We start from the raw sequence: 51,638 nt of genomic DNA, 5'->3' as shown, positions 1-51,638 counted from the left end.
TGGTGGGCATTCCCGCGGAATGCATGGTGTTTTTGCTCATGGGGGGAGCGTATCTAAGGAGCAGGATCAAGCAAGCAGGAAAGTGGGATCAAGAGACGATCGTCTCATTTTTCCTGTGTCAATACTGTTCCGGTGAATACTTACATATTCTCAATTCATCTATAACTATGAAGATGGATATACATCATGGGATTACAAAACCTTATCGTCAGCATTTTCTGAAACTCTTGGCATGAAACCAGCTGAAGCAAAGAAAAAGCTGGGCGAAAAGTATGAAAAAGAACTAAACGAATTTGTCTTGAAAAATCCTGAGCGTGTAATTCGTACAGCAAGACCTGATTACAGTTCTGTTGGTCAATCAGTTCGTGATGTAATTGATCTTTCACAGAAAGATCCAAACACTGTCTTTTTACTTAAAAGAGATGGCTACTCTGACATGTATTTCAAAAAAGGGGAACGCATACTTTTTTACAAAGATAAACTCAAAATGGTTGATGGTGAATTGGTTGCCGGAGAACCCTTAACTAACCTTTGGGACGATATTTTATCTAATAATTTACACAAAGAAGGTGGCGTGAAATTTCCCAAAGGGAAAAAGCCTGAGGGTTTGATAAAGAGAGTGCTCGAACTGTGTACTACAGAAGGAGATTTCGTTTTAGATTCTTTCTCTGGTTCCGGAACAACTGTTGCTGTAGCGCACAAAATGAATCGGCGCTGGATTGCGATTGAGCTTGGAGAGCAAGCATTAACGCATATCCAACCAAGATTAAAAAATGTAATTACAGGTCAAGATCAAGATGGTATTTCCAAGTCAGTTAACTGGCAAGGTGGCGGTGGTTTCCGATATCTTCGCTTGGCTCCTTCTTTGCTGAAAAAAGATGACTGGGGCAACTGGGTGATCAACAAGGAATATAACGCCGAGATGCTGGCCGAGGCTGTATGCAAGCATATGGGCTTTACCTATGCACCAAGCCAAACCCAGTTCTGGAATCATGGTTACAGCACTGAAACGGATCATATCTACGTGACCACCGGTTCACTGGCTTATGACCAGCTCAAGCGGATCAGCGAGGAGGTGGGGAGTGAGCGTACCCTGTTGATCTGTTGTAAGGCGTTTATGATGGATGGCGCCGACTTCCCGAATTTGACGCTGAAGAAGATCCCCAAAGCCATTCTGAACAAATGCGAGTGGGATCATGATGACTACAGCTTCACCCTCAATGTGCTGCCAGAAGAGCAGGACGAAGAGTGGGCTGATGACGACAGCGAAGAATAAGGAAAACAAATGAGCAACGGGACCACTATCGCCAACCAGATCGGGGCGCGCCTTTCCCTGCGCAAGCCGCAGAGTGAATCTCTCGCGATCCTCTGCCGCTTGTTAGAACAGCTGAAACTGGAGAAAGAGCCTGATTTACAGCACTGGATTGATCTCCTCAAAGCCGAGAAGCTGCCATTCAAGAGTTTTGAGCGAGACTTCCCTTCGCTCTGCTTTGCTCTGGCAACCGGTGTTGGTAAGACCCGCCTGATGGGAGCCATGATTGCATGGCTCTATTTGACCGGGCGTAGCCAGCATTTCTTTGTCTTGGCTCCTAACCTGACAATCTATGAAAAGCTGAAGCAGGATTTTTTGCCCGGCTCGCCCAAGTATGTGTTCCAAGGTATCCCCGAATTGGCTCAGACACCGCCAGTATTGATCACCGGTGATGACTATCAGGAGGGGCGTGGCGTTCGTCTGGATCAGGTTCAGACGATGAGTGCCACGGGAGATTTGTTTGCTGCCGAGACCGCGCCGCATATCAACATTTTTAATGTTTCCAAGATCAATGCTCTGGATAACAAGAAAGGGGCTGAGAAGTCCAAGCAGGCGAAAGTACGTCGCTTGCAGGAGTATATCGGGGATTCCTACTTCAACTATCTGGCCGACTTGCCTGATCTGGTGGTCTTGATGGACGAAGCCCACCGTTACTACGCCGACTCTGGTGCAACCGCAATCAACGACCTCAAGCCAGTGCTGGGTATCGAGCTGACAGCAACACCGAAAACCACTGGGGCCAAGCCACGAGAGTTCAAGAATATCGTGTTGCACTATCCGCTTGCCCGAGCCCTCAATGATGGTTACATCAAGACTCCGGCAGTGGCTACCCGCAAAGACTTCAAAGCCAGTAGTTACAGCGAACAGAAGCTTGAAACCATCAAACTGGAAGATGGCATCCATCATCATGAATACGTCAAAACCGAGTTGGCCAGCTATGCCAACAATATCGGTAGGCCATTGGTTAAGCCTTTTATGCTGGTGGTGGCGCAAGATACCAACCACGCCGAAGCCATCAAGGCCAGTATAGAAGATAGTGAATTTTTCCATGGTGCCTATAAGGGTAAGGTGATTACCGTCCACTCTAACCAGACCGGCCAAGAGTCTGACGAAAACACTCAACGCCTGTTAGCGGTTGAGCATGACAAGAGCACCGAGATAGTCATTCACGTTAACAAGCTTAAAGAAGGCTGGGATGTCACCAACCTCTACACCATAGTGCCGTTGCGTGCGTCTGCCTCCGAGATCCTGACCGAGCAGACCATTGGCCGGGGCTTGCGCCTGCCCTATGGGAAACGTACAGGGGTCGAGGCCGTGGATCGATTGACGATCATTGCCCATGACCGGTTTCAAGAGATCATTGACCGTTCCAACCAGGAAGACTCCATCATCAAGAAAACGCTCTTCATCGGTGCCGATGATGACGATGACGGGATCCCGGAACATAAGCCGAATCAAGTGATCGTGCCATCGCAGGCCGATACGCTGCTGGGACTAACTCCTACTGATGGTCAAGGCCATCAAGTCAAGGAGGGCTTTGCTCCAGCGTATCAAGCGAACAGTACACACACGGGTAATCCCCCTCCGGTTCTCGCAACTGAGGCTCAACGGCAAGTTGCCGAGATCACCGTCAGGATCATCAGCGAAGAGGCTAAGCGCCTTGGAAGCAGCAAAGAGCTGATGACGCCTGAAGTACTGCAAAGCGTTACCCATAAAGTTCAACAGGTCATGAAGGAGATATCACCGCCTATCCCCAGCCCAGCCATTCAACCGGAACTGACTGGTATGCCTTCCCCAGAGACGGTTGCTCCGCGTGCGCTGGATGAGAAGAGTATTGCGAAGCTGGTTGGCCAGATTTCTAAAAAGGTAGCAGAGCACACTATCGACATTCCCCAGATCGTGATCCTGCCGACCCGTGATGTGAACTATGGTTTTGCAGAGTTTGAGTTGGGTCGGTTAAACAGCATTGCGATGCGGCCAGGTAGTCAGGAGATGCTGCTGCAAAATCTGCAGGACAACAGCTCCAGCACCATCAGTTGGGCTCAAAGCGGTATGTCAGAGGAGCGTCTGGAAAACTACCTGGTTCATTATCTCTTCGACCATGACGAAATAGATTATGACGAGCATGCGGGATTGCTTTACCGCCTTGCAGGGCAAATGGTTGCGCATTTGCAAACCTACCTGAATGATGAAGAGGTAGAGGTTCTGCTCAAAACACAGGGGCGGCAACTGGCAGACTTTATCTGGGTGCAGATGAAACAGCATATGTGGACGACACCAACCGATTACGTTGGCCACGTGACTAAAGGATTTGATGTATTACGCCCAGCCACCTTCAACTATGCCCATAACGAACAGCCTCGTGACTTCCGCTCTCCCATCCAGGCAGGAGAGAAGAGCAGGGTTCGCCAGATGTTGTTCACTGGATTTAGCAAATGCTGTTATCCGTACCAAAAGTTTGATTCTGTCGATGGTGAGTGGCGCCTGGCGCAGATCCTCGAGGGGGATGCTAGTGTGCTCAAGTGGATGAAGCCTGCCCACGGGCAGTTCCGGATCGAATATGCCAATGGGCATAACTATGAGCCTGATTTCGTGGTGGAGACTAAAGATGCCTGCTTGCTGATCGAGCCCAAAAAGGCAATCGAGGTATCTACCCCAGATGTGCAAGCAAAAGCTCGGGCTGCGGTTCGTTGGTGTAAGTACGCTAATGAGCATGCAAGCCAGCATTCTGGCAAGCAATGGCGTTACTTGCTGATCCCCCATGACGATATCGAGTTGGGGCGGAGCATTGCGGGTTTGATGCAAGAGCATGAGATGACGAGTTAACCGAGGCTCGTACAGCTAAACAGAAACAACAGCAGAGGGCTAAAAAGCCCTCTGCTGCTATATACGCATGGATGCAGTCCAAAGCCGTTCATCTAGATAGCATGCCAGCCAACAGCAAATGGCATACTCACTGGCATACCAAAAATCGCAGATACAAAAAAGCCCAACCGAATCAATCAGTTGGGCTATATAGATGGCGGAGGAGGTGGGATTTGAACCCACGGATGGTCGCCCATCGCCGGTTTTCAAGACCGGTGCATTCAGCCGCTCTGCCACCCCTCCGCAGCAGTGCGACGCATATTACCCATGCCCCCAGCCCTTGTAAATCCCCACTCCGTTTGTTTGCCCATTTATTGGGCTATCTGGCGCACAAAACCGGCAAAACCGCTGCAAACCGTGCTTTTTCAAGCGGATGGCTTGACTTGAAAACAGACTCACCCACTATAGGGGCCACTACCACATCCCCAGCAAGATGGACTTATGAGAATCAAACATGCCCTGTTCGCCGCCCTGACCGGCGCGACCCTGCTTGCGGCGCCCGTGCAGGCGAGCGAGCTGACCAAGAGCGATGTCGAGCAGATCGTGCGCGACTATCTGGTCAAGAATCCGGAGATCCTGGTCGAGATGTCCAACGCCCTGCGTGCCAAGCAGGAGAGCCAGCAGGCCGAGAACGACAAGACGCTGATAGAAGCCCATGCCAAGCAGCTCTTCGCCAACCAGGATCCCGAGAGCGGCAATCCCAAGGGCAGCCTGACGGTGGTGGAGTTCTTCGACTACAACTGCGGCTACTGCAAGCGCGCTCATCCCCTCATTCAGCAACTGCTCTCTGAGGACAAGGAGATCCGCTACATCTACAAGCAGTTCCCCATCCTGAGCGAAACTTCCTACTACGCCGCCCGCGCGGCGCTGGCGGTGAAGCTCGGCCAGCCCGACAAATACCAGGCCTTCCACGACAAGCTGTACGCCCATCAGGGACCCCTCTCCGACGAAGCCCAGGTGAAAGACGTCGCCAGGGCCGCCGGCGTGGACTGGAGCAAGGTCGAGGCGAAGATCAAGGACGGCAGCATCGATCAGAATCTGGGTACCAACCGGGCGCTGGCCGAAGCCATGGCCATTTCCGGTACCCCGGCCTTTATCATCGGCGATCAGATCCTGCGCGGCGCACCGCGGGATCTGGCCAGCCTCAAGGCTATCATCAAGGATGTCCGCGCCGGCAAGAGCATTCAGTAACCCGCGCGTTGTTCATGAAAAAACGCCCCGGCATGCCGCAATGCTGTTCAGATAAGCACATTTTTGACTAATTATTCATAAATGCGACTTGAGTTGGGGGAGCAAGGCTGTTTCCAGTCGATGTTCCTTCAGCCTTTATCCAGCGTGGCTTGCAATAGAAAGAGGGAGGCATCATGCCTCCCTCATTTTTTAGCCCTGATACTACGTGGACTGGAACTCAAATTCTCTTAAGTGAACAGCATTGCCCGGCATGCCGGGGCGTTTTGCTATTCAGGCTGCAAACCATCAGGCCTGATGGGCCGTCGCAAGAAGCTGTCAGCAAGGCGAAGAGCAGCGCTGGGACCCGAGTTGATATGAATAAATGAGGCTCCCGAGCAACGCATGACCCGTGATCACGGCTTCGCAGCAGGGCCATAACCGTTCGGATTCTGGCTTTGCCAGCGCCAGGTATCGATCATCATCTGCTCCAGACCCCGCTCGGCCTGCCAGCCCAGCTCGTCACGGGCCAGGGTGGGCTCGGCCCAGCACTCGGCGATGTCGCCAGGGCGGCGGGGCTTGATCTGATACGGGATGGCGCGGCCGCTGGCCGCCTCGAACGCCTTGACCATCTCCAGCACGGAATAGCCCTGGCCGGTGCCGAGGTTATAGGTGAAGACCCCGGTGTCGCCCGCGATGCGGGCCAGCGCCTTGAGGTGACCGATGGCGAGATCCACGACGTGGATGTAGTCGCGCACCCCGGTGCCGTCCGGCGTCGGGTAGTCGTTGCCGAATACCCCCAGCTCCTTGAGCTTGCCCACCCCAACCTGGCTGATATAGGGCAGCAGGTTGTTGGGAATGCCGTTGGGATCTTCCCCGATGAGGCCACTCTCGTGGGCACCGACCGGGTTGAAGTAGCGCAGCAGGACGATGGCCCAGCGGGGGTCGGATTTGGACAGATCCCTCAGTATCTCTTCCACCATCAGCTTGGAGCGGCCATAAGGGTTGGTGGCGCCGGTGGGGAAGTCTTCCCGCAGGGGCACAGACGCGGGATCTCCATAGACGGTGGCCGAGGAGCTGAACACCAGCCGGAACACGCCGGCCCTGGCCATCTCCTCGCACAGCACCAGGGTGCCTGTGATGTTGTTCTGATAGTAGGTGAGCGGGATCTGGCTGGACTCCCCCACCGCCTTGAGGCCGGCGAAGTGGATCACGGATTCGATCCTGTGCTCGGCAAACAGCCGCTGCAGGCAGGCCCTGTCCAGAATGTCCCCCTCCACGAAGGTGACCGGCTTGCCGGTGATCCGCTCCACTCGCCTGAGGGACTCAGGCGATGAGTTGGAGAGGTTGTCCAGAACTACCACCTGCTGCCCGGTGCCGAGCAGCTCGACCAGGGTGTGGGAACCGATGTAACCGGCGCCCCCTGTGACCAAGATTGTCATGTGTTATCCCGCATTCTGATGAAACTGGGCAGAGTGTACCCGCCGGGCCGATGCGAGAAAAGCACGAAGCTCTGATGACACCATCAATAATCCAGGCTGATATCCCCCTTGGCGGTGCAGGAGCAGGCCAGGGCGACGCCGCCCTCCAGATCCTGCGCGCTCAATGTCATCACGCTCTGGCGCTCGATCTCCCCTTCCGTGGTGCAGCGGCAGGCGCCGCACACCCCGGCGCGGCAGGCCGCCATCATGGTCTCCCCCGCCCCCTCCAGCGCCGCCAGCAGGGTCTGGCCCGGCAGTATCTTCACCTTCTTGCCGCTCTTTTTCAGGGTCAGCCAGAAGTGGTCGCTGCCGGTTTCCACTGGCACTGCGCTCGATGTCACAGCAGGCAGACCGAAGGACTCCTGGTGCAACTGCCCGGCGGGCAGGCCGAGCCCGGCCAGCATCTCGCTCACCGCCGCCATGTAGGGAGCGGGTCCGCACAGATAGACGTGGCGGCTCAAGAGATCCGGCGCCAATTCCCTCAGCATCTCCGGCGTGAGCCTGCCTACCCAGGGGTACTCTGAAGGGGCTTCTTCCAGTATCAGGGCATGGCGCACACCGACATGGGCCTCTGCCAGCGCGACCAGCTCATTTGCGAAGATCACATCCTCGGGGGTTCTGGCGCTGTGGATGAAGCGGATATCCGCCTCGGGCCGCCTGGCGAGCTCGTCCCGCAGCATGGCCCACATGGGGGTGATGCCGGAGCCGGCGCTGAGCAGCAGTGGCCGCTCGCAGGGGAGCGCCGTCAGGTGGAAGTCGCCGAAGGGGCCGTCGACCCGGATCTCGTCCCCTACCTGCAGACTCTGGTGCAGGTGGTGGGAGACCAGCCCCACGTCCTTGATGGTGACCTGCCAGAAAGGATCCTGCGGGCTGGAGGAGAGGGTATAGGCGCGGCACTGGGGCTTGCCGTCAATCTCGGTGTGCAGGGTGACGCACTGACCGGCCAGCACCGGGGGCAGTTCGCCCGCCAGCGGGGCAAACTGCCAGCTCGCCACGTCGTGGGTATCTGCAAGGCGACCTATGCAGCGCAAGGTGAAAGAGGTGGAGGTCATCACAAGGCTCCTCTTGTTGAAAGAATGGCGTCGAAAAAAGGCGAGCCATCAGGCTCGCCAAAGGCTTACAACATGCTGAGCGTGTCAGGCTGTGTCTCGGGTCAGGCCGCCAGGATCTCGGCGAGATCGGCTTCTGCGGTAGTGGTACCTTTCAGACCGAACTGCTCTTCCAGTACCTTGAGCAGGGCCGGGGTGAGGAAGGCAGGGGCGGTCGGGCCGGTGCGGATGTCCTTCACACCCAGTGCCAGCAGGGTGAGCAGGATGACGATGGCTTTCTGCTCGAACCAGGAGAGCACCAGGGTCAGCGGCAGATCGTTGACGCCGCACTCGAACGCCTCGGAGAGCGCCAGGGCCAGCTGGATGGCGGAGTAGGCATCGTTGCACTGACCCACGTCCAGCAGACGCGGAATGCCGCCGATGTCGCCAAAATCGAGCTTGTTGAACTTGTACTTGCCGCAACCCAGGGTGAGCAGCAGGCTGTCCTGCGGGATCGCCTTGGCAAACTCGGTGTAGTAGGCGCGCTCGGCACGGTCACCGTCACAGCCCCCCACCAGGAAGAAGTGGCTGATCTCGCCGGCCTTCACCTTGTCGATCACCGCGGGAGCGGCCTGCATCAGGGCGTTGCGGGCAAAGCCGATGGTGATGAAGTGCTCCAGCTCAACGTGCTTGAAGCCTTCCAGCGCCTGCGCCTTGGCGATCACGGCGGAGAAATCTTCCCCTTCCAGGTGGGTCACACCCGGCCAGCCGACGATGGAGCGGGTGAAGATGCGATCCGAGTAGTTACCCACGTTCGGGTCGATGATGCAGTTGGAGGTCATCACCACGGCGCCCGGGAAGTTCGCGAACTCCTTCTGCTGGTTCTGCCAGGCGGAGCCGTAGTTGCCCACCAGGTGCGGGTACTGCTTGAAGAAGGGGTAGGCCAGCGCCGGCAGCATCTCGCCATGGGTGTAGACATTGATGCCGGTGCCCTTGGTCTGCTCCAGGATGAGCTTGAGATCCACCATGTCATGGCCGGAGACCAGGATGCACTTGCCCGGTACCGGAGTGACGCGCACCTGGGTCGGCTCCGGATGGCCAAAGGCGGTGGTTTCACCGAGATCCAGCATCTCCATGATCTTGAAGTTCAGCAGGCCGATGTCCATGGCGCACTTGAACAGCGGATCCAGATCGCTCGGATCCGTGCCGAGCCAGCTCATGATGCGATGGAATTCGGCGGCCACCCCGGCATCCTGCTGATCCAGCACCCGGGCGTGTTCCATGTAGGCGGCGGCCCCCTTGAGACCGTAGAGGCAGAGCAGGCGCAGCCCCATGATGTCTTCGTTGACCTCGTTCTTGCCGCGGTTGACCGCGGTCTGCGGCGCCTGCGCGAGCTGGGCCAGCAGATCGACACCCGGCTCGAAACGGGCGGCGGAGGGCAGTGTGTCGGCCTGCACCGCCAGCGGTGCCAGCTTGGCGGCCAGTTGCTGGCGATAGGCCAGCGCCTGGTTGACATAGGCCACGATGCGGGCGGAGTCGAAGTTGACATTGGTGAGGGTGGCGAAGAAGGCCTTGGGCACGAAGGCGTCGATCTCGCTGTCGATCATGCCGTGCTCGCGGGCCGCCAGGGCCCAGGTGCTGAGACCCTGCAGGGTGTAGATCAGCACATCCTGCAGATCCGAGGTTTCCGCCGTCTTGCCGCACATGCCTTGTGCGTAAGCGCAGCCATTGCCTGCCGGGGTACGAATTGTCTGTTCACATTGCACACAAAACATCATGCCTCTCCTAATTGGACATTTCAGTTGTTTGTTTTGTGGCGATTCTATTCCTCCGGCTCAGAACTTAATAGGCATTCAATTTACCAATTAACTTTTCATTGATGCAGATCAAATACAAAAAAGCCGCCCGAATCGGGCGGCAAGCGGGTGGATAAAAGGAGAGACAACTCGGGTTTACAACAACAGGGCAATGATACGGGCCGGGGCATGGGCATCCGGCCCCAGGGTCATCAGGCCAGGTAGGCGCGCAGCATCCAGACCAGTTTCTCCTGCTGCTGCACATAGTCGGAGAGAATGGACGCAGTCCCTTCATCACCGGCATCGGCGGCCTGCCCCAGGATGCGGCGCTGGGCCACCAGCAGTTCGCGGAAACTCTCCAGCAGGGACTCGACGCAGGCACGACCGTCGTGCAGCCCTTTCTGTTCGGGAATGTCGGAGACCTGGATGTAGTCGCTGAAGCTGTGCAGGGGCACCCCGTCCAGAGTCAGGATGCGCTCGGCCAGGGCATCGACCTTCAGCAGCAGATCGTTGTAGATCTCCTCGAACTTCAGGTGCAGCTCGAAGAACTGGTTGCCGCGGATGTTCCAGTGAAAACCACGGACGTTCATGTAGAGGATCTGGTAGCTGGCCAGCAGCCTGTTCAGCTCGGCGGCCAGGGCTTGGGATTGAACGGTATCAAGACCGATGGGGCTCTTCATGATTCACCTCCAGGTGGTAAGCATTATCGGGAACAGGGTCAGCATATCCCCGCACAGACTCAAAGGACAATCGGCTCTGCCTTGCCGATCCATAGTGAACGGCTATCGCCGATGGGCAAAAGCCTCCCTTTCATCGCTCGAGCCGCTCGATGTAGAGGATCACCTCGCCGAGATGAATGCCGAACTTGCTGATCTTCGCGCGGTTGATCAGGCGATCGTCGTCCAGCAGATACATCCAGTCATCAAAGCTCACCCTCACCACGCTCTCATCCGGCAGAGCCAGATCGAGTTGATAACGCCAGTTGAGGGCAAAGCCCTCTGTCTTGCCTACCGCCTCCCCCACCACGTCTGAAGCCGTGCCGCGCCAGTGGCCATCCGCCCCCTTGCTCAAAAACCAGGTGCGGGTCTGCCGACGGCCATCATCGAAATAGAACTGCTCGAACAGCTCTCCCTTGCCCTCTCGCCAGTTCCCCTGCATCTCGACCCGAAAGCGACTGGTCACTTCGCCGCTGCGGTCCGTCACCAGGCCGTGGGCCACCAGCTTGCCATTGAAGAAACGGGCGAGATCCCAACCCGGCCGGGAGCCGCGATAATCGTCAAGACCCGCGCCGCAACCAGAGAGCCACAGCAGGGGCAGCAACCAGGCAAGACGCCACCAGGAAGAGAATTTCATGGAATACTCCATCAGGATTGGCCGCGCAGGCGGCGGGTCAGAGCGGGATCCCGGCTGTCGTCAGTCAGCCAGATAGCAAGAAACGCGGGGGCGAAGGCGGGATCATCGAGAGAGCCAAGGAGGCGGTCTCGCAACCAGAAGTGGCCCGCCCCCTGCTCGTCCACATAAAAAACCAGCTTGTCGCCGGGGGCGACATCCGGCCAGAGCGTGGCCAGTCGAGCCAGCCAGCGTTGGCGCTCACTCTCGCTGCCAAGGCCGAGCCGCTGCCACTCGGCGGCGGTCGCCTCCAGCAAATCCTGGCGCTCGATGGCCCTCGCGTAGGTAATGCTGAGGGCCTGTGGGTAGCGCCCCGGCTGATAGCGGCCGCTCTCGCTGTAGAGGGTGGCGTCATAGAGCTTGAACCAGAGCCAGCGCATCTCCCCCTGTCCCACGGTGCGCAGCCCCTGCCAGGGGGCGGCAACGCTCTGGGCGGTCGCAAACAGTGGCAGGCTCAAGGCCGCCAGCAGCAGGCTAGTTCCACCCCATGTGCCAACGGGCGGGATCCTCCAGTTCATGCCAGTCCATCTCCTGTTCCTGCAGGGTGTTGATATCCTGCATCACCACGCTCGCCAGATGCCCCTGGGCATCGCGCTGGCAGGCCACCACCAGGTAGAAACGCTCGGCCAGCTCGCACTGGCCATCCCTGGTCCACTTGGAAAACAACAAGGTGTCGGTCGAAAAGGTGTTCATCTCGTCTCACCCTCCAGCTTGACCGTTACCCACAGGAGTACGGGTAACCACCACATCCAGATCACCGCCAGCAGCACTGCGCTTGTCCAGATGCCCCAGGGTAAGTTTACTGCCCCCATGGCGGCCCCCGCCATATAGGAGGAGGCACCCCCCACCATGCCGAACAGCCCCTGTTGCCAGCGCGGCAAGGGGCGAAGCCAGGGAAGGCCGTGGGAGAGGGTCAGGGAGAAACCGCACCAGAGCAGCAACAGCCAGAGCGGAAAACCGGACGGAAAGTGAAACAGGCCGAGGCGCCAGAGCAGGATGTCGAGCAGGCAGCCTGCCAGGGCGACCGGGATGAGGCACCAGTCCTGCCCGCGGCGGGGGGAGAAGATGAAATGGAGCAGCAGCATCCCGAGCAGCGGGCCCGGTTGCTGCCATGTCACCGCCAGCAACCAGTAGAGGTTGAATCCCAGCAGGTGGGCCCACTGCCACATGATCAGCGACCGCTTGCCGGCAAGTCCCCGGACCAGCCATGGGGCCCCGGCTTGGCGGCCTCCAGTTGCACCAGGCTGATGGCCCGCTCCCAGAACCCCCCTTCACAGTAGGCGAAGTAGAAGTGCCAGAGCCGGATGAAATCCTGGCTGTAACCGAGCTTGGGCAGCTCCGGGGCCAGCGCCAGGAAGCGTTCGCACCAGTGGGCCAGGGTACGGGCATAGTGGTGGCCGTGATCGTGCAGCCGTACCAGCTGCATGTCGGTCTCCCGCGCCAGCAGACCCGCCATCTGGGAGACGCAGGGCAGGCAGCCTCCCGGGAAGATGTAGCGCTGGATGAAGTCCACCCCGCGCAGATACTGGGCGTGGCGCTGATCGGCGATGGTGATGGCCTGGATCAGCAGGCGTCCGCCGGGCTTGAGCAGGCGCGACAACTGGCGGAAATAGTCGGGCAGGAAGGCGTGCCCCACCGCCTCGATCATCTCGATGGAGACCAGCTTGTCATAGCGTCCCTCCAGCTTGCGGTAATCCTCCAGCAGCAAGGTGATGCGATCCCCCAGCCCCTCCCGCTCGATCCACGCCTTGGCATAGTCGTGCTGGGCCCGGGAGATGGTAGTGGTGGTGACCCGACAACCATAGTGACGGGCCGCATAGACGGCAAGACCGCCCCAGCCGGTGCCTATCTCCAGCAGGTGGTCGTCCGGCCCAAGCTCAAGCCGCTCACAGATGGTGCGCAGCTTGGCCTGCTGCCCCTCCTCCAGGGTGGCGTCCGGGTGGGGATAGATGGCGCTCGAATACTGCATGTGATCGTCGAGAAAGCCCTGATAGAGGGTGTTGCCAAGGTCATAGTGGGCGGCGATGTTGGCGCGCGAACCGGTCAGGGTATTGCGATTGAACCAGTGGCGCACCTTGTTGAACGGGAAGCTGAGCCAGCCGAGGCGGCGTTCCAGGGCGTCGAGCAGCGGCAGATTGCGGGCCAGCAAGCGCACCAGTGCCACCGGCTCCGGGCTGGTCCAGAGACCCTCCACCCAGGTTTCTCCTGCGGCGATGCTGCCCCCCAGCAGCAGGCGGCGATAAAACGCCGGATCCTGCACCACCAGCTCGGCATGCAGGTCGCTGCCCGCCTTGCCGAAACGGTGGCACTCACTGCCGTCGTGGAGCACCAGCTGGCCCTGCTCAAGGCGCGCCAGCAATTTGAGCAGCAGTTGCTTGGCCCCCTTGTCGATGAAAGAGGCAGAGAGGGTTGATTGAGCAAGTTCCATTAGCGGCTCTCCGAATGGGTCAAGAGTGGGGTCGTTCGGTTGGGATGAACCCGCACCATGGGCTGCTGACAACACCAGGAAGCGGAATTAAACGGGTGTGTCAGCGTCACGGGCGGCTCTCCGGATGGGTGAAGACGGGGGTGCGTTTGATAAAAAGGCGCAGGGCCTGCCAGTAGATCCCGAGCAGCACCTTCAGGGTCATCCAGGGCCAGCGAGCCAGCAGTGCCGCCAGCCCCTTGCGCGACAGCGGCGCGCGGCGCAGGGCCAGGGTGGCGTCAAACAGCTTGCTCTCACCGGATACGGGGTGGCTCTCGATATGGATCAGCGCCTCCTCTTTCGGCGCCCGGATGCGCCAGTGGTAGCGCATCCCCAGTCCCATGAAGGGGGAGACATGAAAATCCTTGTCATGGGGGGAGAGCGCCGCCAGATCAAGCAGGTAGTAGTGGCGCTCGTTCCAGGGGGTATTGGAGACCTCCGCCAGCAGGTAGCGGGTCTCCCCCGCCCGATCGCAGAAGTAGAAATTGACCGGGCTGAAATAAAACCCGAGGCAGCGCACGTTGCCAAGGAGCAGCACCCGCCCGCCGGGCTCCGCATCCCCCCCGAGGGCCGCCACCTTGTCCCAGACCGCCTGCTTGAGGGGCCCTTCGCTGCCCCGCAGATAGTCCTCGCGGCGAAACGAGAGCAGTCCGGCCCGCTCCACGGCAAACCAGCGCCCCTGCTCAAGCCCGGGCAGTTCGTCCAGATCCAGCCCCAGCATGAAGAGGCTGTATGAAAAAGCGTGGGCCCTTGGGGCGAAGCGGCGATGGCGCACCGAGCCTTGCCAGATGGCGCTGATCCCCTCCCCCATTCCCTCGTCCCCTTGCGTCAAGGCCGCGGCGCCGCTCATAGCTCGGCCCCGAAGCGTCTGGCCACGTCCAGGGCGCTGCGCACCCCGTCCTCGTGAAAACCGTTGTACCAGTAAGCCCCGCAGAAGTGGGTGCGCTGATGGCCACAGATCTCGCCCCGTCGCTGCTGGGCGGCGATGGAGCCCTGATTGAATACCGGATGATGATAGACGAAACGGCGCAACACCTTGCTCTCGTCCACCCGTCCACGGGGATTGAGGCTGACGCAGAAAGGCGCTGGGGAGCTCACCCCCTGCAGGATGTTCATGTTGTAGCTCACCAGGGGGCGCGCCTCGTCATCCTCACCGAGCTGGTAGTTCCAGCTCGCCCACGCCTTGCGGCGCATCGGCAGGCAGGAGGCGTCGGTGTGCAGCCAGACGTCGTTGGCCTGATAGGGCATGTTCCCGAGGATGGCCCTCTCTCCCTCGCTCGCATCCGCCAGCAGGGCCAGGGCCTGATCGCTGTGACAGGCGAAGATCACCTCGTCAAAATGGGCCTCCTGCCCCTGGCTGGTGACCACGACGCCATCCGCCACCCGGCGCACCGCCTCCACCGGGGTAGCGAGGCGGATGCGCGACTGCCAGCCCGCCGTGAGCGGCCCTATGTACTCTCGCGAGCCTCCCGGGATCACATACCACTGAGGTCGGTTCGCCACCTCCAGCAGCCCGTGGTTGGCGAAAAACCGCAGAAAGAAGCTCAAGGGGAAGGCACGCATGTCCGCCAGGGTGGAGGACCAGATGGCCGCTCCCATGGGCAGGATGTAGTGGCGGGCGAAATAGTCGCTGAATTTCCCCGCCAGCAGGAAGTCCCCCAGGGTCAGCTCGGGGGTCAGCTCCCGCTGGCGATGCGCGGCCAGCCAGGCCCGCGCCTCCCGGTTGAAGCGCAGGATCTCGGCGACGAAGCGATAGAAGCGCGGGCTCAGCAGATTGCGGCGCCGGGCGAACAGGGTATCGAGGTTGTGGCCGTTGTACTCCATCCCCTCGGGACTCTTGACCGAGAAGCTCATCTCGGCGGGTTGGCGCCCCACCCCGATGCGCTCCAGCAATTTGAGGAAGTTGGGATAGGTACGGTCATTGAAGACGATGAAGCCGGTGTCGATGGCATAGTGGCGCCCAGCCTGTTCCACCTCCACGGTGGCGGTGTGGCCTCCCAGGGTCGGCGCCGCCTCTAACAGGGTGATGTCATGCAGCTTGTGGAGCAGAAAACCGGCGGTGAGACCGGAGATACCGGAGCCGACGATGGCGATCTTTTTCTTCATGAAGGGCGTCCTTTCGAAACGAGTGTGCGGCCAAGGCGCAGCCAGAGCCCCGTCGGCAGAGCGCCGAGCAGGCGCAGCAGCCAGATGAAGCGACGGGGAAAGTGGATCTGGTGGCGACCGGCGGCAAGCCCCGTCATGATGGCGCGGGAAGCCTCTTCCACCGTCACCAGGCAGGGCATGGGAAAATCATTCTTGTCGGTGAGCGGCGTCTGCACGAAGCCCGGGCGGATCAGGGTCACCCCGATGCCCTTGCTGGCCAGATCCAGGCGCAACGTATCCGCCAGATAATCGAGGGCCGCCTTGGAGGCGCCATAGGCCTCCGCCCGTGGCAGGGGCAGCCAGCTCACCGAGGAGCTGACGATGGCAAGCCGTCCACCCGCCCCCAACCGCGGCAGCAAGGCGGCCAGGGCGTTGCCGGTGGCGATGAGGTTGGTCTCGATGACCCGGGCAAACAGGGCGCCGTCAAAGCCTTCTGCCGGATCCATGTATTCACAGTTGCCCGCATTGAGAATGAGCAGGTCGAGGGCGGGCAGGCTTGCGGCCACCCCGGCCATGGCGGCGCTGTCGCGCGCATCGAATCGCAAAGGGGTGATCCCCAGGTCGGTCAGTGCCTGCAAGCGCACCTCGTCCCGGCCACAACCCCACACCTGCCAGCCGGCGCGCCGATAATCCAGCGCCAGCTGGCGGCCGATGCCCGAGGTGGCCCCGGTGATCAGCACCCGGCCGCTCATGTCCCCAGCCTCCCCTTGATGGCCCGTACCACGGGCCCCAGCAGCGGCAACTGCTCGTAGAGCATGGCCCCGAGATCGAAGTAGTCCCGGTGCTGGCACACCTTGCCCCAGGAGTCGAACGTCAGCCGGGTGGCCCCCTCCACCCTGACGGCCCGGCCACCGGCAATCCTGGGGTGGGAGAAGGTCATGACCCAGGCGAGCCAGGCTTCGTTGCCCGACTGCTGCTGACTCGTTATCTCGAAACTGCACTGGGCAAGGCGCTCATAAAGGGAGGAAAAGTAGCGGGTGAGCGCGGCCAGCCCCTCTATCCGGTGCGCAGGATCGATGAAGAGCACCTCATCGGCATAGACCTCCGGCAAGCGGTGCAACTGATGCTTGTCCAGTTGCAGGTAGAGGATGACAAAGCGGGCCAGCGCGTCATTCATGCTAGTTTTTCTCCAGTTCGCGGAACATCTCGATGGCCCTCACCCGTGCAACGGCATGATCCACCATGGGGGCCGGATAATCCTGCCGCCCCTTGAGCCGCAACCAGTCGTGGGGCTCGTGGAGATAGGCAGCAGGCACATCCGCCAGCTCAGTGACCCAGGTACGAATGAACTCCCCTTGTGGATCAAATCGTTGCCCCTGGGTGGTGGGGTTGAAGACCCGGAAATAGGGCGCCGCATCGGCCCCGGTCCCCGCCGCCCACTGCCAGCCACCATTGTTGGCCGCCAGATCCCCGTCGATGAGCCGACTCATGAAGTAGTCCTCCCCAAGCCGCCAGTGGATATGGAGATCCTTGGTGAGGAAGCTCGCCACTATCATCCGCAGCCGGTTGTGCATCCAGCCAGTGGCGTTGAGGCAACGCATGGCCGCATCGACCACGGGGTAGCCGGTGCGCCCCTCGCACCAGGCGGCGAAGGCATCCGGATCCCAGCTCCACGGCAGGGCCGCCGTCTCCGGCTTGAAGGGGCGGTTCATGGAGAGGCTCGGGATCAGCACCAGCAAGTGGCGGTAGAACTCGCGCCAGATGAGCTCGTTGAGCCAGACGAAACCGGGTTGGGCCTTCGACTGGGGCCGGTAGCCGAGACGCTGCTGCAGCGCCCCCACGCACTGGCGGGCACTGATGATGCCCGCCGCCAGATAGGGGGAGAGCACGGAGGTGCCCGCCAGCGCCGGAAAGTCCCGGGTCTCGCCGTAATCGAGCACCGCCTGATCCAGAAAAGCGTGCAACCGGCGGCTCGCCTCGGCCTCCCCCACCGGCCAGCGGGTGTCCGCCGTCAGCTCCCCCAGCCCGTCGTCCACCCACTCCCGCTCGGCCAGGGGCCGCCACGGCAACGGCTCGCCGCGTGGTGCGGGGGCACGGTGAATGACGAAGCCATCCTCCTCGAGAGCCTTGAGCCAGGCGCGGCTGAAGGGGGTGAAGACCTTGAACATCTCCCCCGACCCGGTCAGCACCCGACCGGGCGGCAGCACGCAGCAGCCGTTGAACCAGTGGCTGGTCAGGCCCTGCTCCCTCAGCGCGGCGCTGACGATGTGGTCGCGGCGCAGCTCGTCGATCTCGATGGCCTGGTTGGCGTAGAGCTGGCTCACCCCGAGCTCCTGGCAGAGCGCCGTCATCGCCGTCGGCACCTCGGCAAAGGTCTCGACCCGCAGCAGATGAAGCGGAATGCCGAGGGCCGCCAGCTCGCGGCCCATGGCATCCACCTGTGCCAGCATGAAGCGCTGGCGGACCGGGGCCAGCTTGTGCGTCTGCCACTGGGTCGGCGAGACGATGAAGAGTGCGGCGACCGGTTCATCTCCGGCGCAGGCGTGGCGCAGGGCCGGGTTGTCGGCCAGACGCAGATCGTTGCGAAACCAGACCAGCCTCATGACGGTGTTCTCCCGCCCTTGCCCTTCGCCTTGGCAGTGCGGGTCGTCACACTGACCTCTGCCAGGGTGGCGTGCCAGTTGCGGGCACGCCGCCACGGCTCATCGTAGAGGCGTCCCAGCTCGCCAAAGAAGCGGGTACCCGCAGGCCATTCGGCGGCCTGGTCCTGTTTGCCGAGCCCGGCCCCCAGCAGGATCAGCCAGGGGGGAGTGGCACGCCCCTCCAGCAAGGTGGCATGGCGGGGCTCCACCGCCCCCAGCAGTTGCACTTCATATCCCTGACCGATGAGCTCATACGCAGCCCAGACCAGATCCAGCGGCCCCACCTGCCCCCAGCTTGCCAGGGTGACGGGGACGCCCTTCTCCTGCTCGATGAGGTGGCGGGCGAAGCGGGTATGCAGCCAGCCGAGCCACACCTGTTGCAGCAGCTCGCCATCGGGGCGCTCGCGCCACAGCCCCAGCAGCCGCTCCACCAGGGGCTGCAGCACCCGACTGCGCACCAGCTCGAAGGGGTAGCTCGCCAGCAGATCGCCAAGCTCGGCCTCCGCCTTGCGCTGGTTGAAGGCGAGCAGCGCCTGGCTGAACTGCTCCAGGGTCTGCTGCCAGTGATCGCTCACTGGCACACTCTGGGACTCGCTCAACAGCCCCTTCACCTGACCTATGCTCACCCCCCGCTCCAGCCAGCTCAGGATCTCGCCTATCTGGCGGATATCCTGCTCGCTGTAGAGGCGATGGCCCTTCTCGGTTCGGGCCGGTTGCACCAGCCCGTAGCGGCGCTGCCAGGCGCGCAGGGTGACGGCGTTGACGCCGGTGAGGCGGGAGACCTCGCGAATGGGGTAGACGCCCTCGTCGGGGAGAGGCGCGGCTGCTTGTGATTCATCAGACATGAGAGAGTCCATCAGACGTTGGGAAGAGGCCCCGGTCATCCGCCGGGGCCTGCACAGGGGGTTCAGAGCCCGTAGCGCAGCTTGAGCGTGTCGGGATGAAGGTCGAGGTAGGCCTGATCGGCCAAATCCAGCCACACCTTCACAGCCCGTAACGCAATTTCAGCGTGTCGGGATGGGGATTGAGGTACACCTGCTCGGCGAGATAGGGGTTCGGGTACTCGCGCAGGTAGTGGCGGATCAGGGTAAGGGGCACCAGCAACGGGAAGACGCCGGTGCGGTACTTGTCGATGGTGTCGCACAGCTCCTGCTTCTGGGCCGGGGTCAGCACCCGCTTGAAGTAGCCCTGCAGGTGCATCAGCACATTGGTGTGGCTGCGGCGGTTGGCCCGCAGGGTCAGCGCCGCCATCAACCCCTGGATGTAGCTGTCGGCCACCTCCTGCAAGTTGGCCTTGCCAAGGTTGGCGAGCAGGCGCCCCAGCGCCCGGTAGTGGGTGGTGGCGTGGGAGAGCACCAGGTACTTGTAGCGTGAATGGAAGCGGATCAGGGCTGAGGCGGTGATCCCCCGGGCGCAAAGCTGCTGCCAGTCGTGGTAGGCGAAGACCCGCAGCACGAAGTTCTCACGCAGGATGGGGTCGCACAGGCGGCCATCTTCCTCCACCGGCAGCAGGGGGTTGGCCTCCATCAGCGCCTTGGCGAAGAGGCCGACCCCCTCCTTGGCGCTCCCCTCGTTGTTGGCGCCATAGATACGCACCCGCTCCATGCCGCAGCTGGGGGACTTGGCGCAGAGGATGTAGCCGGAGAGGAAGTCGAGCTGGCGTGCCTTCTGCTCGCTGAAGGCAATCAGCTTGTCGGTGACATCGAAGCTGCCGTTGCTTGCCTCGGCCCGCACCTCGCCCTGGCGCTTCACCAGCCGGATGGCGGCGCGGGGTGCGCCCAGGCCAATGGCCATCTCGGGGCAGACGGGGTGATAGTCGAAATGGGCACCCAGATCCCGTTCGCAGAAACTGGATCGTTTGTGGCCCCCGTCGAAGCGCACTTCCTGGCCGAGCAGACAGGCACTGATACCGACCTTGATCTTGTACATGATGAAGCCCCTTGTATAAGCCTTGAGTAAGTTATAGCAGTTATACAAAAAATTGGAAGCTGTATAACTATTGCGAACTGATACGGCCAGGGGGCGGCGGGCGGATCAGCCCCCATAAAAAAAACCCATGACCGAAGTCATGGGTAAAGGTGAAGACCCTGCAGGAAGGATGATCAGAAGCTGTATTTCACACCCAGGCTGGAGATGGAGCCTTTTTGCAGATCCCAGTTGCGATAGGTGTAGTCGGCGGTGAGGGCCAGGTTCTGGGTCAGCTTGTACGCCGCCCCCGCCTTGAAGTCGTGCATGTCGTCGGTCATGTTGGCGTAGCGATAGCCGGTGGAGAGCTCGACGGCGCCGATGTCGTAGCGCAGACCCACTTCTCCGTAGAGGCTGCCGCTCTTCTTGCGGGCCAGGGTATCCCAACCGGAGTGGTTCACGTCGGAGGCCAGCTCCCGTTCCAGGCTGTAGCCCATCAGGCCGGTTTCACCGTAGAGGTTCAGGCCGGTGCTGAGGGGGGTGTAGACACCCATCCCCAGGCTGGAGATGGCCATGCTGTCGTTGCCGCTGCTGCGGGAGGTGTATTCGCTGCCGATCCGGCCATAGACATTGCTGGTGAAGCTCTTGGAGAGATCCAGGCTCAGGCCGCCGAAGTCGCGGTTCTCCCCATCCTTGCCACCGATGTAGTCAGACTTGGTGTGGGCCCAGGTGGCAGAGCCCTTGGCATAGCTGAAGGCATCTTGCGCCAGGACGGAGGTGGAAGAGAGACCGGCCAGAACCAGAACAGACAGTGCGATCTTTTGCATTTTGTTGACTCCATGGGTTGAGTTAGGCGGACCTAACTGGAATGGAGCCATTGTGACGGGCAAAGGGGGCAACGCCGAGGAGCAAGCTGTTGCCAAACCATGTCAGATGTAAGCGGATATTGCTGGCGGTTACCGGTGCAACACTCTGCGGGGGAGCGAGGGCTCCCCGCCGTCATCCTAGCGGAATTCCACCTCGTCGATCTGCACCCGCACCAGCGGCTTGCCGGTGAGGCCGGCGGGTCGTGCCAGCTCGATGGCCCGGGAGGCGCGAGCCTCCCCCTTGCGCAGGTAGGAGTCAGGCAGGCGGTTCTCCCCGACCCAGAAGCGCACGGGCTCGCTCGAGAGCTGCACCCCGTCGGCGCTGAACAGGGTCAGGCTGCCGTTGACGCGCACCACGTTGCGACTGCCGGTGTTGCTCACCACGAACTGCAGGCTGAGGGGATCGTCCCCCGCCACCTGGTCCAGCTTCACCGTGATGCCGTCCCGGGTCGCCTGGGAGAGCAAGTCGGGATGGGCCATGGCCTGCTCGGTCAGCACCGGGGCCGCGACACTCGCCGTCACTGCCTGACCGGCTACCGTGGCTGCCGGCTTGACCAGCAGGTATTCCCAGGTGAAATCGTCATTGAGTTGCACCTGGCGACCATCCGGCAAGGTGATCTGGTGCAGGGGAGCCGCCTCGGCCAGCAGAGGGCACAGACAGAGGGCGACCAGCAGTCGGGAGAGGGGTTTCATGGGCAGGCACTCGATAAAGGATGCGAAGGGGGCAGTATAAAGAGTCGCGCCCTCCTTGCCTATGACCCCCCTCACGTTACGCCCCGGCTCAGATGACCAGGGGGTGGGGATCCTCCAGCGTGGCCAGATCCAGGGTCACCAGATCGAACTGGGCACTCCTGAGGGCCTTCTGGATGGTGGGCTGCATGTCGAACACCAGGGCCCGCAGCCGTTCGGGCACCCGGATCCTCGCAAGGGTGGTGACCCTGTCACCCAGGGTATGGAAGAAGACCTGGGCTCCCCCCAGCCCCATGTCCACCAGCATCTGCTCGGCCATGTCGACCATCCGCAGGTGCCGCCTGTCCAGGGAGGTCATATCGACAAACCGCCGGCTCAGGCAGGCCTCCCCCACGTCTCCCCAGAGCGCCAGTTGCCGCTTGTGAAAGCCGTAGCGAAAATCCCGGTTGGTCATCCCCTGCTCGGCAAAGATCCAGAGGGTGTTGGCGGGCAGGCTGTGGAATCGGCGCAGGTACTCCCGCTTCTCCTCCACCGAGGCCGACATCAGCAGCGGCGGGCCCTCTTCATGTTCGAGCTGCTGGCAGAGGTAGCGCACCGGGTCGGTCACCTCGGCGAGGTGGCCCAGGTGCGCGCTGAAGATCATCTCGTCGGTCTTGAGCACCTGATGGGGGATGCCGTAGTGCCGGCAGTAGCGCTGTGCCCTGGCCACCGACTGGCGGCTGAGGGTGGGGTTGTCCAGGGTGATGGCGCGAAATCGCACCCCGCTGGCCCGGCACAGATCCATGCTGTAGCAAGATTCCAGTCGGCCGGAGAAGGAGACAAGCAGTTCGCTGTAACCGGCCAGGGTGTTGATGAGCCTCTGTTCCCTGGCTTGAAAGGTCTGATCGTATCCCCGATGCAGCGCAACGACATTGGCATCCATAACAACAACTCCGGATGATGAACTGGATACCATTTTGCCCGCACCAAGCTGAATATACACTTAAAGAGCATGGATAAAGCTGTACGTTATTTGCCCTCAATCAAGGTTTTGCACACTTTTTTCGCTGCGAAGCGAAACTGGCTCTCCTCAGGCAGGCAACAACCCCTGAGCGATCAGATGCGCCCGGCACCGGGCCGGATCGGTGAAGATCAGCCCCCGCAGACCGAGCGCCTCGGCCGCCGCCACGTTGGCCGGGCTGTCGTCGATAAAGAGGCACTCCCCAGCCTTGAGGTCGAACGACACCAGCAGATAGCGGTAGATGTTGGGCTCGGGTTTGAGCATCCGCACCCGGGCCGACACCACCTTGCCGCTGAAGAAGCGCCAGAAGGACTGATGCTGCTCCAGCCAGTCGATGCTGGCGTGCCCCATGTTGGAGAGGGCATAGAGGGGGTGGCCTGCACCGTGCAGTTCTTCGATGAGCGCCACCATGGCGGGATCCGGCACAAGGGAGGACGGCACCGCCTGCAAGATGGCCAGATTCTCCGCCATCGACAGGCCGGTGCGCCCCTGCGCCTGACGGGCCATGGTGTGCAGGGAGAGGGTCCCCCTGTCCACCTCCAGCCAGTCCGGGTGGTTGAACAGCTGCTCCGCGATCGCTGTCGCCCCATCGGGTCCGCGCACCCCACTCACTATGGCCACCGGATCCCAGCGCACCACCACCCTGCCCAGATCGAAGATCACCGCCATCGTCTCGTCCCCTCTATGTGTTGTTGCCACGGATGTGGTCACGGCGGTTGCCATAAACAGGGACCAGAACGACACTCACTCTCCCTCGGCAACCCGAGCCACCACCCTGCCCCGTTCAACGCCCACGGGCAAGTTTTACTTGCATCGCACCGCCAAATCCCTTAATGGTTATGGCGTTACATTCAGGACACGCCCATGAACACACCATTCTTCTTTGTTTTCTCGTTTACCCGGCCCACATGAGGGAAGGCCCGTCGTCACGTGAACCATTCGCGTAAACAGAAACCAAAGACGAATCGAGCCTCCCCAGCGGAGGCTTTTTTTTGCACCACACACCACAGAATCACTGGATAGGGAACCACCATGGCAACGCTCGACGAGATCAGACACGACATCACCCAGTTGGATCAGGAGCTGCTCGCCCTGCTGGCCAAACGCAAGACCCTCAGCATCGAGGTCGCCCGCGCCAAGCAGGCCAATCCCCGTCCCATCCGTGACCACCAGCGCGAACAGGACTTGCTGGTCGCCCTGATCCAGAAAGGGCGCGCCCTCGGACTGGATGCCCAGTACATCACCCGCATCTACCACACCATCATCGAAGACTCCGTGCTCTCCCAGCAGGCCTACCTGCAGAGCCTGCTCAATCCCCAGCAGCAGGAGCCCATGACCAGCGTCGCCTACCTGGGACCGCGCGGCTCCTACTCGAGCCTGGCCGCCCGCAAGTACCTGGCCCGCTACAAGGATCAGGTGATCGAGGTGAACTGCCAGAACTTCCGCGAGGTGCTGGACACCGTGGAGTCGGGCCGCGCCGCCTTCGGGGTGCTGCCCATCGAGAACACCAGCTCGGGCTCCATCAACGAGGTGTACGACGTGATGCAGCACACCACCCTCTCCATCGTGGGTGAGCTCACCTATCCCATCGAGCACTGCATCCTCACCGCCGTGCCGACCGAGCTGTCCCGCATCAAGACCTTCTACGCCCATCCCCAGGTGTTCCAGCAGTGCTCCCATTACCTCAGCAAGCTGGAAGGGGCGCGCCACGAGATCTGCGACTCCTCCTCCAGCGCCATGATGAAGGTGAAGGAGCTGGCAAGCCCGGAAGCGGCGGCCATCGGCAGCGCCGCCGGCGGCGAGCTCTATGGCCTGGACGTGCTGGCCGAGCAGCTCGCCAACCAGAAGGAGAACTACAGCCGCTTCATAGTCGTGGCGCGCAAGCCCATCGACGTGGCGCCCCAGATCCCGGCCAAGACCACCCTCATCATGTCCACCTCTCAGAAGCCGGGCTCCCTGGTGGAGGCGCTGCTGGTGCTGCGCAGCCACGAGATCAACATGACCAAGCTGGAATCCCGTCCGGTGCAGGGCAACCCCTGGGAGGAGATGTTCTACCTGGATGTCTCCGCCAACCTGCAGACCCCGGCCATGCAGGCCGCCCTGCTGGAGCTGACCAAGATCACCCGCTACATCAAGGTGCTGGGCTGCTACCCGAGCGAAGACGTCAAGCCGACCGCCGTGCCGCCCGTCTTGATGGGAAGCTGATGGGGAGCGGATCCCGCCCCTGCCACACAAAGGCGAGCCCCGGCTCGCCTTTGTGCTCTCTGCGCCCTCCCCGTGAGACGCGGCCCAGTCCCGCCCTTCCCTTCCGGCGTTAAACCGCCCTCCACCCCCTTCCTCGTGGACCCGGGATCCTGGCGCGGCTGTCTCTCCACTCACCATCAGGCCATCTTCCTCCCGTTGCGGCCTCCTTTTGCCGCCTGCCGGGCCTTTCTATCGTTTGGCTTTATTTAACGACATGGTGATATCGTTAGATTTTCCTAAACAAAAAAGGCTGCCATTCCGGCGCCCGGGCACCTCTTGTTCGATCTCAGCCCCCTTTTTCCTCGCCACAGGCCGGATCCCGCCCGGCCATCAAGTCCGTTTCTCCTGCCGAAGACCAGCTCCTCCCAAGACGCCAACCCCGGTTATCCTCCCCAGGCCCTATCCCGTCCAAGGCGCCAACCCCGGTTATTCCCCGCAGATCCGAGCCCCTTCCCGACCAAACAAAAAGGCGAGCCTGCGCTCGCCTTTGTCTGTGCCGTGATGATCGCCCGGCTCATGCCGGCGCCCCCCGGACCCGCCCTAGAACTGGCCCGCCATCAGCTGGTTCAGGTGATAGAGGTTGCGGGTGTCGAGCTCCAGCTCGGTGGCATAGGTGTTGCCACGGGGATAGGTCGCCACCACCCGGGCACCGCGCACCATGCCCGCCACCGACACATCCAGGGAGTTGGAGGTCTGGGTCAGGTCCTTGTAGCTGCTCTGGCCGCGTACCTGCTGGCCGTTGAGCTGCTCCGCCAGCTCCCGGTAGGCGTCCATCTTGGAGGCGCGGATCGCCTGCAACATCTTCTCGGACTGGGAGGGACCGGGCTGGATGTCGATCACCGCATAACCCACCGCCTTGAGCACCGGGAAGTCATCGGGCTTCTCGCCCACGTCATAGTTCACCACCCGGTTGCCACTGCACGCCGTCAGCAACATGGCCATCAGGCAACCCAACAAGATTTTCATCGCTGTTTCCCCGTTTTCCTGTTCACCACACCCGATGTGTCACGGCTCAATATCAGCCAGCCCGCTTCACGCTTCATGACGCGCCACCTCAAGGGGTCAGGTTGACCAGATGACCGGACGGGCTCTGGCCCCCCCGCATCAGGTAACCGCGATTGATGGAGGCCCGGCCAAAGGAGTTGCTGGCACCGGACAAATATTGTTTCGGGATCAGGCTCTGGGCCGTGGTCTCCACCATCTTGGTGCGCAGATCGATGATGCGGGCGTTGACCAGGATCCCCTGCTGATTGCGGCTGAAGGTGCCGGTCAGGATGCGGGAGATGGGCAGCCGGGACGAGAGATCCTTGTAGTTGCGGCTCATCACGAAGTCCCCCTGCGGGGTCACCTGGATGTTGCCCGTGGTCTTGAAGTCCACCACCACCTCACCGCGCCGGTTCAGCTCGTAGATGAAGCTCTCCTCGATCTGCTGCCCCATCCAGTTGGTGTCCTTCAGGGTGTCGAGATCGACAAAGGAGGCGACCGCAATGGGCTCGGTCAGGGTCGTGAGAGACTTGCGCTCCATCAGCTGATCCGTCATGCGGGCCACCAGCCAGTTGAGCTCCATCCCCTTCGCCGCCTGGCGAGGGTCTCCCAGCTCCCGATTGATGGGGTCGGCCGACCCGCAACCGACCAATGCCAGCGCCACCGCCAGCACCGTGATAACTCTCTTCATGGATACCTTTCCTGTATCTGCACCTGACCTGTTATCGGTCGCAACCGCCAACACTTGAGGCGGGAATGCGCGCAGGATCCTCGATGATCCCCGGGCAAAGGCGCGCACTGTGCCACCGGAGCCCACCGCGCGGGCTCCGGCCAGGGAAGAAGGCATGGTTCTTGCTTTTATTTGGTCACCCGCTCCGGTGCAGACCGGATCTGTGTCCAGGATCCCTGACCCGCCCCACCGGCGGCAGCGGGGTCGCCCACTCAAGGTGTTTGTTATGAAAGTTTCGCTGCTGTTCACCCTGCTGCTGGCCAGCCTGTCGGCCAGGGCCGAACTTATCGAGGCCCAGGGCAGTGCCGCCATTCTGGGGGGCGACGAGGTCTACGCCCGCGAGCAGGCGACCCGGGATGCCCTGCGCCAGGCGCTGCTGGCCAGCGGCGCCTCAGTCTCCAGCATACAGCGCCTGGAAAACGGCAGCCTGCGCTCCGAGCAGATCCAGATCCGCTCAGGCGGCGACATCCGCCAGTACCGCCTCAAGCGCGAAGAGGTGCGCAACGGCCGCATGTACATCACCCTCGTGGCCGACATCCAGGCGGAGCGGCAGATCTGCCAGACCCAGCACTACGCCAAGGATTTGACGCTGGTGCGTCTGCGCATGCGCTACCCGGACCAGGCGAGCACCGGTGCCCTGGACGACATGCCCGCCGACCTCTCCCGCCGGCTGTTTGAAACCCTGGCGACGACGCCCCAGGTGGTCGCTCGCCAGTGGCTGGACGAGAACCTGCGCATCGACCCTCTCCATCTGCAACAGGGGGATCGCAGCGCCCTCGAGGAGATCAAGGCCCTGAGCCTGCGCACCGACAGCCAGTATCTGGTGCTCGGCAGCATCGACGACCTCTCCCTCGAGCCCCAGGGCAACGCCCTCACCAGCTGGTATGAGGATCCCGTGCGCAACTTCTCCATGCAGCTCTACCTGTTCGACGGCATCAACGGCAGCCTGCTCGGCCGCAAGGAGTACAAGGGCCGCGCCAACTGGACCTTCTCCAAGCGGGAGCAGGTGGGCAGCAGCGGTGGCCAGTTCTGGCAGTCGAGCTTTGGCCAGGAGGTGGGCTACCAGTTGAAGGAGGCGGCCCAGGACATCGCCGCCGAACTCGCCTGTGCCCCCGTCACCGCCCGGATCGTGGCCCAGCACGAGCGCGGCCCCCACATCAACCTGGGCCGTCGCAACGGGGTCAAACTCGGGGACCAGTTCCGGGTCCAGCACAGCGCCGACTTCGTCGACCCCTATGGCAAGTCCCGCATGATGCGCAACCCCGCAGACGGTCTGTTCGAGGTGGTACAGGTGTTCGAGGATGGCGCCATCATCAGCAGTCAGAACAAATATTCGCCGTTCAATGTCCAAATCGGTGACCTGGCCGTATTGGAATAGGAATCAAGGGTTTAAAAGCACAATGCTTCTTGTATAATGCCCGCCACAAGGTTCCCGTAGCTCAGCAGGATAGAGCGGTCCCCTCCTAAGGGACAGGCCACTGGTTCGACTCCAGTCGGGAACACCATACACAGCAAGGGGCTGGCATCGTCATGATGCCAGCCCCTTGTGCGTTTCTGCGCCATTTCCCCTGCATCCATGGCGGCCAGGTCCCGCCCCCCCCTCTTCAATGTCTCACTGCCACCAACAACCCCGCGAGCCCCACCAAAGATGATCCCGGCCATCCCCCGGTAGTTGCCACTCCCGGTGGCGGCACACCGTCATCTACCCTTGAAGGGCGCCGTCCGGCAGGACGGCCTTCCATTCGCCGAGACACAGAGAAGGACATCATGGGCAGCAAACGAAAATCCAGAACGGAAGAACCGGTCGTGGCCGAGGCGCAAAAGCCCCTTGGCAACAAGGCATACGAAAAAGCGCTGCGCCTCTTGCACGTGGAGCTGGTCAGGCTGCAGCAGTGGGTGGTGCACAAGGGGCTCAAGGTCTGCATCGTCTTCGAGGGGCGCGACGGGGCCGGCAAGGGGGGCACCATCAAGGCGATCACCGAGCGGGTCAGCCCCCCGGGTCTTTCGGGTTGTCGCACTGCCCGCCCCCACGGAGCGGGAGAAGAGCCAGCTCTACTTCCAGCGCTACATCCCCCATCTGCCGGCGGCGGGGGAGATCGTCATCTTCGATCGCAGCTGGTACAACCGGGCTGGGGTGGAGCGCATCATGGGCTTTTGCAGCGAGGAGGCGAGCGACAAATTCCTGGCTGGCACCCCCATGGTGGAAAAAGCCCTGGTGGACTCTGGCATCATTCTGCTGAAGTACTGGCTGGAGGTGACCCCACAAGAGCAGGAGCGGCGGCTGCGGGATCGCATCGACGATGGCCGCAAGATCTGGAAGCTCTCCCCCATGGACATCAAGTCCTTCGATCGCTGGGATGATTACACCCGGGCGCGGGATGCCATGTTCAACGCCACCGATACCGCCTGGGCCCCCTGGTTCGTGGCCCGCTCAGAGGACAAGAAGCGGGTACGCCTCAACATCATCTCCCACCTGCTGGCCCACATTCCCTACGAGACACTGCCGGTCGAGCCGGTCAAGCTGCCCAAGCGCAAGATTGGCAAGGTCAAGCCATCGGAACATCCGCTGCGCATCATTCCGGAGCGCTTCTAGGCAAGGGGGGCGGGCCCCGGCGCGCCCCTCATCTGTTGATACTGGCGGATGGCGGCCCTGGCATTGAACAGCATGCGGCTGTCCCCCATCCGGGCAGCCAGGCCGCTGCGGCGCACGTTTTCGAGCACCCCGGGATTGAGCCCGGCCAGCCAGAGGGTAACCCCCTTGGCGCTGGCCTGCCGCTCCCCTTCCTTCAGCACCATCAGGGCCGAATACTCCACGTCCAGCACCCGGCTCATGTCGAGCACCACCACTTCGGGCTGATGGGTCGCGATCAGTTCGCGCATCCTCGCCGCCACATGCTGCACATTGATGAAGAAGAGGCGCCCCTCCGGCCGCAGGATCAGCAGGCCCGGGACCGTCTCGTCCTCCGGGTGGCGCGCCGAGAGCGGGCGCAGCACATCCTCCCCGGGCTTGCGGCCAATCACATGGACAGGCGGATGCGCGGTCTGGCTCGCCAACCCCAGCAGGGAGGCCAGGATCGCCACCACTATGCCCTGCAGGGTACCGAACAGCAGCACCCCCAGGCAGGCGGTGACGGCCCAGCGAAATTCCATCATGCGGATCTGCCCTATCTTGCGAAATTCCAGCGGCTGGATGAGCCCCACCGAGTAGACGATGACCACCACCGCCAGGGTGGCGCTCGGCAGCCAGGAGAGCAGCGGGGCGAGGAAGATCATGGTCGCCAGCGCCACCCCGGCAGTGACAGCACTGGCCCACTGGCTGACGCCCCCGACTGAGCGCACCACGGCTGTCTGGGAAGTGCCGCCCCCCGCCGGCATGCTGCCGCAGAAGGCGCCCCCGAGATTCGCCAGCCCGGTGGCCACCAGCTCCCGATTCGGATTGATCTCGGGCTCCTCCTTGCCCACGAAGGCCCGCCCGGCGGCGATGGTCTCGGTGAAGCTCATCAGCGCGATCCCCGCCGCCCCCGGCAGCAACTGCATGACCAGGGCCGGCTCAGGCATCGTCAGGCCGGGTAGGCCGGTGGGGATGGCCCCGACGATGGCGACCCCCGCCTCGTTCAGGCCAAGGCCCCACACCAGGGCGATGCCGATCCCCACCCCCAGCAGGGGGGCGGGGGAGTGGGGAAAGCGCCACTCCATGAACACCAGCACCGCCAGGGTGGCGAGGGCCACCCCCAGGGTCAGCCAGGAGGTCTGGGGCAACGCCTGGCCGAGGTGATAGAGATCCAGGAAGAAGTTCTCCTTCTGGATGTGCACCCCGAACAGCTTGGGCAGCTGGTCGAGGATGATGACCAGACCTATGCCGCTCTTGAACCCCACCAGCACCGGCAGGGAGATGAAGTTCGCGATGAAGCCGAGCCGCAGCGCGGCCGCCAGCATCAGCATGGCCCCCACCAGCAGGGTCAGGGTGGCCGTCACCGTCAGCAGCTGCTCGGGATCGCCGTCCGGCACCACCAGTGCGAGCTGGGTGGCGGTCAGGATAGCCAGGGTACTGGTGGAGCTGACGCTGAGCACCCGGGAGGAACCCAGCAGGGCGTAGATCACCATGGGTACGAACGCGGTGTAGAGGCCGATCGCTACCGGCAGCCCCGCCACGGTGGCATAGGCCATGGCTTTGGGCAGCACCACGGCCGCTGCGGTGACACCGGCCAGCAGATCGGACAGAAGACGCCCCGGCGCCGACGCAAGTGATGACATTTGAACCCTCCATGAACCCGGGACCGTCCTGACGCGGCGAACCGGCCGGCCAGATCCCCGCGTTCGTCTTGATGACCTCCTGAAGTGTATGCAGGGCGTGATGCAATCGCTTGTTGCGCCTGACGTTTTGTCACTCCCTTCCCCTATACTTCAGCGACGTTCAGACCAGACCCGAGAGAGGAGAAACGTCGTGTTGCGACTGCTTGCCCTGCTGCTGTTCTGCCTGGTGCTCCCGGTGCGGGCGCTGACCCTGACCACGGTGGCAGGGGATCTGCGCCACCCCTGGGGGCTCGCGCTTCTCCCCGATGGCGGTTACCTCATTAGCGAGCGCCCTGGGCGCCTGCTGCGCATCGATGCAGATGGCAACCGCCATGTGGTCTCCGGCCTGCCGCCCCTCGCCGCCACGGGTCAGGGGGGGCTGCTCGATCTCGCCCTGGACGGCGATGGCTGGCTCTATCTCAGCTACAGCGAGCCGGGGGACGGGGGCGCCGGCACCGCCGTGGCCCGGGCCCGGCTGCAAAAAGAGGCCCTCGTCGACTGGCAACTGCTGTTTCGCCAAGAGCCCAAGGTGGCTGGCGGCGCCCATTTCGGCTCTCGCCTGGTGCTGACGGATGACCACCTCTTCATCACCCTGGGGGATCGCTACACCGAGCGGGAGCGGGCCCAGACGCTGGACAACCACCTCGGCAAGACGGTGCGCCTGCACAAGGATGGCCGGGTGCCCGCCGACAACCCCTTCGTGACGACACCGGGGGCCTTGCCGGAGATCTGGAGCCTGGGCCATCGCAACATGCAGGGGGCGGCGCTGCGCCCGGGCAGCCAGCAATTCTGGGCCCACGAGCACGGCCCCCAGGGCGGGGACGAGGTCAACCTCATCCTGCCAGGCCACAACTACGGCTGGCCCAGAGTGACCTTTGGCGAGGAGTACGGGGGCGGCAAGATTGGCGTGGGCCAGAGCGCGCCGGGCATGACGGCACCGCGCTGGATCTGGGTGCCCTCCATCGCCCCCTCGGGCATGACCTTTTATCAGGGGGACTTGTTCAGGGAGTGGCAGGGGGATCTGTTCGTCGGCGCCCTGCGTGGTCAGGCCTTGTTGCGCCTGCACCTCGACGGAGACAAGATAGTCTCGGCAGAGCGGCTGCTGACCGATCTGGGGGAGCGCATCCGTACCGTCAAGGAGGGCCCCGACGGCGCCCTCTACCTGTTGACGGATTCAGGCCAGGGGCGCCTGCTCAAACTGACCCCATAGCATGAAAGGAGCAAGGATGAAGACGCATCGCACGCTGCTGGTGCTCTGCACCAGCCTCTGGTTGCTGGGCTGCAACACCATCCACGGGATGGGGCGGGACATCGAGAAGGCGGGGGAGGTGATCCAGGGCTCCGCCAAGCTGACGGACGCACCGGCCGCAGAGGGTCGCTGATCCCGGCCGGGTGGCGCTGTGGTTCGCCGCCTGTCGCCCCTCCCCTTACCCCTGTTCGGCGCTGGCCACCAGACTGGCCAGCGGCGCCATGGTCACCCTGACTCCGTGCTGTGCCAATGCCTCGCGGGCGCTCTGGGGCAGTTGCTCGTCGGTGATCACCTGATCGATCGCATCCCAGCTCACCACGTTGAAGGTCCCCACCTTGCCATATTTGGACGAATCGCAGATGAGGATGCGGGTCGCTGCCGACTCCACCACGGCCCGCTTCACCGGCACCTTCTGTTCGCTCGGGGTGGAGATCCCCTGACTGTCCCAGGAGGAGGCTGACAGGAAGGCGATGTCCAGATGGAGGTTGCGCAGGAAGTGGGCGGTGGCCTCCCCGGCACAGGACTGGTTCTCGCGAATGACCTGACCCCCGGTGTGATAGAGGCGGCAGCGGCCGTGCTCGATGAGGTAGGCGCAGACCATGAAGTCGTTGGTCACTATCATCAAGTCTTCCCGAAGCGCCAGCTCCCGGGCCAGCTCCAGGGAGGTGGTACCGGCATCCAGATAGACGGTGCTCCCTTCGCTCACCTGGGCGGCGGCGAGCCGGGCAATGGCCAGCTTGGCCCCCTGCATCAGGCTGCGCTTGGCGGCGTGGGAGGGCTCGCTCTTGATCCGCTGGGAGAGGCTGACCCCGCCGGAGACAGAGAGTACCCTCCCCTGCTCCTCCAGCTTCTGGATGTCGCGCCTGATGGTCATGTGGGAGACCTGCAGCCAGTCGGTCAGCTCCACTATGCTGACCACGCCGCGCTCTGCCAGCAGTTGCAGGATTCGTTGCTGTCGCTCTACGGGAATCATCTTGCCTCGCACCTCGGGGAAGGGAAGGTGCCATTCTACCCCAGCGACCTGGGAAAAAATGATAAATAACCTGAAACGGGCTCACAAATCACATTTATTCACACAAAAAACGCCAAAATTTGACTCGAAAGAATCTCAACCCTCATGAATAACAAAAATTAACACCAATTAAGTTACTTTTTGTGACGACTGCCTGATATTTCATCGCCGCAAGCCTCTACTATCTGCTCATCAGTCGTAATCGAGGAATCACGAGATGAGCACTCCCTATCATGTTGCGGTCATCGGCCTGGGCGCCATGGGCATGGGCGCCGCCCGTTCCTGCCTGCGGGCCGGGCTCACCACCTATGGCATCGACCTCAGCGAACAGGCCCGCGGCCAGTTGCAGCAGGCCGGTGCCGCCGCCGTCATGGCCGATGCCAGGCCCCTGGCCGAGACGCTCGATGCCGTGCTGTTGCTGGTGGTCAACGCCACCCAGGTGCGCCGCATCCTGCTCGGCGAAGCGGGGCTGGCTCGCCACCTCAAACCGGGCACCGCCATCATGGTCTCTTCCACCATCGCGGCCGAGGAGGCGAGCGCCCTGGCCGCCGAGCTGGCGCAGATGGGACTGCCGATGCTGGATGCGCCCGTCTCCGGTGGTGCCATCAAGGCCGACGCGGGGGAGATGACGGTGATGGCCGCAGGCGCCGACGCCGCCTTCGACAAGCTGGCCCCGGTGCTGGATGCGGTGGCCGGCAAGGTCTACCGGGTCGGCAGCGAGCCGGGCCAGGGCAGCACCGTCAAGATCATCCACCAGCTGCTGGCCGGGGTGCACATCGCGGTGGCCGCCGAGGCCATGGCGCTCGCCAGCCGGGCCGGCGTGTCCCTGGATCTCATGTATGACGTGGTGACCCATGCCGCCGGCAACTCCTGGATGTTTGAAAACCGCATGCCCCGGGTGCTGGCCGGTGACTACCAGGCCCGCTCCGCAGTGGACATCTTCGTCAAGGATCTCACCCTGGTGGCGGACACCGCCAAGGCGCTGCGCTTCCCGCTGCCGCTCGCGAGCACGGCGCTGAACATGTTCCTCGGTGCCAGCAACGCGGGCCACGGTCTGGAAGATGACAGCGCCGTCATCAAGATCTTCTCAGGCATCACCCTGCCGGGTCAGGAGGAGCAAGCATGAAACTCGGAGTCATCGCAGACGACTTCACCGGCGCCACCGACATCGCCGGTTTCCTGGTGGAGAACGGCCTCTCCACCATCCAGTTTGCCGGCATCCCGGCAGAGGCGGATTTGACCGGGGTCGACGCCGTGGTGATCAGCCTCAAGAGCCGCTCCTGCCCGGCCGATGAGGCAGTGCGCGACTCCCTGGCGGCCCTCGACTGGCTCAAGGCCCGCGGCTGCCCGCGCATCTACCAGAAGTACTGCTCCACCTTCGACAGCACGGCGGCGGGCAACATCGGCCCCGTCACCGACGCCCTGCTGGCGGCGCTGGAGAGCACGTTCACCCTGATCTGTCCGGCCCTGCCGGTAAACGGTCGCACCGTCTATCAGGGCAACCTCTTCGTCGGCGCCCAGCCGCTCGCCGAGTCCGGCATGCGCCATCACCCCATCACCCCCATGACCGACAGCAACCTGCTGCGGCTGATGGAGGGGCAAGCCCAGGGCCGCGCCGGTCTGGTGCCGTTCAATACCATCGCACAGGGTCCCGGCGCCATTGCCGACGCCTTTGAGCAGCTAACGCAAGCTGGTGTGCGCTACGCCGTGGTCGACACCCTGACCGAGCAGCACCTGCTGGACATCGCCACCGCCGCCCTCGACATGCCCCTGGTGACCGGCGGATCCGGCCTCGCCATCGGCCTGGCCCGTCAGCTTGGGAGCGGCGATCTGCAGGGTGCCCGCGAAGCGGGCTGGCCCAGAGGCACCCGCGCCGCGGTGCTGTCGGGCTCCTGCTCCGAGATGACCAACCGTCAGGTGGCCCGCTATCGCCAGCACGCTCCTGCTCTGGCGCTGGATGTGGTGCGCTGCCTCGAAGATGCCGACTACCCGGCCGAGCTGGCGCGCTGGGTACTGGACCAGCCCCGGACCCCGGCGCCGCTGGTCTACGCCACCACCAGCCCGGCAGAGCTGGCCCGCATTCAGGAAACCCACGGCCAGCAGGCGGCCAGCGACGCGGTGGAACACTGCTTTGCCCGCCTCGCCCAACTGCTGCAAAGCGCCGGCGTGGACCGCTTCATCGTCGCCGGTGGCGAGACCTCGAGCCGGGTCACCCAGGCCCTCGGCGTCAAGGCGTTCCACATAGGCCCGCAGATCGCCCCCGGTGTGCCCTGGGTGCGGGCCATCGACGCCCCCCTGTCGCTGGCCCTCAAATCCGGCAATTTCGGGAGCGACGACTTCTTCGACAAGGCTCAGGAGTACTTCCATGACTGAACAGGCACTGCGCGACACCATGGTGATGCTGGGAGCCTCCCTCTTCCAGCGCGGTTATGCCACCGGGGGCGCCGGCAACCTCTCCGCCCTGCTACCGGACGGCACCCTGATCGCCACCCCGACCGGCTCCTGCCTGGGACGGCTCAGCGCCGACAGGCTCTCTCACGTCAATCTGCAGGGGGAACACCTGGGGGGAGATCGCCCCTCCAAGGAGGTGGCCTTCCACCTTGCCATCTACCACAACAATCCGGACTGCCGGGCCGTGGTGCACCTGCACTGCACCCACCTGACCGCCCTCTCCTGTCTGGAGGGACTGGATCCGGCCAACGTCATCCGCCCCTTCACCCCCTACTACGTGATGCGGGTCGGCCAGTTGCCGCTCATCCCCTACTACAAGCCGGGGGATGCCCGCATCGCCGAGGAGCTGGGGCGCCGCGCTCCCGAAGGCAACGCCTTCCTGCTTGCCAACCACGGCCCCGTGGTGACGGGCAAGGATCTGGTGGATGCGGTCAACAACATGGAAGAGCTGGAGGAGACGGCGCGCCTGGCACTGATGCTCAATGGCCACTCCATCCGCTACCTGAGCGAACCCGAAATTGATGAATTGAGGAGGATGAAACCATGAGCAAGTTTGCCGCCAATCTCACCATGCTGTTTACCGAGGTGCCGTTCCTGGAGCGCTTCGCCGCCGCCCGCGACGCAGGCTTCGAGGCGGTGGAGTTCCTCTTCCCCTACGAGTGGCCGGCCGCAGAGCTGGGCCGCCGCTTGCGCGAGCAGGGGCTCTCCCAGGCCCTGTTCAACATGCCGCCGGGCAACTGGGGCGCGGGGGAGCGCGGCATGGCTGCCATCCCGGGGCGGGAAGCAGAGTTTCGCGGCCACCTGCCAAGCGTGCGTGACTATGCCCTGACGCTCGGCTGCACCAAGGTACACGCCATGAGCGGCATCGTGGACCCTGCTCATAGCCTCTCGGCCCACCGCCAGACCCTGATCGACAACATCCGCTTCGCCGCCGACTTCCTGGCCGAAGACGGCATCAAGGTGCTGCTGGAGCCGCTCAACGATCGGGATGTACCCGGCTACTTCCTGGCCCACCAGCTCGACGCCCTGGCCCTGGTGCAGGAGATAGACAGACCCAACGTGGGGGTGCAGCTCGACCTCTATCACGCCCAGATCATGGACGGAGATCTCACCCGTCTCATCGGCAAGCTGGGCCCGGCCATCGGCCATGTCCAGATCGCCTCGGTGCCGGATCGCCACGAGCCGGACGAGGGGGAGATCGCCTACCCCCACCTGTTCAAGGCGCTGGCGCAGGCGGGCTACCACGACTGGATAGGCTGCGAATACAACCCCAGAGCCGGCACCCGGGAAGGGCTGGGCTGGCTGACACAACAATAACGACCCTGAACATGAACGAGTCTGAGGATAACAAGATGCAGATCATCATCACCGGCGGCGGTGGCTTCCTGGGCCAGAAACTGGCCAAAGCCCTGCTGCAAGGCCCCCACCCCTTCACCGAGCTGCTGCTGGTGGACATCCAGCAGCCGCAATCCCCCCTGCCGGACCCCAGGGTTCGCTGTCTGCGGGCCGACCTCACCGAAGCCGGTGTCGCCGAGTCCCTCATCAGCGAGCGGACCGCCGTGGTCTACCACCTGGCGGCCATCGTCAGCAGCCACGCGGAGCAGGACTTCGATCTCGGCTGGCAGGTCAACCTGGACACCACCCGCACCCTGCTGGAGGCGTGCCGCCATGCCCGGCCGGGCATCCGCTTCATCTTCACCAGCTCGCTCGCCGTCTATGGCGGCCCGCTGCCGGAGCTGGTGAATGACGGTACCGCCCTGACCCCCACCTCCTCCTACGGCGCCCAGAAGGCCATGGGGGAACTGCTGGTCAACGACTACAGCCGCAAGGGCTTCGTCGACGGTCTGGTATTGCGCCTGCCCACCATCTGCGTGCGGCCGGGCAAGCCGAACCGCGCCGCCTCCTCCTTTGTCAGCAGCATCATCCGCGAGCCGCTGCAAGGGGAGAGCGCCCTCTGCCCGGTGAGCCCGGATCTGCGCCTCTGGCTCTCCAGCCCCGCCACCGTGGTCGCGAACTTCCTGCTGGCGGCCAGACTTCCCGCCACCGGTGACGCCCGCAGCATCAACCTGCCCGGCATCAGCGTGACCGTCGGCGAGATGCTGGAGGCACTCACACGGGTCGGTGGCCAGGCGGCACGGGATCGGGTGCAGTTTGCCGCCGATCCGGCCATCGAGCGCATCGTGGCGAGCTGGCCGGGACGCATCGACAACCAGCGGGCCAGCGCCCTCGGTTTCGCGGCAGACAGGACGTTTGCCGACATCATCGACAGTTTCATCACCCATGACATGCAGGAGGCATCATGAGCGACATCCCAACCCCCATCATCGGTCTCATCATCGCGGTCTTCGTGCTGGTGTTCCTGGTCATCCGCACCCGGGTGCACGCCCTGATCGCCATGCTGGCGGCGGCCTGCATCGCCGGGATCACCGGCGGCATGAGCATCGACAAGACCCTCACCGTGATCACCCAGGGCTTTGGCTCCACCCTCGGCAGCATCGGCATCGTCATCGGCCTCGGGGTCATGATGGGTCGCCTGCTTGAGGTCTCCGGCGCCGCCGAACAGATCGCCTACAGCTTCATCAAGTGGCTCGGCAAGCGCCGCGAGGAGTGGGCACTGGCCATCACGGGCTACATCGTCAGCATCCCCATCTTCGTGGATTCCGCCTTCGTCATCCTCTATCCGGTGGCCAAGGCGCTGGCAAAAAGTGGCAAGCGCTCCCTGCTCACCCTGGGGGTGGCGCTCGCGGGTGGCCTGGTGGTAACCCACCATACCGTGCCGCCGACCCCGGGCCCGCTGGGGGTTGCCGGCCTGTTTGGCGTGGACATCGGCGCCATGCTGCTGACCGGCATGGCCCTGGCCATCCCCTGCGTGCTCGGCATCGTCTTCTACGCCCAGTGGCTCGACAAGAAGTACCCCGAGTTCGGAGCCCAGGCCGCCCAGACCCCGGACGAGCTGCAAGCCACCTATGAGCAGTACCTCAAGGAGAAGGAGGGCAAGACCCTGCCGAGCCTGACCCTGTCGCTGCTGCCGATCCTGGTGCCCATCGTGCTCATCTTCGTCAAGGCCATCTTCACCACCCTGGCCACCCTGGAGGGCATGGACGGCCTGATGGCGAACCCCCTGGTGCAGGGCATCAACTTCATCGGCACCCCCATCATCGCGCTGGCCATCAGCGTGCTGCTGGCGGTCTATACCCTGGTCCCGCACATGGACAGGCACGCCACCGCCGCCCGCCTGGAAGAGGGGCTGCAATCCGCCGGCATCATCCTGCTGGTGACCGGTGCCGGTGGGGCGCTGGGGGCCGTGCTGCGCGACAGTGGCGCGGGTCAGCAACTGGCCGAGCAGATCGCCCAATTGCCCATCTCCCCCATCCTGATCCCCTTCATCGTGGCGACTCTGGTGCGCCTCATCCAGGGGTCCGGCACCGTGGCCATGGTGACGGCGGCCTCCATCTCCGCCCCCATCCTGGCGCAGATCCCCGGGGTCAACATGCTGCTGGCCGCCCAGGCCGCCACCATGGGGTCGCTCTTCTTCGGTTACTTCAACGACAGCCTGTTCTGGGTGGTCAACCGCATGATGGGGATCTCCGACGTCAAGCAGCAGATGATCGTCTGGTCCATCCCGACCACCATCGCCTGGGCCATCGGCGGCACCGGCGTCGCCCTGCTGAACCTGCTGTTCGGCTCCGGCGGCACCTGGTTCGACCCCGTGCTGCCGCTGCTGGTGCTGGCCCTCATCGTCTGGTACGTCAAGGGGCAATCCCTGGCTCCGGCGGCAGGGGCCGTCCCGAGCCGGGAGTCATAACCCGCACCGTCAGGGCAACGCTGTGTGACGAGGGCCAGTCTGCTAGACTGGCCCTCTTTTTCGTTCATTCATCTTGCAAAGGAGTGTTGGATGCCTGCGTCTTCCTGGTGGGACCAGTCCACCGGTTTTGCCCTGCTCACCATCTTGCTGTGGGCCTCCCTCGCCGCGCTCACCTCCCGGATCACCAGCGTCTCGCCGCTGGTGCTGGTGGGGCTGGTGCTGCTGTTCTGCGGGGCGGGCACCCTGCCATTCTGGCGCCAGTGGCGCGCCAGCCCCCTCACCTGGCTGGTGACCATCAGCGCCCTGCTGCTCTATCACCTGCTGCTGTTCACAAGCTTTCGCCACGCCCCCGTGCTGGAGGCAAACCTCATCAACTACCTGTGGCCGCTGTGCATCATCCTGTTCACCCCCTTGCTGCTGCCGGGTCATCCCCTGAGCCTGCACCATCTGCTGGCCGGGGCCCTGGGTCTCGCGGGATCGGTGCTGGTGATGGTCGATGGTCACCTGCAGTTGCAACAGGCCCATCTGCCCGGCTACCTGCTGGCCCTTGGCGCCGCCATCGTCTGGGGCGCCTATTCCGTGCTCTCCCGCCGCCTGCCTCCCGTTCCCGCCGTGGTCACGGCCGCCGCCTGCCTGCCCGCAGGGCTCCTGGCCCTGCTGCTGGCATGGATGCTGGAAGGCCCCTTGCCATTCGCCCGGATCCCCCAGGGGGACTGGCTGCTCATCGCCGGGCTCGCCCTCGGCCCCATGGGGGCGGCTTTCGTCACCTGGTATCTGGCACTGCGGGACGGGGATCCGCGCCGCATCGGCGCGCTCGCCTACCTCACTCCCTTGCTGAGCACCCTGCTGCTGGTCTGGCTCAACGGCGAGGCGCTCACCCCGCGCCATCTGCTGGCGGGGGGGCTCATCATGGGCGGCGCCCTGCTCGGCCTGCTGGTGAAGAGCCCAAGTCAACGGGAGCTGGCACGGCCACTGTCATAAAAACGCCATCAGACCTGATTAAGCTCGCGCCCATTGCGTGATTCAAGCAGGAATCTGATGTGAAAATTGCCCATTTTGCCTCCCTCTCTTCCCTCGTCTTGCTGCTGGTGGCCGGTGTCCAGGCCACCGCGCTCTATCATGGCTGGCAACAATTCAACCACTCGGCCCAGGCCCAGCGTCTGCAGGAGCGCCTGCAACAGCAACTGAGCGGTCCGTTGCAGGGGGCGCTTCGCGACTATCTCGGCAGCGGGGATCCCCTGCTGCTGGCCCAGGCACAGGGAGTGCGCCAGCAGGCGCTGGCGCTGTTGTCCCGCCTGGAGGATCCCCAGACCCAGCAGCTAAACGCCCGGCTTGAGCAGATGAAAACCCGCATTGACGGCGACTATCTGGCGGCGGGCAAGCTCTCCGGCAACAGCCAGTGGTTGCTGCAAAATGCCGAGAACGAGTTGACCACCCAGGCCAAAGCCTTGCTCCGTTACGGCCAGCAGGGGGCTGCCGCCGGGCGGGATCCGGCCCTTGCCGAGCAGTATCGCCAGGGGGCGGCCGACATCCTGACCGCCCTCCCCTCCCTCGCCCACCAGCGCCAGAACTACATGGAGCAGGCGAGCGCCAAGCGTCTCGAAGGGCTGCAATTCGAGCTGGCTGCCCTGCAAAAGCAGGCCGACGCCCTGGCCGCCCTGCCGAGCATGGAGCTTTTCGAGGAGGCACCGGCCGACGAATTCACCCTGGGAGAGCCGATACGCAAGGAGCTCGGGGATCAGCCCAAAGCCGAGCTGACCTCCCTGCTCAAGCGCTATCCCCAGGAGCTGGAAAACAGCCGCAAGACGCTGCAACAGCAGCAGGCCGCTCGTCAGATGGTGCAGCAGGACATCACCCAGCTGCTGCAAGCGGGGGAGCAATTAGGCGAACAACTCGCCGCCGCCCGTCAGACCATGAACCGGGAGCTGGCCACCGTGCTCGGCGTGCTGGCGCTCTGCCTGGTCGTGGTGGCCCTGCTGTTCGCCCTGGTGCAGCGTCGCTGGCTGGTCAGGCCCCTGCTGCAACTGCGGGCAGCCTTCCTGCAGCTCGACGCCACGGGTCAGGCCCAGCTGCTGACCCCGGGGCGCGAGCGCAACGAGCTGGCGGACATCGTCGCGAGCTACAACCGCCTGATACAGCGCCTGCAACAGGATCAGCAGCAGAAAGAGGGCCAGCTATCGGCGGTGTCGCAAAGTCTGCAAGGGATGGTCAACCAGGTGCAGGAGATCCATCACAGCACCCGCACCACGGAGCAGGCGGTGGATGAGAGCGACACCATGATGCAGGAGCTCAACCAGCTCGCCAGCGAGGTGCATCAGGTCGCCGCCGAAATCGCCCAGCACGCCCAGCACAATGAACACTCCATGAGCCAGAGCGAGCGGCTGGTCGGAGGCATGCTGACGGCTACCGCCCAGACCGGGCTCGCCATCGACGAGAGCAGCGGCGCCCTGGCCCAGCTGACCCGCTCGGTGGAGGACGTGACTGCCATCGTCGACGTCATCGGCCATATCTCCCAGCAGACCAACCTGCTGGCCCTCAACGCCGCCATCGAGGCGGCCAGGGCCGGGGAGCAGGGACGCGGCTTCGCGGTGGTAGCCGACGAGGTGCGCCACCTCTCCGCCGACACCCAGCGCTCCCTCGGCCAGATCACCGAGATCCTGGCGAGCCTCACCCAGGCGGGGGATCAGCTCGCCACCGTGCTGGCCCGCATCACCGCAGAGGCCGCCGAGCAGCGCCAGCAGGCGGAGCAGCTGCGCCAGACCACCCTGACGGTGCGGGAGATGGCGCGCAGCACCGCCATCATCGCCCTGCAGGGCGCCGACAATGCCAAGAGCCAGGAGCACAGGCTGGCGAGCTTCGCCGCCCTCATCGGTCGCATCAGCCAGCACGCCCGTCAGGGCAGCCGCCTCTCGGTACAGGTCTCGGAGCACATACACCACCAGGCCCAGCAGATCCCCCGGATCCTGAGCCAGGCCTGATAACCCCCGGGTCTGGTTCGCACCAGACCCGGGGCGCGTTCCCTGTCAATCTCCCCGCGGCCCGGCCTTGCCGCAACCCTTCTATTGATGCTCCCGTCATGTCCTCACGGCCAATGACGAATTGCCTCATCCATTCAGTCACAGGCCCTCTCACCCCTTTCACATCCCTGGTCCCCCTGTCTGTCGGGGCAACGGCTCACGCTCACGACAGTGGGCATCCCGCCGGGCCCATCTTTTTTTGTGATACAAAATTATATGTTGCCACCGGGTTAACAAAGAAAGTTCTGCCTTGACGGCAAGATCTGCGCAGGAGAACGGTGAAATCACCATGAAAGCGCTGTCATTGCCGACATGAGTGGCCTGGGAGTGCCCACACCAAGAATCATGATTATTTGCACTCGGTCATATTTTTGAAACTTGGCGGGAACTTTACATTGATATTTCGCACCGCGAACGTACTCTTGGTGATGTCAGATCGCCAAGGATCGACAGCCAAAAAATAACGACTGTAACGATGCAGATAGCCCCGACCGATGCGCCAAGGCATCAGGCACAAGGGCACGACAGAGAACCATTTTTTTTGCCCTTCGGGGTGTTGATTGCAATGCCAATACCGAGCGGCGGGTGCCTACCCGGCTGCCGGATAAAAAAGCTAAGTCCATAAAATCAGGAGCAATAACAAATGGAAAAAGTGATCTTCAAGCGCGCCGCGTTGAGTGCTGCCGTGGTCGCGGCACTGGTCGCCCCCGGCATGGCGTTCGCCGCTCAAGACATGATGAGCCCGGAATACGGCAAGTCCTACAGCGCCTTCATCGACGAAGGCAAGCTCACCGGTGGCCTGTTCTACTTCCAGCGTGAGCGTGATCGCGTCCAGGCCGGTCCGGGTCAGGATGGCAAATACCACTCCAACCTGAGCCATGCCACCACCCAGGCAGCCCTGAACTTCAACTCCGGCTATGCATGGGGTGTGGTCGGCGTCGACGTGGGCGGCTTCGGTGCCTACGATCTGGCCGTTGACGAGAGTAATGGCGTCAACGAAGAGAACGAGTTCTCCTTCTGGGGCGACAAGTGGGGTTCAGGTGGTGACGGCGTTCCCGAGAACGGCTTCAGCCTCTCCAACGCCGCCCTGAAATTCAAGTTCGGTGACGCCGTCACCGCCAAGGGTGGTTACACCCAGCTCTATGTACCCGGCATCCTCGGCGTCAACTGGTCCTATCAACCCGGTACCTACCGTGGTGGCCAGATCGAAGGCACTTTCGGCGGCCTCTACCTGACCTACGCCATCGCCGACGAGTACAAGGCTCCCTGGTTCAAGAACACCACCGGCTTCTCCAAGAGCAGCCCCTATGCCAGCGATCCCTTCACCGATGCGAACAAGATCGACTACATCCACGGTCTGGCCGCTCGCTACACCTTCGAGAACGGCACTGCCGTCACCGCCGGCTTCGGTCAGTCCGAAGGCTACATGGACAGCTACCACTTCAAGCTGGCCCACAAGTTCGACGTACTGGGTGGCCTGAACACCAGCTACCAGTTCTACGGTTCCGACACCGAGAACAGCGACTATGACGGCCTGGCCTGGCAACAAGCCCTGACCGCCAGCTGGGCAGCCGGTCCCTATGGCTTCCGTCTGGAAGGCCTGTGGACCAAGGCTGAAGGGGATCTGGGCAACTACCTGCCCCGTCTGACCCGCGGCTACGGCAACTCCCAGGGCGCGAACGAAATCTGGTGGGATTCCCGCTCCGACTGGAACCACAACGACGAGAAAGCCCTGTTCTTCGGCGTGACTCGTTCCCTGGATGATCTGGTGGGTGCACCGGGCTGGGGCGTGGGTGTCTCCGGTGCCTACGGCTGGGATGCCAACAACGGCGACAAGTCCCTGGAAGGCGGCAAAGAGTGGGCAGCCAACTTCGACGTCATGTACACAGTGCAGGACGGCAAGCTGAAGGGCACCCTGTTCAAGCTGCACTACACCGACTACAACAACGAACAGGACGACAAGGGTAGCTGGTACTACCCGAACATGTTCAGCTCCGAGCATGACGTCAAGTTCCACATCATCATGCCGTTCACCATCATGTAATCAGGCATCTGACGTGACCGAAAACCGGGCCTCTGGCCCGGTTTTGTTTTTGGTGGCACCACGCTACCATGCCAACTTCGGGCCACCTGCCGGCCGTCAATCAGGACCATGCTCATGCCCCATCCCTTCGTGCTCGTCACCGGCTGCTCCAGCGGCATCGGCCTCGCCGCCGCAAGAAAGCTCGGCGCCCGGGGCTTCACCGTCATCGCTTCCGCCCGCAAGGCCGAGGATGTGGCCCTGCTGCAGCAGCAGGGTCTGTTGGCGGTGCAACTGGATCTGGCGGACAGCGCCAGCATAGAGCGAGGGGCGGCAGAGGCGCTGGCGCTGGCAGAAGGGCGCCTCTACGGCCTCTTCAACAACGGCGCCTACGGCCAGCCGTATCATCAATGTCAGATGTTGAAGTGAACACCAACACAGAACACCATGTAGCTGACAAGACCTCAGCCTTGAACTTACTGCTATTCCCGCTGGAGTTGTGTTGATCTATGCCTCGGAGATAGCATTTTAGTCAACCCTCGAACAAGGAAAAGCAATGGCTCGCTTCGTTCTTATCACAGGCTGTTCAAGTGGAATTGGTCTTGCCGCTGCCCGCGGACTTCAAGCTCATGGATTCAGCGTCATAGCCTCTGCGCGCAATGAGGAAGACGTCAAACAACTTCAAAGCTATGGGCTGGAGGCCATTCAGTTGGATGTGCGCAATACCGACAGCATCCGGCGCGGTGTTGATGCAGCACTTCAAATTGCGGGCGGACGCCTTTACGCCCTTTTCAACAACGCCGGTTATGGTCAACCTGGCGCGATTGAAGATTTGCCGACGGATGCGTTACGCGAACAGTTGGAAACGAACCTTATCGGTGCTCATCAGTTGATTCGTCTTGTATTGCCCGGCATGTTGGCTGCTGGAGAGGGACGCATCATTCAGAACAGCTCGGTGCTGGGACTGGTCGCCATGAAGTACCGAGGAGCCTACAACACCAGCAAGTTCGCGTTGGAAGGCTACAGCGATACCCTGCGCCTTGAGCTTAGAGGAACGGGCGTTCATGTCAGTCTGATTGAGCCGGGGCCGATCGATACACGCTTCCGTACCCATGCTCGCAACGCCTTTCTGCAGCACATCAATCCCGAGACTAGCCGTCATCGTGAGTCCTATCGTCAGACTCTTACGCGCCTTGAAAAAGAGGGGTTGAGCGGTCGCTTCACTCTGCCAGCAGAAGCCTGTCTGCCGCCACTGTTGCACGCGCTATCAAGCTCCAAACCCAAGGCCCGTTATCAGGTCACCTTCCCGAGTAAGCTGTTTTACATTCTGCGGCGTCTGCTACCGACAGGCCTGCTTGACGCCTTGGCATCCAAATCTGCGTGACGAAGGGCGCAACATTAGCGGTCATCAGCCTGCAGAAATTTTTTCTCTATCTGGCGGGGAGATGATTGCTCATTTCGAGTGACCTCGCCTTTAGCCCTAACGGATCTTCGCCTTTCGTTCCTCGAACATCGCCATCGCCGCGGAGTGTTCAATGAAAACCGCGCGTCCTGAGTCGATCTTCTCAAACGCCTTGTCTACCTGTTTGGTCACCCAGGCGTCGTGTGCCAGTCTTGCTTGTTGCTGTTCAGCTAGCTGTTCGACCAGCGCGCGACATTCATCATCGAGAGTTCGGTTCTGGCTCTCAAGAAATTGCTGTGCCAGAAGCCGTGTCTCCTCGTTGACTTGAAACTCTATTATGGCGTCCACGATTAAGCCCCTCATGTATTTACGTCATCTTAGGCTCGTTTACGCATAAATTGCACACGGGTAACTGGACATTGTTCATAGCGGTCTGGAGCGGCGCTTATGCGCCCTCTGTGATTTCGACCTTTATGTCGACCGGTAGAAGGACCTTCGATATGGCCGCGAGGCGCTGATCAATGTCGCCGGGCTCATCACTTCTAAGGAGCTTCAACTCCTCAATCTGAGCAGTATCGGTCAGTTGTTTCAACTTGCCGGTATCCGCCATCCAGAAGTACACAGACAGCTTCTCATGCAGGGCTCTCGAGATTTGGGACTGCCAGAAATGCTCACCGCTGGCCGTCAACTCGCTGTCGCTCAGAAGCACCGTATAACGATCCAGCAGATGACTCATAAGAATGTCACCATGCAGGCCACTCGGAATGGGCGAATCCATATAAACATGCGTGCGCCACGGCAGGCATTGCACCACAGGCCGACCGCCGAGCTCACCGATAAACTCGACACGGTTGTAATAGACAACCGCGTTCGTGCTCGTATCGATCAGAGCGATCTCAAGCTCATCCGGGCTCAGGCGGCCATCTACCCGCAGTAGCTGATAGTTTGGGGGCAACGCTCGTGTGAGGCAGTCGCTGATCTCAACCGGACCTGCAGCGCCGAGCTCATCAAAAAGTCGATGGTTTGCAGTCTGAGCGGACAGTTGGTTCCACAGATCTTTGGTTTTGCGACAACTCACTCGTAGTACAGACATAGGCGCGTTCCTGACGTTGTTTCAACATACCCGGGGCTAGCTCAGCCTTATAATTCAACAAGATCTGACTTACTAACAAGCGGAACCTGCTCAAGCGTTGGGTCATCGAAGCTCTGTCCATTAAACGCAATAAAAACGCTTTAGAGCGTTTCAGATGATGTGGGTGCTACCTATCCCTATCTCGGTCCGTGAGGCTCGCTTGTGCTGCGTCTGATTGCGTTTAATGAGTGATGACAACCCGGGCTTAGCGATTGTGATGAGTGTGCTGCAGACCATGCTGTTCAAGCTGTTCCGAGAGATCTTCCCATAACTGGCACACATCGTTGTAGAAGTTCACTCCTGCATGGGTCAGCGCATGTGGCTCGTACCAGATCCCGCCAGCTTTCGTGGCGTAATCCATCCAGCCAAGCCGGCTGTTAAAACCATAGCCACCCTGAACATCGAGCTGATACTTCTTGGCCTCCGGTGTGTAGTTACCGCCAGCCTGCAAGAAGGCAGCCTCGTAGCGCTCTTCAAAGTCTTCCTGATGAAGGCCGTAGACGATGCCGTGGATATGCCAGCGCCCGTGCTCGTCACGCTCTACACCGAAGCTGAAAACCTCGTCCGGCATTATGTCTCGGAGCATGGCCAACGCCCGCTTGGTCCACGCCTTGTTGCCGTTGCTGGAGCCCCGGCCCTTGTACTTGCTGAGCATCTCCTCTGAGTAGTTGAAGGTGAACGTCGTGTAGATGCGGGAGTAGCGGAACATGCCGACACTCTTCCAGATCCGCTGATACCAAGAGTCGAGCTTCTCCCATCTCCTTGGTCTCTGACGTTTCGATGCTCGCTTCGCTCGCTTTTGGCCTGCGCCTTCGCCTTCGGCTCCGGCTTGGCCTGCTTCAAGAGCAAGGGCAAAAGAGATTTCTCTGTGAAGCATCTGTATCTCCTCAATGGTGAGAGATACTGAAGACTGTTCTGGTGTGTTTGGAGAGGGGTATATAGGGTAGGTATTGGGTGTAACTACAGAGCCCCTATTCGAAATAAAGAGCAATCGGGCACAGAACCAGATAGAGACAAGGGTTTGCCGGTATGAGATCGCATCAGGATCACCAGCGATTTCTGTAAAATTTCCCGTTGTTTTACCCAGTCGACTCAGCTGGCGCTTCGCCTGCCACTGTAATGGATGGTGGCCTGACCGACGCGAATCTTTGAGCGACCGCCATCGCTCTCCTACTAGCAAATCCGAACGCTGACGACGGGCGTCCATGTCAGCGCTAGATAGGACGATCGCCGGATCCATATCAACGAGCGCAAGATCCTCCTGGGTAAATTCGCCCAGCGTTCGAAGATGGTAACCGTTCTTTTTGAAATAATTCCGCGTGGCGCTCACCGAGCGGTCGGGATCAAACTGATCAACATGATCCCACTCTTGCCATCTGTAATCGGTAAAGACCGAACCCGAGACCAATGCATCACGCCACTCGTCGAGCAGGGCTTTGATACGCTGATTGTTAATAAGGTGGGACTTGGTCCCTAAAGATGATGTAATTATTTGTTCGGCTGTATACGTCATAGTTCCTCGTTTCATCAGCGTCACGATTCCAACCGTGACTCGCTCCGAAATCATCGATTTCGAGCCAAATAAAGACTCAGCGGCCCCCATCCATCGGCAGGCAGCCTCTTCATGTTCTTCATTTGTTCAGCTAGATAAACGCCGGAACCCGGCTCTATTTCTTTGCGCGGCAAGCAAACGAGCCGTCATTATCCTTCAAAGTCGCTCTCATCAAGAGCGACAATCGAATTTTCTCGGGATGGTTTCTTGTCGTCAAGATCCGACTAGCACAAACTGAGGCGTCACTGCCTGTCACTCGCATCCTCGTTAGCTTGAACTAGGGCTTGGACTTTTGTCTTGAACCATCCGTCAGCAAGCAGCCTGTTCCCCCAGTAAAAGTCTGTGGAGAAAACCCTCGCTCTGGTTTATATTTTCAACATATTTATTTAATTCATTAACCGGAGGTCAGTATGATTGGTGAACGCCTCAAGCGCGCCCGGGATGCTGCTGGCCTGTCTATGCAATCCCTTGGCAAGCAGGCCGGTGTCAGTGCCCCCATGATCCAGAAGTATGAACGGGACGAGAGTATGCCGTCCTCTTCGGTGCTGATTCAGCTGGCTAAAGCCTTGAATGTCCGAACCGAGTTTTTTTTCCGGCCAAATCATATCCAGTTGGCAGAAGTCGAGTACCGCAAGCGGGCCAGTACTCCGTCCAAAGTGCTCAAGCGCATTACCGCCGACGTGCTGGATCAGGCTGAGCGCTGGTTTGAACTCAAAAACCTGTGGCCGGAATTTCCGGTGCCGGAGTTTTCGTTGCCCCGCTGCGTGCCAGAGCAGATCGCCTCGCTAGAGGTGGTTGAGCAGATAAGCCAAGACTTGCGCAACGAATGGCAATTAGGGATGAACCCCATTCCTGATCTGATCGACTTGCTGGAGTCCAAGGGGATTCTGGTTATCGTCAGTGGCGAAGCTCATGGCAACAAGTTCGATGGTTTGCAGGCTCAGATTGAAGGACAACCCGTATTGGTGGTGTCCAGCCAATGGTCCGGTTGCCGCCAACGTTTTACTCTGGCGCACGAGCTTGGCCATCTGCTGATGCACGGTCGCCTTAGTGACGAGGTGGACGAGGAAAGAGCCTGCAATCGCTTTGCCTCTTCGCTGTTGCTGCCTGCTGTCGGAGCGCGAGAACATCTGGGCGTGAAACGTCATAGCGTGGACTGGAAAGAGCTCTACCTGTTGAAGCAAGAGTACGGCCTCAGCATGGGAGCAATACTCTACCGTTGCAAGGATCTCGGCATCCTCACCGACGCACAATACAAACGCCACTTTATCGACTACTCAGCCAATGGTTGGCGTAAGGCAGAGCCAGGCGAGGCAATCGCGCCGGAGCAAACCCGTTTTTTTGAACAGCTGGTTTACCGAGGAGCGGGTGAAGGCTTGCTCTCCGACTCCAAAGCAGCCGAACTGCTGCAAATGCCTGTTTTCGCCTTTCGCAAGGCTCGCATGATGGAAGGAGCCGAAGCCTAGATGCAGGTTCTGATCAGCGATGCCAACGTCTTGATCGATATGGAGGATGGGCAGTTGTTAGAACGGATGTTCCAACTGCCCTTTCAGTTTAAGGTGTCGGATATGTTGTTCCAGGACGAGCTCTCAGAACTGCATCCGCACCTGCTCGAATTTGGCTTGGTGCCTACAGAGCTGACAGGCGAAAGCATGGTGGAGGCACTGCGCATGACGCGGCTTTATGCTGGCCCCAGCCGTTACGATTGTTTTGCGCTGGCGCTCGCCAAACAGGAAGCCTGTCCGTTGCTAACAGGAGATGCCGCTTTGCGCAAAGCGGCAGAAAAAGAAGCGGTGCTTGTGATGGGCACCATCTGGATTGTGGAGCAGATGGTGATTCATGGCGTAATCGACAAACCAGAAGCCTTGGCTGCCTATGACCGGATGCAAGCCGCTGGCAGCCGTCTACCCTGGAAAGTCGCCAGGTCGCAACTGCACTCCTTGTAAATTGATGTTCAGGGCATTGACCATGCCGCTCATGATCGTTGATTATGTCGGCAACACGACCCCGGCCTCTTGGTTGCCTTGCAACTTACGCTGGGGTTCTTGTATCTAGGCGGTATCCCCGGGCAAGAGTTGATAAAAACTGCGGCTACAGTTAGCCTTCGTCCAGCTCGTCTACCAGCCTCTGGCGTCAGTGTGGAAGGAGTTACGGCCCCGTCCTCTGCCGAGGGCGCGGCCAGCTTGGCCGTCACAAACGACTCCTACTGTAGATAGTTCAGTTTGTTAGACAACAGTGAGACAACGACGGGACAAAGCGGTTGACACCTCCGTCAATGGCCACTAATCTTGTCGACAACACGGCCCCTGTCGGTGATGTTGCTTAGGCGACGTAACTGCTCAGGGGTTCTTTGTTTCTACAGCCCTTCACCACTCATCTTTCCAGTTTTCTGGCGCCCCCATCCCCGACAGATCAAGCCCCAGATGTTTCAGGTCCGGGAACGTATCCAGATGCTCCAACATCCTCTGTGGCCAAGTGGATTTTGGGTTAATTGTTGCCAGCAGGTGCCGACAGATCCGCAGCAACAAAAAGCAGCGGGCCAGCGCATGATTGTTGCCGATATAAGGCGCGCTCCACGGAAGAGCAGTCGCATTCGGTAGCTTCGGCTGCTCCGTGATATTTCGATTCCACAACCGACTATGATGGGCGCAGACGTTGCGCAGATAGTTAAGGCTCCGCAGCCAGGTTGCAAAGATACGACCATTGGCAATGCCGTAAGCCGCTGCAATCTTATCCTGTTCGGGCACATGCATACCCGCAAACAGCATGGACATGGTGCCGAAGTCCCACACCTCGCACGCCACCCAGATTGGCAATGGCAGCCCATATTTGGCCTTATTGTGTTTCACAAACTCTTCTTTGGAGCGGCCAATCAGCCTAGCGTGTTTACCCAACCAATCATGGTGCTTGCTCATGTACAGGATCTTTAGCTACAACCAATTGAAATAGATAGAAAAAAGGCTTCGTTTGTGATCTGATTTAATCGCAAAAAAAAACCGACACGCCCGAAGCCATGACTATTATCAATGCAACCCAGTACCTCAAGCAACTTCTTAG

Annotated in this window: 46 protein-coding genes, 2 tRNA genes, 3 pseudogenes and 1 other annotated feature; of the genes and pseudogenes, 22 read left to right on the top strand and 29 right to left on the bottom strand. The window is 61.6% G+C overall.

The genetic code is table 11. The annotated features are described in order from the left end of the window. The 3 genes from J9889_RS09435 to J9889_RS09425 form a co-directional block, all read left to right on the top strand. Window positions 1-236: hypothetical protein (locus J9889_RS09435; protein ID WP_210556503.1), on the top strand; the 236-nt coding region annotated here is incomplete at its 5' end. Continuing rightward, the gene (locus J9889_RS09430; protein ID WP_210556502.1) at window positions 233-1,276 is read left to right on the top strand and encodes a site-specific DNA-methyltransferase; all 1,044 of its coding nucleotides are present in this window, start codon (window positions 233-235) and stop codon (window positions 1,274-1,276) included. The genes J9889_RS09435 and J9889_RS09430, both read left to right, overlap by 4 nt. A 9-nt stretch (window positions 1,277-1,285) precedes the next feature. Continuing rightward, a complete protein-coding gene (locus J9889_RS09425; protein WP_210556501.1) occupies window positions 1,286-4,138 on the top strand; it encodes a DEAD/DEAH box helicase family protein in 2,853 nt (950 codons plus the stop codon). A gap of 194 nt (window positions 4,139-4,332) precedes the next feature. Here J9889_RS09425 and J9889_RS09420 read toward each other — a convergent pair. Beyond that, window positions 4,333-4,420: transfer RNA gene (locus J9889_RS09420), tRNA-Ser, on the bottom strand. 198 nt (window positions 4,421-4,618) lie between these two features. Here J9889_RS09420 and J9889_RS09415 point away from each other — a divergent pair. After that, window positions 4,619-5,368: a DsbA family protein gene (locus J9889_RS09415; RefSeq protein WP_039041345.1), complete on the top strand. Its 750-nt coding sequence runs from the start codon at window positions 4,619-4,621 to the stop codon at window positions 5,366-5,368. A gap of 392 nt (window positions 5,369-5,760) precedes the next feature. On the opposite strand, the gene galE is transcribed toward J9889_RS09415, so the two are convergent. From galE to J9889_RS09315, 20 genes are all read right to left on the bottom strand, one after another. After that, window positions 5,761-6,786: a UDP-glucose 4-epimerase GalE gene (gene galE / locus J9889_RS09410; RefSeq protein ID WP_210556500.1), complete on the bottom strand. Its 1,026-nt coding sequence runs from the start codon at window positions 6,784-6,786 to the stop codon at window positions 5,761-5,763. A gap of 83 nt (window positions 6,787-6,869) precedes the next feature. Then, window positions 6,870-7,877: a hybrid-cluster NAD(P)-dependent oxidoreductase gene (locus tag J9889_RS09405; RefSeq protein WP_210556499.1), complete on the bottom strand. Its 1,008-nt coding sequence runs from the start codon at window positions 7,875-7,877 to the stop codon at window positions 6,870-6,872. Between the two features lie 101 nt (window positions 7,878-7,978). Continuing rightward, complete coding sequence (hcp, locus tag J9889_RS09400) at window positions 7,979-9,628, bottom strand: hydroxylamine reductase (protein WP_210556498.1); 1,650 nt, start codon at window positions 9,626-9,628, stop codon at window positions 7,979-7,981. A gap of 233 nt (window positions 9,629-9,861) precedes the next feature. Then, entirely contained in the window at window positions 9,862-10,329 is a 468-nt protein-coding gene (locus J9889_RS09395; RefSeq protein WP_210556497.1) for a Dps family protein, read from the bottom strand. Between the two features lie 130 nt (window positions 10,330-10,459). Then, the gene (locus J9889_RS09390; protein ID WP_210556496.1) at window positions 10,460-11,002 is read right to left on the bottom strand and encodes a DUF3833 domain-containing protein; all 543 of its coding nucleotides are present in this window, start codon (window positions 11,000-11,002) and stop codon (window positions 10,460-10,462) included. A gap of 11 nt (window positions 11,003-11,013) precedes the next feature. Further along, window positions 11,014-11,556, bottom strand: coding sequence for a chalcone isomerase family protein (locus J9889_RS09385; RefSeq protein WP_069785031.1), 543 nt, complete (start codon window positions 11,554-11,556; stop codon window positions 11,014-11,016). After that, window positions 11,513-11,731 (bottom strand): TIGR02450 family Trp-rich protein, encoded by a 219-nt coding sequence (locus J9889_RS09380; RefSeq protein ID WP_010673326.1) that lies wholly within the window; start codon window positions 11,729-11,731, stop codon window positions 11,513-11,515. Before J9889_RS09380 ends, J9889_RS09385 begins: the two co-directional genes overlap by 44 nt. Then, a complete protein-coding gene (locus J9889_RS09375) occupies window positions 11,728-12,207 on the bottom strand; it encodes a DUF2878 domain-containing protein (protein ID WP_210556495.1) in 480 nt (159 codons plus the stop codon). Before J9889_RS09375 ends, J9889_RS09380 begins: the two co-directional genes overlap by 4 nt. A 2-nt stretch (window positions 12,208-12,209) precedes the next feature. After that, window positions 12,210-13,466, bottom strand: coding sequence for a cyclopropane-fatty-acyl-phospholipid synthase family protein (locus J9889_RS09370; RefSeq protein WP_010673324.1), 1,257 nt, complete (start codon window positions 13,464-13,466; stop codon window positions 12,210-12,212). Between the two features lie 106 nt (window positions 13,467-13,572). Beyond that, complete coding sequence (locus J9889_RS09365; protein WP_042017709.1) at window positions 13,573-14,352, bottom strand: DUF1365 domain-containing protein; 780 nt, start codon at window positions 14,350-14,352, stop codon at window positions 13,573-13,575. Continuing rightward, entirely contained in the window at window positions 14,349-15,608 is a 1,260-nt protein-coding gene (locus J9889_RS09360; protein ID WP_210556494.1) for an FAD-dependent oxidoreductase, read from the bottom strand. Before J9889_RS09360 ends, J9889_RS09365 begins: the two co-directional genes overlap by 4 nt. Next, the gene (locus J9889_RS09355) at window positions 15,605-16,339 is read right to left on the bottom strand and encodes an SDR family NAD(P)-dependent oxidoreductase (RefSeq protein ID WP_069785034.1); all 735 of its coding nucleotides are present in this window, start codon (window positions 16,337-16,339) and stop codon (window positions 15,605-15,607) included. The genes J9889_RS09360 and J9889_RS09355 overlap by 4 nt, the downstream gene beginning before the upstream one ends. Continuing rightward, the gene (locus J9889_RS09350) at window positions 16,336-16,764 is read right to left on the bottom strand and encodes a nuclear transport factor 2 family protein (protein WP_111896707.1); all 429 of its coding nucleotides are present in this window, start codon (window positions 16,762-16,764) and stop codon (window positions 16,336-16,338) included. The genes J9889_RS09355 and J9889_RS09350 overlap by 4 nt, the downstream gene beginning before the upstream one ends. A gap of 1 nt (window position 16,765) precedes the next feature. Continuing rightward, window positions 16,766-18,190: a deoxyribodipyrimidine photo-lyase gene (gene phrB, locus J9889_RS09345; protein ID WP_210556492.1), complete on the bottom strand. Its 1,425-nt coding sequence runs from the start codon at window positions 18,188-18,190 to the stop codon at window positions 16,766-16,768. Continuing rightward, the gene (locus J9889_RS09340; RefSeq protein WP_210556489.1) at window positions 18,187-19,074 is read right to left on the bottom strand and encodes a MerR family transcriptional regulator; all 888 of its coding nucleotides are present in this window, start codon (window positions 19,072-19,074) and stop codon (window positions 18,187-18,189) included. The genes phrB and J9889_RS09340 overlap by 4 nt, the downstream gene beginning before the upstream one ends. A 139-nt stretch (window positions 19,075-19,213) precedes the next feature. Then, window positions 19,214-20,158: a DUF523 and DUF1722 domain-containing protein gene (locus J9889_RS09335; protein ID WP_010673317.1), complete on the bottom strand. Its 945-nt coding sequence runs from the start codon at window positions 20,156-20,158 to the stop codon at window positions 19,214-19,216. 173 nt (window positions 20,159-20,331) lie between these two features. After that, window positions 20,332-20,961, bottom strand: a complete 630-nt coding sequence (locus J9889_RS09330; protein WP_039041374.1) for an outer membrane beta-barrel protein — start codon at window positions 20,959-20,961, stop codon at window positions 20,332-20,334. A 177-nt stretch (window positions 20,962-21,138) separates the two neighbouring features. Then, complete coding sequence (locus J9889_RS09325; RefSeq protein WP_039041373.1) at window positions 21,139-21,693, bottom strand: DUF3157 family protein; 555 nt, start codon at window positions 21,691-21,693, stop codon at window positions 21,139-21,141. An 88-nt stretch (window positions 21,694-21,781) separates the two neighbouring features. Then, window positions 21,782-22,645 carry a hypothetical protein gene (locus tag J9889_RS09320; RefSeq protein WP_162540653.1) on the bottom strand — a complete coding sequence of 288 codons (864 nt, stop codon included), beginning with the start codon at window positions 22,643-22,645 and terminating at the stop codon, window positions 21,782-21,784. A gap of 114 nt (window positions 22,646-22,759) precedes the next feature. Further along, window positions 22,760-23,359: an HAD family phosphatase gene (locus J9889_RS09315; RefSeq protein ID WP_210556507.1), complete on the bottom strand. Its 600-nt coding sequence runs from the start codon at window positions 23,357-23,359 to the stop codon at window positions 22,760-22,762. A 191-nt stretch (window positions 23,360-23,550) separates the two neighbouring features. Beyond that, window positions 23,551-23,684, top strand: a sequence feature (Phe leader region). 38 nt (window positions 23,685-23,722) lie between these two features. Between J9889_RS09315 and pheA the strand changes: the two genes are divergently transcribed. After that, window positions 23,723-24,895 carry a prephenate dehydratase gene (pheA, locus tag J9889_RS09310; protein WP_103244400.1) on the top strand — a complete coding sequence of 391 codons (1,173 nt, stop codon included), beginning with the start codon at window positions 23,723-23,725 and terminating at the stop codon, window positions 24,893-24,895. A 579-nt stretch (window positions 24,896-25,474) separates the two neighbouring features. Here the strand turns inward: pheA and J9889_RS09305 are convergent. Both J9889_RS09305 and J9889_RS09300 read right to left on the bottom strand, forming a co-directional pair. Then, a complete protein-coding gene (locus J9889_RS09305) occupies window positions 25,475-25,900 on the bottom strand; it encodes an LPP20 family lipoprotein (protein ID WP_010673311.1) in 426 nt (141 codons plus the stop codon). Window positions 25,901-25,988: 88 nt separating this feature from the next. Continuing rightward, window positions 25,989-26,609 carry a FlgO family outer membrane protein gene (locus tag J9889_RS09300; RefSeq protein ID WP_010673310.1) on the bottom strand — a complete coding sequence of 207 codons (621 nt, stop codon included), beginning with the start codon at window positions 26,607-26,609 and terminating at the stop codon, window positions 25,989-25,991. A 265-nt stretch (window positions 26,610-26,874) separates the two neighbouring features. Between J9889_RS09300 and J9889_RS09295 the strand changes: the two genes are divergently transcribed. The 3 genes and pseudogenes from J9889_RS09295 (at window position 26,875) to ppk2 (ending at window position 29,241) form a co-directional block, all read left to right on the top strand. Beyond that, the gene (locus J9889_RS09295) at window positions 26,875-28,026 is read left to right on the top strand and encodes a flagellar assembly protein FlgT (RefSeq protein ID WP_109113080.1); all 1,152 of its coding nucleotides are present in this window, start codon (window positions 26,875-26,877) and stop codon (window positions 28,024-28,026) included. A 50-nt stretch (window positions 28,027-28,076) separates the two neighbouring features. Continuing rightward, window positions 28,077-28,153 (top strand) — tRNA-Arg (locus tag J9889_RS09290). Between the two features lie 262 nt (window positions 28,154-28,415). Next, window positions 28,416-29,241 (top strand): annotated as a pseudogene (gene ppk2 / locus J9889_RS09285) (polyphosphate kinase 2). Here ppk2 and J9889_RS09280 read toward each other — a convergent pair. After that, window positions 29,238-30,902 carry a SulP family inorganic anion transporter gene (locus J9889_RS09280; RefSeq protein ID WP_244053211.1) on the bottom strand — a complete coding sequence of 555 codons (1,665 nt, stop codon included), beginning with the start codon at window positions 30,900-30,902 and terminating at the stop codon, window positions 29,238-29,240. The pseudogene ppk2 and the gene J9889_RS09280 sit on opposite strands and share 4 nt — an antisense overlap. 190 nt (window positions 30,903-31,092) lie before the next feature. Here J9889_RS09280 and J9889_RS09275 point away from each other — a divergent pair. Then, window positions 31,093-32,287: pseudogene (locus J9889_RS09275) on the top strand (PQQ-dependent sugar dehydrogenase); the annotation flags it as partial. A gap of 81 nt (window positions 32,288-32,368) precedes the next feature. Here J9889_RS09275 and J9889_RS09265 read toward each other — a convergent pair. Then, entirely contained in the window at window positions 32,369-33,163 is a 795-nt protein-coding gene (locus J9889_RS09265) for a DeoR/GlpR family DNA-binding transcription regulator (RefSeq protein ID WP_010673300.1), read from the bottom strand. 256 nt (window positions 33,164-33,419) lie between these two features. Between J9889_RS09265 and ltnD the strand changes: the two genes are divergently transcribed. The 11 genes and pseudogenes from ltnD to J9889_RS09210 all read left to right on the top strand — a co-directional run bounded on the left by ltnD (window position 33,420) and on the right by J9889_RS09210 (window position 45,879). Beyond that, the gene (gene ltnD / locus J9889_RS09260; RefSeq protein WP_069784508.1) at window positions 33,420-34,328 is read left to right on the top strand and encodes an L-threonate dehydrogenase; all 909 of its coding nucleotides are present in this window, start codon (window positions 33,420-33,422) and stop codon (window positions 34,326-34,328) included. Next, on the top strand, window positions 34,325-35,575 hold the full coding sequence (gene otnK, locus J9889_RS09255) for a 3-oxo-tetronate kinase (RefSeq protein WP_210556484.1): 1,251 nt from the start codon (window positions 34,325-34,327) through the stop codon (window positions 35,573-35,575). Before ltnD ends, otnK begins: the two co-directional genes overlap by 4 nt. Then, entirely contained in the window at window positions 35,568-36,200 is a 633-nt protein-coding gene (locus tag J9889_RS09250) for an aldolase (RefSeq protein ID WP_042882422.1), read from the top strand. The genes otnK and J9889_RS09250 overlap by 8 nt, the downstream gene beginning before the upstream one ends. Then, entirely contained in the window at window positions 36,197-36,970 is a 774-nt protein-coding gene (gene otnI / locus J9889_RS09245) for a 2-oxo-tetronate isomerase (protein WP_210556482.1), read from the top strand. Before J9889_RS09250 ends, otnI begins: the two co-directional genes overlap by 4 nt. Window positions 36,971-36,981: 11 nt before the next feature. Continuing rightward, the gene (denD, locus tag J9889_RS09240; RefSeq protein WP_244058929.1) at window positions 36,982-37,956 is read left to right on the top strand and encodes a D-erythronate dehydrogenase; all 975 of its coding nucleotides are present in this window, start codon (window positions 36,982-36,984) and stop codon (window positions 37,954-37,956) included. After that, a complete protein-coding gene (locus tag J9889_RS09235) occupies window positions 37,953-39,458 on the top strand; it encodes a gluconate:H+ symporter (protein ID WP_010673294.1) in 1,506 nt (501 codons plus the stop codon). The genes denD and J9889_RS09235 overlap by 4 nt, the downstream gene beginning before the upstream one ends. 90 nt (window positions 39,459-39,548) lie before the next feature. Beyond that, window positions 39,549-40,439, top strand: coding sequence for a DMT family transporter (locus J9889_RS09230; RefSeq protein WP_210556480.1), 891 nt, complete (start codon window positions 39,549-39,551; stop codon window positions 40,437-40,439). Between the two features lie 59 nt (window positions 40,440-40,498). Next, window positions 40,499-42,436 (top strand): methyl-accepting chemotaxis protein, encoded by a 1,938-nt coding sequence (locus J9889_RS09225; RefSeq protein WP_210556472.1) that lies wholly within the window; start codon window positions 40,499-40,501, stop codon window positions 42,434-42,436. Between the two features lie 682 nt (window positions 42,437-43,118). Next, the gene (locus tag J9889_RS09220) at window positions 43,119-44,519 is read left to right on the top strand and encodes an OprD family outer membrane porin (protein WP_010673291.1); all 1,401 of its coding nucleotides are present in this window, start codon (window positions 43,119-43,121) and stop codon (window positions 44,517-44,519) included. 114 nt (window positions 44,520-44,633) lie between these two features. After that, window positions 44,634-44,897 (top strand): annotated as a pseudogene (locus J9889_RS09215) (SDR family NAD(P)-dependent oxidoreductase); the annotation flags it as partial. Between the two features lie 154 nt (window positions 44,898-45,051). Next, window positions 45,052-45,879 (top strand): SDR family oxidoreductase, encoded by an 828-nt coding sequence (locus J9889_RS09210; RefSeq protein ID WP_210556470.1) that lies wholly within the window; start codon window positions 45,052-45,054, stop codon window positions 45,877-45,879. A gap of 96 nt (window positions 45,880-45,975) precedes the next feature. Here J9889_RS09210 and J9889_RS09205 read toward each other — a convergent pair whose 3' ends face one another. The 3 genes from J9889_RS09205 to J9889_RS09195 form a co-directional block, all read right to left on the bottom strand. Beyond that, complete coding sequence (locus J9889_RS09205) at window positions 45,976-46,245, bottom strand: damage-inducible protein J (protein WP_210556468.1); 270 nt, start codon at window positions 46,243-46,245, stop codon at window positions 45,976-45,978. A gap of 97 nt (window positions 46,246-46,342) precedes the next feature. Beyond that, complete coding sequence (locus tag J9889_RS09200; protein ID WP_210556466.1) at window positions 46,343-46,990, bottom strand: hypothetical protein; 648 nt, start codon at window positions 46,988-46,990, stop codon at window positions 46,343-46,345. 244 nt (window positions 46,991-47,234) lie between these two features. Continuing rightward, window positions 47,235-48,542 carry a hypothetical protein gene (locus tag J9889_RS09195; protein WP_210556464.1) on the bottom strand — a complete coding sequence of 436 codons (1,308 nt, stop codon included), beginning with the start codon at window positions 48,540-48,542 and terminating at the stop codon, window positions 47,235-47,237. Window positions 48,543-48,991: 449 nt separating this feature from the next. Here J9889_RS09195 and J9889_RS09190 point away from each other — a divergent pair, with 449 nt between their 5' ends. Together J9889_RS09190 and J9889_RS09185 are read left to right on the top strand one after the other, a co-directional pair. Continuing rightward, window positions 48,992-50,047, top strand: coding sequence for an XRE family transcriptional regulator (locus J9889_RS09190; protein WP_210556462.1), 1,056 nt, complete (start codon window positions 48,992-48,994; stop codon window positions 50,045-50,047). Beyond that, complete coding sequence (locus J9889_RS09185) at window positions 50,048-50,527, top strand: DUF3368 domain-containing protein (RefSeq protein WP_210556461.1); 480 nt, start codon at window positions 50,048-50,050, stop codon at window positions 50,525-50,527. A gap of 420 nt (window positions 50,528-50,947) precedes the next feature. Here the strand turns inward: J9889_RS09185 and J9889_RS09180 are convergent, their stop codons facing one another. Beyond that, complete coding sequence (locus J9889_RS09180) at window positions 50,948-51,496, bottom strand: Abi family protein (RefSeq protein WP_210556459.1); 549 nt, start codon at window positions 51,494-51,496, stop codon at window positions 50,948-50,950. Window positions 51,497-51,638 lie beyond the last annotated feature (142 nt).

It is taken from the genome of Aeromonas sp. PrichA-15, from assembly GCF_017939245.1.
Lineage (GTDB): Bacteria > Pseudomonadota > Gammaproteobacteria > Enterobacterales > Aeromonadaceae > Aeromonas > Aeromonas caviae.
The sequence above is the reverse complement of the archived record's forward strand: the minus strand, read 5'-3'. Positions and strand labels throughout refer to the sequence as shown.

Coding starts and splice junctions, on each gene's coding strand:
- J9889_RS09355 (WP_069785034.1), bottom strand. CDS start 16,339: ATGAGCGGCCGGGTGCTGATCACCGGGGCCACCTCGGGCATCGGCCGC.
- denD (WP_244058929.1), top strand. CDS start 36,982: ATGAACGAGTCTGAGGATAACAAGATGCAGATCATCATCACCGGCGGC.
- J9889_RS09295 (WP_109113080.1), top strand. CDS start 26,875: ATGAAAGTTTCGCTGCTGTTCACCCTGCTGCTGGCCAGCCTGTCGGCC.
- J9889_RS09220 (WP_010673291.1), top strand. CDS start 43,119: ATGGAAAAAGTGATCTTCAAGCGCGCCGCGTTGAGTGCTGCCGTGGTC.
- J9889_RS09405 (WP_210556499.1), bottom strand. CDS start 7,877: ATGACCTCCACCTCTTTCACCTTGCGCTGCATAGGTCGCCTTGCAGAT.
- otnI (WP_210556482.1), top strand. CDS start 36,197: ATGAGCAAGTTTGCCGCCAATCTCACCATGCTGTTTACCGAGGTGCCG.
- J9889_RS09385 (WP_069785031.1), bottom strand. CDS start 11,556: ATGAACTGGAGGATCCCGCCCGTTGGCACATGGGGTGGAACTAGCCTG.
- J9889_RS09425 (WP_210556501.1), top strand. CDS start 1,286: ATGAGCAACGGGACCACTATCGCCAACCAGATCGGGGCGCGCCTTTCC.
- J9889_RS09360 (WP_210556494.1), bottom strand. CDS start 15,608: ATGAAGAAAAAGATCGCCATCGTCGGCTCCGGTATCTCCGGTCTCACC.
- J9889_RS09315 (WP_210556507.1), bottom strand. CDS start 23,359: ATGGCGGTGATCTTCGATCTGGGCAGGGTGGTGGTGCGCTGGGATCCG.
- hcp (WP_210556498.1), bottom strand. CDS start 9,628: ATGTTTTGTGTGCAATGTGAACAGACAATTCGTACCCCGGCAGGCAAT.
- J9889_RS09330 (WP_039041374.1), bottom strand. CDS start 20,961: ATGCAAAAGATCGCACTGTCTGTTCTGGTTCTGGCCGGTCTCTCTTCC.
- J9889_RS09350 (WP_111896707.1), bottom strand. CDS start 16,764: ATGAATGACGCGCTGGCCCGCTTTGTCATCCTCTACCTGCAACTGGAC.
- J9889_RS09375 (WP_210556495.1), bottom strand. CDS start 12,207: ATGTGGCAGTGGGCCCACCTGCTGGGATTCAACCTCTACTGGTTGCTG.
- phrB (WP_210556492.1), bottom strand. CDS start 18,190: ATGAGGCTGGTCTGGTTTCGCAACGATCTGCGTCTGGCCGACAACCCG.
- J9889_RS09190 (WP_210556462.1), top strand. CDS start 48,992: ATGATTGGTGAACGCCTCAAGCGCGCCCGGGATGCTGCTGGCCTGTCT.
- J9889_RS09325 (WP_039041373.1), bottom strand. CDS start 21,693: ATGAAACCCCTCTCCCGACTGCTGGTCGCCCTCTGTCTGTGCCCTCTG.
- J9889_RS09340 (WP_210556489.1), bottom strand. CDS start 19,074: ATGTCTGATGAATCACAAGCAGCCGCGCCTCTCCCCGACGAGGGCGTC.
- J9889_RS09195 (WP_210556464.1), bottom strand. CDS start 48,542: ATGACGTATACAGCCGAACAAATAATTACATCATCTTTAGGGACCAAG.
- J9889_RS09305 (WP_010673311.1), bottom strand. CDS start 25,900: ATGAAAATCTTGTTGGGTTGCCTGATGGCCATGTTGCTGACGGCGTGC.
- pheA (WP_103244400.1), top strand. CDS start 23,723: ATGGCAACGCTCGACGAGATCAGACACGACATCACCCAGTTGGATCAG.
- galE (WP_210556500.1), bottom strand. CDS start 6,786: ATGACAATCTTGGTCACAGGGGGCGCCGGTTACATCGGTTCCCACACC.
- J9889_RS09370 (WP_010673324.1), bottom strand. CDS start 13,466: ATGGAACTTGCTCAATCAACCCTCTCTGCCTCTTTCATCGACAAGGGG.
- J9889_RS09430 (WP_210556502.1), top strand. CDS start 233: ATGAAACCAGCTGAAGCAAAGAAAAAGCTGGGCGAAAAGTATGAAAAA.
- J9889_RS09365 (WP_042017709.1), bottom strand. CDS start 14,352: ATGAGCGGCGCCGCGGCCTTGACGCAAGGGGACGAGGGAATGGGGGAG.
- J9889_RS09210 (WP_210556470.1), top strand. CDS start 45,052: ATGGCTCGCTTCGTTCTTATCACAGGCTGTTCAAGTGGAATTGGTCTT.
- J9889_RS09415 (WP_039041345.1), top strand. CDS start 4,619: ATGAGAATCAAACATGCCCTGTTCGCCGCCCTGACCGGCGCGACCCTG.
- J9889_RS09185 (WP_210556461.1), top strand. CDS start 50,048: ATGCAGGTTCTGATCAGCGATGCCAACGTCTTGATCGATATGGAGGAT.
- J9889_RS09280 (WP_244053211.1), bottom strand. CDS start 30,902: ATGTCATCACTTGCGTCGGCGCCGGGGCGTCTTCTGTCCGATCTGCTG.
- otnK (WP_210556484.1), top strand. CDS start 34,325: ATGAAACTCGGAGTCATCGCAGACGACTTCACCGGCGCCACCGACATC.
- J9889_RS09380 (WP_010673326.1), bottom strand. CDS start 11,731: ATGAACACCTTTTCGACCGACACCTTGTTGTTTTCCAAGTGGACCAGG.
- J9889_RS09235 (WP_010673294.1), top strand. CDS start 37,953: ATGAGCGACATCCCAACCCCCATCATCGGTCTCATCATCGCGGTCTTC.
- J9889_RS09200 (WP_210556466.1), bottom strand. CDS start 46,990: ATGTCTGTACTACGAGTGAGTTGTCGCAAAACCAAAGATCTGTGGAAC.
- J9889_RS09335 (WP_010673317.1), bottom strand. CDS start 20,158: ATGTACAAGATCAAGGTCGGTATCAGTGCCTGTCTGCTCGGCCAGGAA.
- ltnD (WP_069784508.1), top strand. CDS start 33,420: ATGAGCACTCCCTATCATGTTGCGGTCATCGGCCTGGGCGCCATGGGC.
- J9889_RS09390 (WP_210556496.1), bottom strand. CDS start 11,002: ATGAAATTCTCTTCCTGGTGGCGTCTTGCCTGGTTGCTGCCCCTGCTG.
- J9889_RS09395 (WP_210556497.1), bottom strand. CDS start 10,329: ATGAAGAGCCCCATCGGTCTTGATACCGTTCAATCCCAAGCCCTGGCC.
- J9889_RS09265 (WP_010673300.1), bottom strand. CDS start 33,163: ATGATTCCCGTAGAGCGACAGCAACGAATCCTGCAACTGCTGGCAGAG.
- J9889_RS09180 (WP_210556459.1), bottom strand. CDS start 51,496: ATGAGCAAGCACCATGATTGGTTGGGTAAACACGCTAGGCTGATTGGC.
- J9889_RS09320 (WP_162540653.1), bottom strand. CDS start 22,645: ATGGTATCCAGTTCATCATCCGGAGTTGTTGTTATGGATGCCAATGTC.
- J9889_RS09300 (WP_010673310.1), bottom strand. CDS start 26,609: ATGAAGAGAGTTATCACGGTGCTGGCGGTGGCGCTGGCATTGGTCGGT.
- J9889_RS09230 (WP_210556480.1), top strand. CDS start 39,549: ATGCCTGCGTCTTCCTGGTGGGACCAGTCCACCGGTTTTGCCCTGCTC.
- J9889_RS09250 (WP_042882422.1), top strand. CDS start 35,568: ATGACTGAACAGGCACTGCGCGACACCATGGTGATGCTGGGAGCCTCC.